This is a genomic window from Paenibacillus sp. J22P277 (assembly GCF_059383675.1).
Genome location: NZ_JBXENS010000007.1, coordinates 461,371 through 517,942, shown reverse-complemented (window position 1 = coordinate 517,942; position 56,572 = coordinate 461,371). Strand labels below are relative to the sequence as shown.

Annotated in this window: 52 protein-coding genes, 1 pseudogene and 1 riboswitch (2 of these 54 running past the window's edge); of the genes and pseudogenes, 15 read left to right on the top strand and 38 right to left on the bottom strand. The window is 60.2% G+C overall.

Annotation, left to right across the window (positions count from 1 at the left end):
• From AC50YL_RS26180 to AC50YL_RS26155, 6 genes are all read right to left on the bottom strand, one after another.
• On the bottom strand, positions 1–2,894 hold the 5' portion of the coding sequence (locus AC50YL_RS26180) for a M20/M25/M40 family metallo-hydrolase (protein WP_494835849.1). It extends 1,705 nt beyond the left edge of the window; the window shows 2,894 of its 4,599 coding nt (coding positions 1–2,894); it begins with the start codon at positions 2,892–2,894; its stop codon lies off the left edge, out of view.
• 476 nt (positions 2,895–3,370) lie between these two features.
• Positions 3,371–4,327, bottom strand: a complete 957-nt coding sequence (rocF, locus tag AC50YL_RS26175; RefSeq protein WP_494835847.1) for an arginase — start codon at positions 4,325–4,327, stop codon at positions 3,371–3,373.
• A 46-nt stretch (positions 4,328–4,373) separates the two neighbouring features.
• The gene (locus AC50YL_RS26170; protein WP_494835845.1) at positions 4,374–5,582 is read right to left on the bottom strand and encodes an ornithine--oxo-acid transaminase; all 1,209 of its coding nucleotides are present in this window, start codon (positions 5,580–5,582) and stop codon (positions 4,374–4,376) included.
• A gap of 104 nt (positions 5,583–5,686) precedes the next feature.
• Entirely contained in the window at positions 5,687–6,409 is a 723-nt protein-coding gene (locus AC50YL_RS26165) for an amino acid ABC transporter ATP-binding protein (RefSeq protein WP_494835844.1), read from the bottom strand.
• Positions 6,406–7,059, bottom strand: coding sequence for an amino acid ABC transporter permease (locus tag AC50YL_RS26160; protein ID WP_494835842.1), 654 nt, complete (start codon positions 7,057–7,059; stop codon positions 6,406–6,408). The genes AC50YL_RS26165 and AC50YL_RS26160 overlap by 4 nt, the downstream gene beginning before the upstream one ends.
• A 22-nt stretch (positions 7,060–7,081) precedes the next feature.
• Entirely contained in the window at positions 7,082–7,912 is an 831-nt protein-coding gene (locus AC50YL_RS26155; RefSeq protein ID WP_494836029.1) for a transporter substrate-binding domain-containing protein, read from the bottom strand.
• 317 nt (positions 7,913–8,229) lie between these two features.
• Between AC50YL_RS26155 and AC50YL_RS26150 the strand changes: the two genes are divergently transcribed.
• The 3 genes from AC50YL_RS26150 (at position 8,230) to AC50YL_RS26140 (ending at position 9,719) form a co-directional block, all read left to right on the top strand.
• The gene (locus tag AC50YL_RS26150) at positions 8,230–8,874 is read left to right on the top strand and encodes a GntR family transcriptional regulator (RefSeq protein ID WP_494835841.1); all 645 of its coding nucleotides are present in this window, start codon (positions 8,230–8,232) and stop codon (positions 8,872–8,874) included.
• A 199-nt stretch (positions 8,875–9,073) separates the two neighbouring features.
• A complete protein-coding gene (locus AC50YL_RS26145) occupies positions 9,074–9,481 on the top strand; it encodes a hypothetical protein (protein ID WP_494835839.1) in 408 nt (135 codons plus the stop codon).
• Between the two features lie 4 nt (positions 9,482–9,485).
• Positions 9,486–9,719: a hypothetical protein gene (locus AC50YL_RS26140; protein WP_494835837.1), complete on the top strand. Its 234-nt coding sequence runs from the start codon at positions 9,486–9,488 to the stop codon at positions 9,717–9,719.
• Between the two features lie 41 nt (positions 9,720–9,760).
• On the opposite strand, the gene AC50YL_RS26135 is transcribed toward AC50YL_RS26140, so the two are convergent.
• The gene (locus AC50YL_RS26135; protein WP_494835836.1) at positions 9,761–10,441 is read right to left on the bottom strand and encodes a response regulator; all 681 of its coding nucleotides are present in this window, start codon (positions 10,439–10,441) and stop codon (positions 9,761–9,763) included.
• 96 nt (positions 10,442–10,537) lie between these two features.
• On the opposite strand from AC50YL_RS26135, the gene AC50YL_RS26130 reads away from it, so the two are divergent.
• Positions 10,538–10,939: a group I truncated hemoglobin gene (locus tag AC50YL_RS26130; protein WP_494835835.1), complete on the top strand. Its 402-nt coding sequence runs from the start codon at positions 10,538–10,540 to the stop codon at positions 10,937–10,939.
• Here AC50YL_RS26130 and AC50YL_RS26125 read toward each other — a convergent pair.
• On the bottom strand, positions 10,932–12,332 hold the full coding sequence (locus AC50YL_RS26125; RefSeq protein WP_494836027.1) for a sensor histidine kinase: 1,401 nt from the start codon (positions 12,330–12,332) through the stop codon (positions 10,932–10,934). The two genes, AC50YL_RS26130 and AC50YL_RS26125, sit on opposite strands and share 8 nt — an antisense overlap.
• A 337-nt stretch (positions 12,333–12,669) precedes the next feature.
• Here AC50YL_RS26125 and AC50YL_RS26120 point away from each other — a divergent pair, with 337 nt between their 5' ends.
• The gene (locus AC50YL_RS26120; protein ID WP_494835833.1) at positions 12,670–13,590 is read left to right on the top strand and encodes a GH25 family lysozyme; all 921 of its coding nucleotides are present in this window, start codon (positions 12,670–12,672) and stop codon (positions 13,588–13,590) included.
• A 114-nt stretch (positions 13,591–13,704) separates the two neighbouring features.
• Here the strand turns inward: AC50YL_RS26120 and AC50YL_RS26115 are convergent, their stop codons facing one another.
• Both AC50YL_RS26115 and AC50YL_RS26110 read right to left on the bottom strand, forming a co-directional pair.
• The gene (locus tag AC50YL_RS26115) at positions 13,705–14,265 is read right to left on the bottom strand and encodes a hypothetical protein (protein ID WP_494835832.1); all 561 of its coding nucleotides are present in this window, start codon (positions 14,263–14,265) and stop codon (positions 13,705–13,707) included.
• Positions 14,262–14,927, bottom strand: coding sequence for a cobalamin B12-binding domain-containing protein (locus AC50YL_RS26110; RefSeq protein WP_494835830.1), 666 nt, complete (start codon positions 14,925–14,927; stop codon positions 14,262–14,264). Before AC50YL_RS26110 ends, AC50YL_RS26115 begins: the two co-directional genes overlap by 4 nt.
• 301 nt (positions 14,928–15,228) lie before the next feature.
• On the opposite strand from AC50YL_RS26110, the gene AC50YL_RS26105 reads away from it, so the two are divergent.
• The gene (locus AC50YL_RS26105) at positions 15,229–18,858 is read left to right on the top strand and encodes a chemotaxis protein CheB (RefSeq protein WP_494835829.1); all 3,630 of its coding nucleotides are present in this window, start codon (positions 15,229–15,231) and stop codon (positions 18,856–18,858) included.
• A 175-nt stretch (positions 18,859–19,033) separates the two neighbouring features.
• Here the strand turns inward: AC50YL_RS26105 and AC50YL_RS26100 are convergent, their stop codons facing one another.
• The 4 genes from AC50YL_RS26100 to AC50YL_RS26085 all read right to left on the bottom strand — a co-directional run bounded on the left by AC50YL_RS26100 (position 19,034) and on the right by AC50YL_RS26085 (position 23,818).
• The gene (locus tag AC50YL_RS26100; protein ID WP_494835827.1) at positions 19,034–19,612 is read right to left on the bottom strand and encodes a cysteine hydrolase family protein; all 579 of its coding nucleotides are present in this window, start codon (positions 19,610–19,612) and stop codon (positions 19,034–19,036) included.
• A 172-nt stretch (positions 19,613–19,784) separates the two neighbouring features.
• The gene (locus AC50YL_RS26095; protein ID WP_494836026.1) at positions 19,785–21,467 is read right to left on the bottom strand and encodes a glycerol-3-phosphate dehydrogenase/oxidase; all 1,683 of its coding nucleotides are present in this window, start codon (positions 21,465–21,467) and stop codon (positions 19,785–19,787) included.
• Positions 21,468–21,707: 240 nt separating this feature from the next.
• Positions 21,708–23,195: a glycerol kinase GlpK gene (gene glpK / locus AC50YL_RS26090; protein ID WP_494835825.1), complete on the bottom strand. Its 1,488-nt coding sequence runs from the start codon at positions 23,193–23,195 to the stop codon at positions 21,708–21,710.
• A gap of 68 nt (positions 23,196–23,263) precedes the next feature.
• Complete coding sequence (locus AC50YL_RS26085) at positions 23,264–23,818, bottom strand: glycerol-3-phosphate responsive antiterminator (protein WP_494835824.1); 555 nt, start codon at positions 23,816–23,818, stop codon at positions 23,264–23,266.
• Between the two features lie 273 nt (positions 23,819–24,091).
• On the opposite strand from AC50YL_RS26085, the pseudogene AC50YL_RS26080 reads away from it, so the two are divergent.
• Positions 24,092–24,265: pseudogene (locus AC50YL_RS26080) on the top strand (H-type small acid-soluble spore protein); the annotation flags it as partial.
• A gap of 415 nt (positions 24,266–24,680) precedes the next feature.
• Here AC50YL_RS26080 and AC50YL_RS26075 read toward each other — a convergent pair.
• A complete protein-coding gene (locus AC50YL_RS26075) occupies positions 24,681–26,015 on the bottom strand; it encodes an arsenic transporter (protein WP_494835822.1) in 1,335 nt (444 codons plus the stop codon).
• A 425-nt stretch (positions 26,016–26,440) separates the two neighbouring features.
• On the opposite strand from AC50YL_RS26075, the gene AC50YL_RS26070 reads away from it, so the two are divergent.
• The gene (locus tag AC50YL_RS26070) at positions 26,441–27,328 is read left to right on the top strand and encodes an alpha/beta fold hydrolase (RefSeq protein WP_494835820.1); all 888 of its coding nucleotides are present in this window, start codon (positions 26,441–26,443) and stop codon (positions 27,326–27,328) included.
• Positions 27,329–27,438: 110 nt separating this feature from the next.
• On the opposite strand, the gene AC50YL_RS26065 is transcribed toward AC50YL_RS26070, so the two are convergent.
• Positions 27,439–27,786 (bottom strand): DUF805 domain-containing protein, encoded by a 348-nt coding sequence (locus AC50YL_RS26065; RefSeq protein WP_494835819.1) that lies wholly within the window; start codon positions 27,784–27,786, stop codon positions 27,439–27,441.
• Positions 27,787–27,987: 201 nt separating this feature from the next.
• Here AC50YL_RS26065 and AC50YL_RS26060 point away from each other — a divergent pair, with 201 nt between their 5' ends.
• Entirely contained in the window at positions 27,988–28,548 is a 561-nt protein-coding gene (locus tag AC50YL_RS26060) for a GNAT family N-acetyltransferase (RefSeq protein ID WP_494835817.1), read from the top strand.
• Positions 28,549–28,742: 194 nt separating this feature from the next.
• Here the strand turns inward: AC50YL_RS26060 and AC50YL_RS26055 are convergent, their stop codons facing one another.
• From AC50YL_RS26055 to AC50YL_RS26035, 5 genes are all read right to left on the bottom strand, one after another.
• Positions 28,743–29,534: a phytanoyl-CoA dioxygenase family protein gene (locus AC50YL_RS26055; protein WP_494835815.1), complete on the bottom strand. Its 792-nt coding sequence runs from the start codon at positions 29,532–29,534 to the stop codon at positions 28,743–28,745.
• A gap of 111 nt (positions 29,535–29,645) precedes the next feature.
• Positions 29,646–30,533, bottom strand: coding sequence for a UTP--glucose-1-phosphate uridylyltransferase GalU (galU, locus tag AC50YL_RS26050; protein WP_494835813.1), 888 nt, complete (start codon positions 30,531–30,533; stop codon positions 29,646–29,648).
• A complete protein-coding gene (locus AC50YL_RS26045) occupies positions 30,520–30,939 on the bottom strand; it encodes a GtrA family protein (RefSeq protein ID WP_494835812.1) in 420 nt (139 codons plus the stop codon). Before AC50YL_RS26045 ends, galU begins: the two co-directional genes overlap by 14 nt.
• Positions 30,936–31,928 carry a glycosyltransferase family 2 protein gene (locus AC50YL_RS26040; RefSeq protein WP_494835811.1) on the bottom strand — a complete coding sequence of 331 codons (993 nt, stop codon included), beginning with the start codon at positions 31,926–31,928 and terminating at the stop codon, positions 30,936–30,938. The genes AC50YL_RS26045 and AC50YL_RS26040 overlap by 4 nt, the downstream gene beginning before the upstream one ends.
• A 12-nt stretch (positions 31,929–31,940) precedes the next feature.
• On the bottom strand, positions 31,941–34,382 hold the full coding sequence (locus AC50YL_RS26035; RefSeq protein WP_494835810.1) for an ArnT family glycosyltransferase: 2,442 nt from the start codon (positions 34,380–34,382) through the stop codon (positions 31,941–31,943).
• A gap of 412 nt (positions 34,383–34,794) precedes the next feature.
• On the opposite strand from AC50YL_RS26035, the gene AC50YL_RS26030 reads away from it, so the two are divergent.
• From AC50YL_RS26030 to AC50YL_RS26020, 3 genes are all read left to right on the top strand, one after another.
• Positions 34,795–35,481, top strand: coding sequence for a response regulator transcription factor (locus AC50YL_RS26030; protein ID WP_494836025.1), 687 nt, complete (start codon positions 34,795–34,797; stop codon positions 35,479–35,481).
• A complete protein-coding gene (locus AC50YL_RS26025) occupies positions 35,478–37,112 on the top strand; it encodes a sensor histidine kinase (protein WP_494835808.1) in 1,635 nt (544 codons plus the stop codon). The genes AC50YL_RS26030 and AC50YL_RS26025 overlap by 4 nt, the downstream gene beginning before the upstream one ends.
• 483 nt (positions 37,113–37,595) lie before the next feature.
• Positions 37,596–38,429 carry a hypothetical protein gene (locus AC50YL_RS26020; RefSeq protein ID WP_494836024.1) on the top strand — a complete coding sequence of 278 codons (834 nt, stop codon included), beginning with the start codon at positions 37,596–37,598 and terminating at the stop codon, positions 38,427–38,429.
• A gap of 84 nt (positions 38,430–38,513) precedes the next feature.
• Here AC50YL_RS26020 and AC50YL_RS26015 read toward each other — a convergent pair whose 3' ends face one another.
• From AC50YL_RS26015 to AC50YL_RS26000, 4 genes are all read right to left on the bottom strand, one after another.
• Complete coding sequence (locus AC50YL_RS26015; protein ID WP_494835806.1) at positions 38,514–39,308, bottom strand: ABC transporter ATP-binding protein; 795 nt, start codon at positions 39,306–39,308, stop codon at positions 38,514–38,516.
• Entirely contained in the window at positions 39,308–40,237 is a 930-nt protein-coding gene (locus tag AC50YL_RS26010) for an ABC transporter permease (RefSeq protein ID WP_494835804.1), read from the bottom strand. The genes AC50YL_RS26015 and AC50YL_RS26010 overlap by 1 nt, the downstream gene beginning before the upstream one ends.
• A gap of 116 nt (positions 40,238–40,353) precedes the next feature.
• Positions 40,354–41,358: an ABC transporter substrate-binding protein gene (locus AC50YL_RS26005; RefSeq protein WP_494836023.1), complete on the bottom strand. Its 1,005-nt coding sequence runs from the start codon at positions 41,356–41,358 to the stop codon at positions 40,354–40,356.
• A 460-nt stretch (positions 41,359–41,818) separates the two neighbouring features.
• Positions 41,819–43,030, bottom strand: a complete 1,212-nt coding sequence (locus AC50YL_RS26000; protein ID WP_494835802.1) for a GTP-binding protein — start codon at positions 43,028–43,030, stop codon at positions 41,819–41,821.
• A 383-nt stretch (positions 43,031–43,413) separates the two neighbouring features.
• On the opposite strand from AC50YL_RS26000, the gene AC50YL_RS25995 reads away from it, so the two are divergent.
• The gene (locus AC50YL_RS25995) at positions 43,414–44,139 is read left to right on the top strand and encodes an SDR family NAD(P)-dependent oxidoreductase (protein ID WP_494835801.1); all 726 of its coding nucleotides are present in this window, start codon (positions 43,414–43,416) and stop codon (positions 44,137–44,139) included.
• A gap of 17 nt (positions 44,140–44,156) precedes the next feature.
• A complete protein-coding gene (locus tag AC50YL_RS25990) occupies positions 44,157–44,789 on the top strand; it encodes a ThuA domain-containing protein (RefSeq protein WP_494835800.1) in 633 nt (210 codons plus the stop codon).
• A gap of 258 nt (positions 44,790–45,047) precedes the next feature.
• Here AC50YL_RS25990 and AC50YL_RS25985 read toward each other — a convergent pair whose 3' ends face one another.
• The 8 genes from AC50YL_RS25985 to AC50YL_RS25950 all read right to left on the bottom strand — a co-directional run bounded on the left by AC50YL_RS25985 (position 45,048) and on the right by AC50YL_RS25950 (position 50,848).
• Positions 45,048–45,896: a bifunctional 5,10-methylenetetrahydrofolate dehydrogenase/5,10-methenyltetrahydrofolate cyclohydrolase gene (locus AC50YL_RS25985; protein ID WP_494835798.1), complete on the bottom strand. Its 849-nt coding sequence runs from the start codon at positions 45,894–45,896 to the stop codon at positions 45,048–45,050.
• A 65-nt stretch (positions 45,897–45,961) separates the two neighbouring features.
• A riboswitch (ZMP/ZTP riboswitch) is annotated at positions 45,962–46,041 on the bottom strand.
• Positions 46,042–46,206: 165 nt separating this feature from the next.
• Positions 46,207–46,683, bottom strand: coding sequence for a pantetheine-phosphate adenylyltransferase (coaD, locus tag AC50YL_RS25980; RefSeq protein ID WP_494835797.1), 477 nt, complete (start codon positions 46,681–46,683; stop codon positions 46,207–46,209).
• A complete protein-coding gene (locus AC50YL_RS25975; protein ID WP_494835796.1) occupies positions 46,680–47,192 on the bottom strand; it encodes a phosphoesterase in 513 nt (170 codons plus the stop codon). The genes coaD and AC50YL_RS25975 overlap by 4 nt, the downstream gene beginning before the upstream one ends.
• Positions 47,193–47,277: 85 nt before the next feature.
• On the bottom strand, positions 47,278–47,604 hold the full coding sequence (locus tag AC50YL_RS25970; protein WP_494835795.1) for a cupin domain-containing protein: 327 nt from the start codon (positions 47,602–47,604) through the stop codon (positions 47,278–47,280).
• Positions 47,604–48,644 (bottom strand): zinc-dependent alcohol dehydrogenase, encoded by a 1,041-nt coding sequence (locus tag AC50YL_RS25965; protein ID WP_494835793.1) that lies wholly within the window; start codon positions 48,642–48,644, stop codon positions 47,604–47,606. The genes AC50YL_RS25970 and AC50YL_RS25965 overlap by 1 nt, the downstream gene beginning before the upstream one ends.
• A 267-nt stretch (positions 48,645–48,911) precedes the next feature.
• Positions 48,912–49,931, bottom strand: a complete 1,020-nt coding sequence (locus AC50YL_RS25960) for an alpha/beta fold hydrolase (protein WP_494835792.1) — start codon at positions 49,929–49,931, stop codon at positions 48,912–48,914.
• A gap of 83 nt (positions 49,932–50,014) precedes the next feature.
• Positions 50,015–50,248, bottom strand: a complete 234-nt coding sequence (locus AC50YL_RS25955; protein WP_494835790.1) for a hypothetical protein — start codon at positions 50,246–50,248, stop codon at positions 50,015–50,017.
• Positions 50,249–50,266: 18 nt separating this feature from the next.
• Positions 50,267–50,848 carry a GNAT family N-acetyltransferase gene (locus AC50YL_RS25950; protein ID WP_494835789.1) on the bottom strand — a complete coding sequence of 194 codons (582 nt, stop codon included), beginning with the start codon at positions 50,846–50,848 and terminating at the stop codon, positions 50,267–50,269.
• Positions 50,849–51,054: 206 nt separating this feature from the next.
• Here AC50YL_RS25950 and AC50YL_RS25945 point away from each other — a divergent pair, with 206 nt between their 5' ends.
• Positions 51,055–51,900 carry an alpha/beta hydrolase gene (locus AC50YL_RS25945; protein WP_494835788.1) on the top strand — a complete coding sequence of 282 codons (846 nt, stop codon included), beginning with the start codon at positions 51,055–51,057 and terminating at the stop codon, positions 51,898–51,900.
• 217 nt (positions 51,901–52,117) lie between these two features.
• On the opposite strand, the gene AC50YL_RS25940 is transcribed toward AC50YL_RS25945, so the two are convergent.
• The 5 genes from AC50YL_RS25940 to AC50YL_RS25920 form a co-directional block, all read right to left on the bottom strand.
• Positions 52,118–52,309, bottom strand: a complete 192-nt coding sequence (locus AC50YL_RS25940; RefSeq protein ID WP_494835787.1) for a hypothetical protein — start codon at positions 52,307–52,309, stop codon at positions 52,118–52,120.
• The gene (locus AC50YL_RS25935; protein ID WP_494835786.1) at positions 52,306–53,280 is read right to left on the bottom strand and encodes a TIR domain-containing protein; all 975 of its coding nucleotides are present in this window, start codon (positions 53,278–53,280) and stop codon (positions 52,306–52,308) included. The genes AC50YL_RS25940 and AC50YL_RS25935 overlap by 4 nt, the downstream gene beginning before the upstream one ends.
• Positions 53,281–53,517: 237 nt before the next feature.
• Positions 53,518–54,411, bottom strand: coding sequence for a phytanoyl-CoA dioxygenase family protein (locus tag AC50YL_RS25930; protein WP_494835785.1), 894 nt, complete (start codon positions 54,409–54,411; stop codon positions 53,518–53,520).
• A gap of 94 nt (positions 54,412–54,505) precedes the next feature.
• Complete coding sequence (locus AC50YL_RS25925; RefSeq protein WP_494835784.1) at positions 54,506–56,116, bottom strand: ABC transporter substrate-binding protein; 1,611 nt, start codon at positions 56,114–56,116, stop codon at positions 54,506–54,508.
• A 62-nt stretch (positions 56,117–56,178) separates the two neighbouring features.
• A protein-coding gene (locus AC50YL_RS25920) for a carbohydrate ABC transporter permease (RefSeq protein ID WP_494835783.1) crosses the window boundary here: on the bottom strand, positions 56,179–56,572 show its final stretch. 569 nt of this gene lie beyond the right edge of the window; only the last 394 of its 963 coding nucleotides appear in the window; its start codon lies beyond the right edge, outside the window — the gene reads right to left on this strand; its stop codon occupies positions 56,179–56,181.

Below are 56,572 nucleotides of genomic sequence, written 5' to 3'. Positions count from 1 at the left end.
TTGGCGTACCCTCGTTTAGCCTGATGCATGTTGACGATATAGCTTCCGGCCGGATACACCGTCGTCCCGACGGTCACCGGAACCGTGGATTTCTCCACCTTGACGCTGTTTCGCAGCAGGTACTGCACCATGTTGTAGACTTCGAGCGAATTCTTTTGCAAGCCTGCGTCTACCGGCAGCACATAGTATTCAGGGAAGAAGTTGTCTTCTCCGTCGCGGGGTCTGCCGATAACTTCATTGCTGGCATTGATCAGGTATTTATCGACCGAATAGCTGTCGACGTTCTCGATGCCGCGTTTATACACTTCCAGTTGGTTCAGGAACAGCTCTTTCTTGTTGTCCATGACGTATTTGGTCGAAGCCAGCGCCGTATAGAAAAGCGCATTTACCGAATCTTCGTTCAGCTCGGGAATTTCGACCGTGTGGCCGAGCGACCCTTGATGCATCGCGAATACGGCGGTGTAAGCCGGCGAAGCGTCATCCCAGCCCGTCGCGTTGGCGATCGGCTTATAGTCCGGGTCCGCCGCTTTTTTGCGGGCTTCTTCGTAAGGAATGTGATACACGTCGTATTTGGTATTGGCTACGCCCGCGCGGCCCATCGCGTTGGCCTGATCCACCATGTTATCGATGAGCAGGTCGTACTCGAAGTTCGGGTCGTGCGGCGGCGTGCACGGCTCGATCAGGAACTGCTTCACGAAGCCGTGGAAATCCAGGAACGACGTCGGCGACCATTTCGCGATTTCGCTGGCCACGATTTGCGTTTCCGGCTGCGTTTGGTACGAATTGTCGCGGTTCAAGTCGAAGCCGTTGGCATTCGCCCGCGTATTCAGGTAGCGGCCGTCCGGATTTTCCGTGTAGTCCAGGAGGAAAATCACGTTATCCAGCGCTTGATTGACGTCGATCGTGACCGTCGTCGGCTTGCCTGCCTCGTCCGTCGTGTCGTACGTGACGGTGTCTTTGCTCGACATCGCATCGAAGATATTGAGAATCGCGTCGATGCCCGGCGCTTCGTCCGGATGAATGTTGTTGATCCAGATCGGCACCTTGTAGTTGCTCAGCTTGCCGCTCTTGATCTGGGTTTGGAGTCCCGCCGGGTCGTTCATCATCGCCGGAAGCGTCTCGTTCACGTATTGGTCGACGGAAGCCTTGTCCTTCGCCAGGATGGTGAAGTAGATATCGCGTCCTTGCGACGACTGGCCGAGCACGCGCGTTTCGATGTAACGGCCTTCTTTGGCCTTGGCCGTGATGGCGTCGATCGCCGGTTTGATCTCGTCGTACAAATGGAAGGAATCGTACGGGTTCAGCTTGATCGGCGCCGCCGCGAAGACGTTGCCGGTCTTGCCGGTAACCTCCAGGTCATGCGTGCCGATCATTTCCCGGTATCTGGTACGATACGTGCCGGAGAGGTCGGCCGTGCCGTAAATCATATCGAACGTGATTTTGGCTTTGACCTTCGTGCCTTCCACGACAGGCGTGCCTTCCAGGTAAATGAACGGATCGCCGGTATAGCCGGCGGGCGAGGACGCCGTGCTCCATTTCTTCCAATCCGACAGCGGCTTGCCGCCGTAGGTGAACTGCAGGTCGGTTACGGCCGACGTGGTCGGAAGCTCGAACTCCACGTCGATCGTGCGCTTCTCCGTCATGGCGGCTTTGTCGTCGCTCAGCGTGATCGGCTGGATCTCGGGTTCCTTCAGCTCGAGCAGCAGCGCCGTCAGCAATTTGGTGAAGGAGGTCAGATGCTCCTCGATTCGGCCCGGATAAACCTCGATGATATGCGCGAGATTATCTTTGCCGGTATGCCACACTTCGCCTTCGAGGACCGTCTGGGTATACCCGTCCAAGTCTCCGAGGGTCCAGTTCGTCGCTTCCAGGTAACCGTAAGGGATGCCGGCTTTCCGGAATGCGGCGTGGTCGCTCCAGTCGCCGGTCGTGCCGGCCGGATATGCGGGATTCAAGCCCGGATTCGTCTTGATGTTCAAGTCCAGACGGTCGGCGATTGCGAGCCCTTGATCGCGCACGAAGCCTTCGAATCCGGCATTGCCGTAAATGTTCATGTCGTCGCCGACGGCCACGCTGTCCAGGTTGATCATGGCCACCGTGTTCTTCTTGGCAGCGGCATCCATTTGGGAGACGTAATACTGCGAGCCTCTCGTTCCGGCTTCTTCCGCTCCGAAAGCAATGAATTTAATCGTGTACGGCGTCGACTTGCTCGCGACGGCCAGAGCGGATTCCATCATGACGGCCACGCCGGAAGCATTATCGTCGGCTCCCATGCTGCCGCCCGAGCTGACGGAATCGTAATGCGCGCCGATAATGAGCGTTTTGTCCGAGAGTCCCGGCTTGGTGGCGATAATGTTGTTCGTCGTGACCGTGTTGCCCGATCTCGTGTAGGAGAATTCCTGCTTCGTAGCGGACAAGCCCATCTTCTCGAACTCGCCCTTGATGTAGTCGCCGGCCGCTTTATCCGGGTCGCTGCCCGCGGTACGCGTACCGATCGTCGTCGACAGATACGTCAGGTATTGCGAAGCCGCGTAGCCTACGTCGCCTTCCTTTAAGTTAAGGACCGGCGCATCCAGCGCGGCAACCAAGGATTCGTTTGCCGAATCGACCGGCGGCGCTTCCGTCGTCGGCGTTTCCGTGGACGGTGTATCCGTAGACGGCGTTTCCGTCGTTGGGGTCTCGGTTGGCGGCGTCTCTGCCGGCGGCGTCTCTGCTGGCGTCTCTGCTGGCGGCGCTTCCGTCGGCGGCGTTTCGGCTGACGGATCTGTATCTACCGTTCCCGGCCCCCCGGTATTGGCGTCTTCCGCATAAGCTGCCGGTACGAAGGTCGCGACCGCCATCGTGAACACGAGCAGGAGAGAGAGCAATCGTTGCGTGATCATTTTCTTGAACATGGTATTCCTCCTAATCTTGTCGAACGGATGAAAGATTCATATAAGGAAAACAAGCATAAGAAATGAAAGCCTACATAGCGAACAATCCGTGAAACTCCCAGCGCTTTAAGCATCACTCCATTTCCTGATCTCATCGCCGGCTTGGCTGCATGAATTCGCCCTGTAGTCTCTCGCCCGATTATGATCGACAATATGTATACAAAATACATAACACAATATACGATATATGTTATGTATAATGACATCTAAACAAGATACTTACTAGTTAATAACCAATACCTACTTAGACACTCGCTTTATCCCTCTAATGCGTTAGATAATATAACATTTTCAGAGGGAAGTCTATCAAATTCTAAAATATAGTTAAAAAATCTAACATATATCTACCGTATATCCCAAATCTCGCGATGCCCGCCTTCGAGTCGCTCCCGACATAGCGAGCCCGCCGAGCATGCTCGCTCCGCCCCTACGGTCGGTCAAAGAATCCGCTTGCCGAGCAGCGACGTCGCGAGCTCCACCGCCAGGGCGGCCGTGCGCCTGTCATAATCGAGCAGTGGATTGACCTCCACGATATCCATCGACGAGACCCGTTTCGACTCCGAAAGCAGTTCCAGCGCGAAATGCGCCTCCCGGTAATTCAGCCCGCCCGGCACAGGGGTGCCGACGCCCGACGCCTCCCTGGGATCGAGACAATCCAGATCGAAGCTCACATGAATGCCGTCCGTGCCGTTTCCGGCGATTTCCAGCGCCTTTTCCATAACGGCGGCGATCCCCATCCGGTCGATCTCGTGCATGGAGAAGCAGGCGATGCCTTCCGAGCGGATAAGCTCGCGCTCGCCCGGGTCAAGCTCCCTGGCCCCGATAATCACGATGTTTTCCTTCTTGATCAGCGAGCCCGCGCCCGGAATGTCCGTCAGCTTGAACTTGGACTTGCCGATCGCGATCGCGAGCGCCATTCCGTGCATATTGCCGGAGGGAGTCGTCTCCTCCGTGTTCAGATCGCCATGCGCGTCAAACCAGATGACGCCAAGATTCTTGTAATGGGCGGTCAGCCCCGCCAGGGAGCCGATCGCCACGCTGTGATCGCCGCCCAGAATAAGCGGAAAGCTGTTGCGGGCCGCCGCCCGGTATACCTGTTCGCCGACAAGCCCGCTCATTTCCAGCACTTCGGGAAGGTATTTGATTCTGGCCGGCGCTTCGGTCAGCAGCGGCTGCACGGGGCAGTCTACCTCCACCTCGTCCTCCACCTCGATGTCCATTGCGCGCAGCTTGCGCGAAAGCCCGGCTTTGACGATGTACTCCGGGCCTAGATCCGTTCCCGCCTTGCCGCCTCCGAGCCAGAAGGGAACGCGAATCAGCCTGACTTTCTTCCGCGCGCCGGCCAAGCCTTGCATTTGCGTACCCGCAGCGGATACATTCCTATTCGTTTCCATCGCGTCTGCCTCTCTCCTCTCGTTGATAAGCCGGCGGTTTGCCCGGCTAAGTGGCCGCATCCAGGAGCACGCGCCCGATCCGCTCCAGCGCCCAGTCGATCTCCGTCCGTTCGATCGTAAGCGGCGGCGCAAAGCGGATAGTCGTCTCGTGCGTTTCCTTGCACAGCAATCCCAGCCGCATCAATTCCTCGCAATACGGCCTTGCGGCCGTATGCAGCTCTACCCCGATGAACAAGCCCTTGCCGCGGATTTCGCGTACCAGCGGAGAGGACAACCCGGCCAACCGGTCGGCAAAATAGCTCCCGAGCAGCTCCGAGCGCTCCGCCAGCTCCTCCTCCTCCACGACTTCGATCGCCGCGATCGCGACCGCGCAGGCAAGCGGATTGCCGCCGAACGTCGAGCCGTGCGAGCCCGGCTCGAAGACGCCAAGGATCTCGTCGCTCGCCGCGACGGCGGAGATCGGCATCACGCCTCCGCCAAGCGCCTTGCCCATCACGTACATATCCGGCACGACCGATTCCCGGTCGCAAGCGAAGCGGCGCCCCGTACGGCCGAATCCCGTCTGGATCTCGTCCGCCACGAGCAGGACACGATGCGTGTCGCACAGCGCTCTTGCCTGCCGCAGATAACCATCCGGCGGGATGACGATCCCCGCTTCCCCTTGTATGGGCTCGACCAGGAACGCGGCCGTATTCGGCGTGATGGCGCGCTCCAGCGCCTCGATGTCGCCGTACGGGATGACTTTGAAGCCTGGCGTGAACGGCCCGAAGTCGCGCTTGTAGCCCTCTTCGGAAGAGAAGGACGTGACCGTGATCGTCCGCCCGTGGAAATTGCCCGCGCACACGATGATCTCCGCTTTATCCCGCGGCACGCCCTTATGCCGGTACGCCCAGCGCCTGACCGCTTTGATCGCCGTCTCCACCGCTTCCGCTCCCGTGTTCATGGCCAGAATCCGCGGCATCCCCGTATACCGGGACAGCTTCTCGTAGAACAAGCCGGACGTTTCGTTGTGGAACGCTCTGGAGGTTAACGTCACCTTGCCGGCCTGTTCCGTAAGCGCCCCGATGATCTTCGGATGGCGATGCCCTTGATTCAGCGCCGAATACGCGCTCAGCATGTCCATGTAACGGTGCCCTTCGGGATCCTCCGCCCAGACGCCGGACGCGCTCGCGATCACGATGGGCAAGGGATGATAATTATGGGCGCCGTACCGGTCCGCAAGCGCGATGGCGATCCCCGATTCGCCGACTTTCATCTGAATGCACCCCTTCATTTGTATACAATATACATACAGTGGTATAAAAACTCGACATCGCCAACCATGATCCGGAATACGTTTCTAATGAACGCGTTAATTCACTAAAGCACTTTGGACAAAAACTCCTGCGTCCTCGCATGCCGCGGCTGAAGGAACACTTCCTTCGGAACGCCTTCTTCCACGATGACGCCTCCGTCCATGAACAGAAGCCGGTCGCCGACTTCCCTCGCGAAGCCCATTTCATGCGTCACGATCGCCATCGTCATGCCGTTCATCGCCAGCTGCTTCATGACGTCCAGCACTTCCCCGACCATTTCCGGGTCCAACGCGGAGGTCGGCTCGTCGAACAGCATGACGTCGGGCTGCATGGCCAGCGCCCTGGCGATGGCGATCCGCTGCTTCTGACCGCCCGAGAGACTGCCGGGAAACGCGTCGCGCTTATCCTCCAGCCCCACCTTGCGGAGCAGGTCGACCGCGATCGTCTCCGCCTCGTCCTTGGACAGCTTCTTGATTTTGCGCGGTCCGATCGTCAGATTGTCCAGCACGCACATATGGGGAAACAGGTTGAAATGCTGGAACACCATCCCCATCTGCTGGCGCGTGGCGTTCAAGTCGGCCTGCTTGCCCGTGATCATCCGCCCTTCGAAATAAATGCCACCGGAGGTCGGCTCCTCGAGACGGTTGAGGCAGCGCAGGAACGTGCTCTTGCCGGATCCGCTCGGACCGATAATGACCACGACCTCGCCTTTCCGAATCTCGGCGTCGATCCCCTTCAGTACTTCATGCTTGCCGTACGACTTCCGCAGTTCGCTTACCCTGATCATCGACTGCTCAGCCTCCTTTCCAGCGCGCCCAACAATTTAGAGACCATAAACGTGAGAATAAAATAACCCGCCGCGGCCGCGATGAGCGGCTCCATCGGCTGATAGGTGATCCCTTGCACTGTGCGCGCGGAGTACATCAATTCCGCGATGCCGATAACGGAAACGAGCGAGGAATCCTTAATGATGACGATAAATTCGTTGCCGATCGCCGGCAGCATGCTGCGAAAGGCTTGAGGCAGCACGATCAGGCGCATCGTCATGCCGCGCGTCATGCCGAGCGAGCGAGCGGCCTCCGTCTGGCCTTTGTCGATCGCTTCGATCCCCGCCCGAAAGACTTCGGCCATATAAGCGGCGCTGTTGATGGTCAGCGCGACGACCGCCGACATGAACGGAGGCAGGTCGATGCCGAATTCCGTCAAGCCGAAGTGGATAATGAGAATCTGCACCATGAACGGCGTGCCGCGGATGACTTCTATATAAGCGACAGCCAGTAACTGCAGCAGCCGGACGCGCGAGATGCGCAGCAAGGCGAACCCGACGCCGAGCAGCGTCCCGAGAATCACGCCGAAGAACGACAGCTGCAGCGTATACCAGGCGCCATGCAGATAAGTCGGCCAATACTCGCCCAAAAATGAATAATCGAAATGCATGTCCACCTACTCCGTCCGTTCGTTATTCCCCGACAAGCTCATTGGCTTCGACGACAAAACGGTCGATGTCGCCGCCGTCCTTCAAGCGTTTAATCGTGGCGTTGGCGCTGTCCACCAGCGCTTGGTTGCCTTTCTTGATCGCGATCGCGGCGCCCGCTTCATCCTCGGACTGCACGATCTTCGCCTCCGACACCACGAGGTCGGTCTGCGTCTTGACATACTGGTCGGCGACCGGCTTCTCCAAGATAATCGCGTCCGAGCGCCCGCTCGTCAATTCCAGGATCAGCTCCGGGATTTTAGCCAGCGACGTCAGCTTTGCGCCTTCGATCTCTTGCGCGATGCCTTCTTGTATCGAACCCTTCTGCACGCCGACTTTCTTGCCCTTCAAGTCGTCGAGCGTCTTGTATTGCGCGGTTTGATCCTTCTTCACCAGCACGGCCTGCTCCGCCAAATAATAAAGGTCGGAGAAGTCCACGTTCTTCTTGCGTTCTTCCGTCGGCGTCATGCCGGAGATGACCATGTCCACTTTGCCCGTATCCAACGCAAGCAGCAAGCCGTCGAAATCCATGTCCGTTATCTTGAGTTCGGCGTTCATGTCTTTGGCGATTTCCTTGGCAATCTCGATATCGAAGCCGACGATCGCGTCTTTGCCGTCGATGTTTTTATGAAATTCATAAGGCGCGTAGTCGGCGCTCGTCCCCAGCACGAGCGTCTTCTGTCCGGCCGGTTCGGAAGCGCCCGCATCGGCTGTTGCGTTGGCGTTCGCGGCCCCGGCATTCCCGGAATCGCCTTCGTTCTTCTTCTCCCCGCAGGCGGTCAGAACCACCATTAGCCCAATCATCACCAGCAGCATCTTCTTCACGTTCTCATCTCTCCTCTTCTTTTTGGCCTTCGCTTGCCCGATTCCCCCGTCAGGTTTTCAATGAAATCTGTATACAAAATACAATATTCACCTGTCGATGTAATGGATTATAACATCAGTCCTCGAACTCTACAATATATTTCCTCTTGTAATAGGGCCGATAATGATAGATTTGCTAATTCGCGTGATAAAACCTAACACAAACTGGAATAACATTGCTTGAACACGAAGTATAGCAATGATAAAATAGACTATTATATATACATAGCCGAAGTAATAGGTTATCCCGGTTGAAAGGAGAAGCTTTCATGCAGATGCCAAAGTATCAATCGCTCAAAGACCACGTTTACAATTACATCGCGGAGAAGATTCAAGACGGCACCCTCCTTCCCAACCATAAAATCAACGAAGCCGAAATTTGCAAGAAACTGGACATCAGCCGCACGCCTACCCGAGAAGCGTTATTTCAGCTTACCTCCGACAACCTGCTGGAATATTTGCCGCGGCGGGGGTTTACCGTGAAAGCTTTCGACGCGAAGAAGAAGATCGATTTCTCGCGGATCATCGGCACGTTGGATGCGCTTGCCGCCACGCTGGCCGTGGATCGTCTGGAGGAAAGCGATCTTGCGGAGATGGAAAGACTCGTGAATAAAATGGATCGCGACATAGAACGCCTGAATTTCACCGAGTATCACGCCGATCAGTACGAATTCCATGAACTTTATATCCGCAAATCGGACAATCCGCTGCTGATCGACATGATGCACTCGCTCAAAATCAGTTTCGTCCGGCAGTCCTACTCCAGCGAAGATAAACGGAAGCTCGCCGCCGTATTGAACGAGGTCAACTCCGAGCACCGCAAAATCGTCGAGCTGATCCGTCTCAAGGATAAGCCCCAGCTGGAATGCACGCTGAAATACCATTGGCGGATCATTGACACGGATATGCTGTAGCCCATGATTCGGCCGTTACGATAAACGCTTACGAAAAAACGACCCGCTGCGGGTCGTTTTTTCGTTCCGGCGCAACCGTCCTTCGGCGCATTGTCAATACTCGGATTTGCCAGTATATTTTCTCCGGCGCTTACGGCTTAAGATAAAGGCGTAGCAAGGAGAACCCCACAGGGGAAACAAATTCGAGGAGGAAATAACAATGAACAACAAATTCAAAGCAACGATCCTGGGTGCCGCAGCCGCGGCCATGCTGATGGTGCCGGCAGCCGTCAACGCGCAAACGAAAGACGACGGCGGCATTACGAAAAACCAACCCGGCATCGTCGTCCCGCAGGCGCCGCGCGTCAACCACTTCCTAGGCAACGTATATTTGGCACCGGGCGCTTACGGCCCCGTAGAATTGGTGCTGCCGATCGCTTACCGGTTCGATGCGCAGACCATCGAAGTCACCGGCCCGCTGAGCCAACATGTGCATGTTCAGCTCACGGAGCTCGGCTACAAAATCCTGTTCTCCGCCGACTCCGTCAAGACGACGGTCACGGTCAAGATCACGAACAGCAGCGGCGACTGGGGTTACTACACCGTCAACGTGCAAACGGTCGGTTAAGGCGATGACGAGAAGCTCACGCACGCTGCAGCTCGCAGCCCTGACGGCTACATTATGCATGGCGGCCATCGCGGCCCCGTCGTTCAACCCGCAACCCGATCCGCCGGGTGCCGTCGCCAGATCCGCCGACAGCCGTTCCGTCGCTTTCAATCCGCAGCCCGATCCGCCGGGCGTCGTCGCCCGATCCGCCGACAGCCGCTCCTTCAACCCGCAGCCCGACCCGCCGGGTCTCGTCTAATGCCTTAAGCCGGAGCGCTCAGCTCCGGCTTGTTGGCGCCGTTATTCCAGCAGCCGCAGCTGCACCGTCATTTCCAGCAAATGCTGCCAGTTATGCTTTTTGATTCGCAGCCATTCCAGGTAGGGAAACCGTCCCTTGATCAACTTCGTGATCTTGCACAGCTCGTTATTGACGGACTGTTCGTTGTAGAAGAGATGATCGGCGATCTCGCGCCGGCTCTTCCCCTCTTGAAGAAGGCGGAGGATTTCCTTCTGCAGCGGCGTCAGCTTGCGCCGCAATTCCTCCGCATAAGACGAGGCAACGCGGTTCATCAGCTTCGATGCCGAGGAATGATGCAAGCCGCTTTGTCCGGCCGCGGCGTCCCTGACCGCATTCGGAATATCCCGATAATGCGCCTTCGTGATATAATTGCGCACCCGCCCGTACGCGATGGCATGCGTCATGACCTCTTCCTCGTCCAGCGAAGAAAGCACGATGATTTGCAGCTCCGGATGCGACGATTGCAGCGCCATGGCAGCCTCCAAGCCATCGAAATTGCTGCCCGTCAGGTTGATGTCGAGCAGCAGCACGTCGATCTCGGCTTCCTCGACCGCCCGCAACAGCTGATGCTTGTAAGCGGCCGAGCCCGCGATGACGAAATCGTCCTCCCGCGACAGCATGTCGACCAGCAGCTCGCGAAACAGCGGGTCGTCGTCGCAGACGAACAGGCGAATGGCTTCCATAGCGGCCGCTTCGACTCCTTTCCGGGCAAAATCATGCTTGCCATATCGGTTGGTTATTTTTTACAATAAGAGCATTAAGGTACAAGGGGGCAAAACATGGGGAACGAAACCGCAACAGACGCCGGCAACGCGAATCAACGGACCTTGTACGAACGGCTCGGCGGGGAAGCCGGTATCGGGCTGGTCGTGGAACGCTTTTACCGCCGCGTGCAAACCGACGCGGAGCTTGAACCGTATTTTCGCGGCATCGATATCGTCAAGCTGATCGAGCATCAGCGGATATTCATTTCTTTCGCGACCGGAGGTCCCGACTATTATGCGGCCCGAAGCCTGACCCAGTCCCACGAACATCTCTTCATCACCGCCAAACACTTCGACGACGTACTAGGACATATGACCGACGCGCTGATTGAATCCGGCGTGAGCGGGCGCGACATAACGGGCGTGCTGAATGTGCTGGTACCGTTAAAAAGCCGTCTGGTCCGCGAGCCTAAATAGGCAGGGAACGCGACCTGCCGGACATCCATGCGTGTTTCTCTCCGAGCGGGAATCGGATGACGAAGGTCGTGCCTTTCCCTTTCTCGCTGCTGGCCGCGATATGCCCCTTATGCTTTTTGACAACCATGTAGCAGTAGGAGAGTCCCAGGCCGAAGTTATCCGACCGCCGCTTCGTCGAGAAGAACGGATCGAAGACGAGCGGCAGGTTTTCCTTGCTGATCCCGCTGCCGTTATCGCTGATTCTGACTCTGATCCACCTGCCCTCCGCCTCGCAGCCCACTTCCAATATCCCCGCTCCCGCTTCCATCGCTTCCATTGCGTTGGTCAGCAGATTGCGGAACATCTCCTGAACGTGAATTCGATCCGCGTGAATGTCCGGCGCCGCTTCCAAGCGCAGACGGAGCTCGACACCCTGCGTCTCCATCCTAGGCTTCAGGGCTTCGACCGCTTCGCTCAGCAGCTCGGCAATGTTCTCGGACGCCTTCTTCATCTCGAAATCCTGGCTTTGCTTATGAATCCGGTCGATCATGGCCATAAGCCCCTGCGTTTCCTCGCGAATGCGGGCCAGATCGCCGCCTTTCCCGTCATCGCTTGCCGCCGCGTGGGCCAGCTCCGCGCGTCCTGCCAACAGCTCGATGTTGACGAGGCTGTTTTTCATGGCGTGATTCAAGAGCGCGGTTCCCGAATTCATGGAACGCAGCGTGTGGTCAAGCCGCGATTTCTGAATCAGAATCCGCACCCCGAACACGCCGTAACGCGCCGCAAATCCGACGAACAACAGAAACGACAGCAGGATCATCGCCTCCAGCAGCCGGTACTCCCGCGTGCCGAAATGATAGGCCTGCGCCAACTGATTGAATAAATAATCGCCCAGCATCGGGGGAATGCATACGCAAGCGGTCAATATCCGATTGCGCCTCACCCGGGCATCCGCGGGTCGCGCGGCGGTGAAGACGAGCAGCGCGAAGATGGCCGCATAATAGACGCCGACCCATGGCACCATTCGCGTATAATCGAGCTCCAGTTCGGGCCGGAACGGCGTAACGGATGCCATGTAGACGCATGGGGCAAGCAGCACGACGTAAAACGCCCGTTTGAGTCTCCTCCCGGCCAGCTCGGAATAGGTGATCGCGAACATCAGACCCGCGTACGGATTGAAGACCTCGCCGACGAATTCGAGCGGGATGCTGCTCCGGAGCAGCAAATGATGCAGTCCCTCCGAACCCGTTTCGTTTGCATGGAGGAACGGCACGAGGGTATCGCGGATAATGAACGAAGCATCCCACATGCAGCAAAGCAGCAAATCGGCGACGATCCAGCGGTAAGCTTCCCTCATGGGCCGGATCCGCAGGACGATCAGCGCCGTCAACAACTGCATGGCGAACAATAACATCACTGGCAGACACCCCCGTCGGATAGCCGGATGGCGGTATCCGGTTCGAACCTCTTCACGCTTGGTCTGTTATGTTTATTCTGGAGGCGTCGATAATTTCCTTTATTTGTTTATTTATGCAATCGTTTTCAGATTTAAAAGACAACTTTAAGCCTAGACGCGGCTCGGGATGAACGCTTCCGAATCGACATGGGCCTCCTTCGCATAGGCAGGGAGCAGCTATTCGGCCAATACCGCTCTCCCCCGTTTTAAAGAGGCACTCTCCCTAGAACGCAGGCTCTCGCAAGCTCATAAACTATCAAGAGGCGACATTTCATAGCGAAGGAGCCGTGATTGCATGCAAGCAAGAAGCGAAAGCAACGTGAAAGTCATCGATGTCTCGCATCATCAAGGCATCGTCAACTGGGACAAGGTGCGGACGGACGGCGTGGTCGGGGCATTCATGAAAGCCACGGAAGGCAGCGGTTTCAAAGACTCGACGCTGCCGTCCAATGCGGTCAACGCGGCCGCGGCGGGACTGAAGGTCGGTTTCTATCATTACGCGCATCCGGAATCGAACGATGCCGCGGCGGAAGCCGCGCATTTCGTCTCCGCGATCGCCGGCTATAAAGCGGACTTTCCCCATGTTCTCGACGTCGAAGGCGATGCTTCGGAAGTACCTGCGGACGAACTGACGGACTGGTGCGCGCAGTGGCTGCGGGAGGTCGAACGATTGACGGGCCATGACGCCATGGTTTACTCCGGCGCCAGCTTCGCCAAGAGTTACCTGGGCAAGGAGCTCGGCCAATGGCCGCTCTGGATCGCCCACTACGGCACGAACAAACCGATGGGCAACGATACGTGGGACGAGTGGGCGGTCTTCCAATACACGTCGACGGGTTCCGTGGACGGCATTGCCGGCAACGTCGATCTGAATGCCATGGAAGAATCGTTCTTCGACCGTTATGCCGGCGTCGGCGCCGTGCAGCCGATCAGCGAACAAGATACGGTCAAGGTCGTCGTCAACGACAAGCTCGCCGCCTACGGACGCAACCGCAACGGCACGGTCTACGCGCCGCTCAGGCAGCTCGGCGAATCGCTCGGCGCCACCGTCACGTGGAACGCGGCAACCCGCATGCCGTACGTCAACGGCTTCCCCGTCACCCAATTCACGCTGCTTGACGGTTCGGCTTACGTCAGCGTTCGCGCCGTCGGCAGCTTCCTCGGCGGCAAGGTAACTTGGAATAGCAAGACGCAAAAGGTTTTTATCTACTATTAATCTAGTAAAAAGGCAATTTTTGTTTGCTTAATATGTTTGGAGGGAACAGCAAAAAGCCTTGCCCGATTCGCGGCAAGGCTTTTTGCTATGCAAGGGATGGCTGTCGCGCGCACGTCAAGCTTCCGGAGCCGCAGCCTCGAGCGCAAGGCGGATTTGCGCTTGAATGGTGTCCGCGTACTCCGATTTATGAAGCTCCGCCAAGCTCGGCCGCAGCAGCTCGACAAGCTCGCCGATCGTCTCCAGCGCGGCGCGCGCTTCGCGTTCCTCGGGCCGGGCAATCTGCTCCGGCGGGCGGGCAGGCTCCGTCCGGCCGCTTCCCGCCTCGCCGCCCCGTTCCAGCGTCTCGCGGAGCAGCTGCAATTGCTCGGACGAGGCATCGAATCCATGCTGCCGGCCGATGCAGACCAGATGACCGATACCGGCTTCGCTCCAGCTCTGATACACGTCGAACAGCGCAGCGGGCCGCCCCGAGGTTCGGAGGTTCAACTCCACTTTCATGCCCGAATGCCCCGGCGTGACGAGCGAGGCCGCCTTGTCCCGCGAACCGGCAGCGAGCAGCTCCCGCCAGTCCGCCACAGGCGGAAATATCGCCGACGCGGCTGCGGATACGGCCCGGATGCGATAATCGGCGGCGATCTCGTAATACGGCACCGGCATATCGTTCGCCTCCATCATGACTTACCCGCGCTCTTCCGTCGCGGCATGGCGGCTTTACGGGCGTGCAGCCATTCGCTGACATCCAGCAAGCTCGTTGCGAGCACCAAGCGCTCCGATGTTTGCCGGTCGACTCCGTACGCATCCGCCTGCCGTCCGCCGATCATGATCGTCGGACCGTGGAACAGCTCAGCGAGCGACTCTTCGTACGTTCGCGCGGCAGGCAGATTATCGGCCATCGAGACGGATAAGCCGATCACGTCCGGGCGCCAATTCATCCCGCTCGCAACCGCGTATTCGAGCGGCAGGCTCGCGCCGTAGCTGCGGGTTTCCCATCCGTTCTCCCGGAACAGCGCGGCGACGATCTTCACGCCCAGGTCGTGCGTCTCCCCTTCCACGCACAGAAACATCGCTTTCAAACCGTTGGCCGGCGCCTGATTCATCGCCATCCCGTAGCGGGTAATCAAAATATCGCATAGACCTGAAGCCAGGTGCTCGTCCGCTACCGAAATCAGATTCTGCTCCCACAAAGAACCGATGTAGCGCATGGCGGACGTCAACAGCTGCTCGTAGATGAACAAGCTGTTCGCGCCGGCGTCCATGAACCGCAGCATTTTTTCCCAACACGCCTCTACCGAACCGCTAATCAATCGTTCCGCAAACCACTCGATTTCCATTTGCATGCCGAACACCTCTTAGCTTTGTCGAATTCGTAAATGCTTGTAGACCATTGTATTATACATTCCCGCGTCGGCCTAGAGGCCGGAATTGTCTCCTGCTGTCGAATTTGACGAGACTCCCGAACTACTTATATGATGGAAATGATTCTCTTTTTATAAGGAAAAATTTTCCTAGATCGCTAGAGTCGATTCACGCAGGTCATATTTTCGTTCCCCGGGTTCCGGCAACCGGAGGATGCCGGCTGCCGAGGACGCGCGCGATAACGGGACAAGCCCCGTTCCTGTCGGATCGGGAAATCCGGAGGTGAACGAACGAATGCAAGGAGACGAGAATCTTCAGCAGGAAATGTCCGAACACGAAATCGGGAAGGCGATGCCGCCGAACGGGACGGAATCCCCGCATTGCATCGTCGGAATCGGCGCTTCGGCCGGCGGGCTCGAAGCCTTGGAGCTCTTCTTCGACCCCATGCCGCCGGATTCCGGGATGGCGTTCATCGTGGTCCAGCACCTCTCGCCGGACTATAAGAGCTTAATGCCGCATATTTTGAGCAAAAATACGCGCATGCTCCTTGTCGAGGTCGAGCATGACATGTACGTGGAGCCGAACCGCGTCTATCTGATTCCGCCCCGCAAAAACATGACGATCGCCGGCGGACGTCTGCAGTTGACCGATTCCATTCCGAGAACGGGTCTTCGGCTGCCCATCGATATGTTTTTCCGCTCGCTCGCGGCCGATTTCGGTTCGCGGGCCGTTGCCGTTGTTTTATCCGGTGCCGGAAGCGACGGTTCGCGCGGGATTCTGGCGATCAAGGAAGCCGGCGGGCTCGTTATCGCGCAGGACGGCTTCTCGGCCAAATTCGACGGCATGCCGAGCAGCGCCTGCCGAACCGGCGTCGTCGACGCCGTGCTCGCGCCCCAGCTGATGGCGGAAAAGCTGACGGCGCACGCGCTAACATTTCAAACCCAGGAAAAGAGGGAATTCAAGACGGCGACGATCACGATCGAACAATACATCCAGCTTATCCTAGACAAAATCAAACAAGCGTCGGGCATTGATTTCACCTACTACAAACGCAACAGCGTCCTGCGCCGGATCGAGCGCCGAATGGCCATGAACAACGTGAAGGACATCTCCGATTATTTGGCGTTTCTGGGCCAGCAGCCGGAGGAGCTGCATGCGCTGCGCAAGGATTTGCTTATCGGGGTAACGAATTTCTTCCGCGACGCCGAAGCGTTCAAGGTCCTTGACGAGAAAGTGCTTCCCGCCGTCTTCGCGAACAACGGCAAAAACCGCGAAATCCGCGTCTGGGTCGCCGGCTGCTCCACGGGCGAGGAGGCGTACTCCATCGCCATCCTGATGCGCAGGCACGCCGATCGGATGGAAGTGCCGTACACGATCAAGATCTTCGCGACGGACCTGGACAAGGAATCCATCGAATACGCCAGCCAAGGCGTCTACTCCGAGAGCATCAATTCCCATCTGTCGGAGGACGACATCGCGCGCTACTTCATCAAGGACGACGGCATGTTCCAGGTGACCAAGGAGATCCGGAAAATGATCGTCTTCGCTCCGCACAACATCATCAAGGATCCGCCGTTCAGCAACCTGGACTTGATCACGTGCAGGAACATGCTCATCTACCTGCAGCCGGAAATGCAATTCAAGGTGCTGTCGCTGTTCCATTTCGCGCTGACGCCGGAGGGCTTCCTCTTCCTCGGGCCGAGCGAGACGATCGGCAAATTCACGAACCAGTTCGAGCCGCTCGACCGCCATTGGAATATTTTCAGCCACAAGGGCGCGAGGCAGCCCGGCGAATCCCGTACCTTCGGCATGGCCGGGCAGTACGCCCAAACATCCCCGCGGGCCAAGCTGCACCTGCCCCCTGCGGTCATGCCGGAAAACAAAATCCGCCGGCAGACCGATGATCTGCAGGCGATCCTGACGGACGAGCACTTTGCGCCGAGCATGGTGATCGACACGAATAACGAGGTCGTGCATCTGAACGGCGCGATCAACGATTACTTGCTGCTGGCAAGCGGCACGCCGAGCCTGAACGTGTACAAGATGGTCGACTCGAGCCTCGGGGTCGCCATCTCCACGGCCATGCAGAAGATCCGGAAGGAACGGATAGAAGTCGTCTACCGGTCGCTTGCCATCCGCACGAACCGGGGCGACCGGACCGTCGACCTGAAGCTTCGTCCGTTCTCCGCCAAGAATGCCGCGTTCGGCAAGCATATTCTCGTGCTGTTCGAAGAGCCCGCGCAGCCCGTGCAGAAGCCGGCGCAGACGCTCGCGTCGACCGATCTCGACCGCGACGCCAAGACCCGCATCTTCGAATTGGAGCAGGAGCTCCAGCGGACCGAAGAGGCGCTGCAAGCGACGGTGGAAGAGCTGGAAACCTCCAACGAGGAGCTGCAATCCACCAACGAAGAGCTGGTCGCGGCGAACGAGGAGCTGCAGAGCGCGAACGAAGAGCTCCAGTCCGTCAACGAAGAGCTGGTCACCGTCAATACGGAGTACCAGTTCAAGATTCAAGAGCTCACGGATCTGAACAACGACATGAACAATTTTCTCGTCAGCACGCGGATCGGCACGATCTTCCTCGACAAGCGGATGTGCATCCGCCGGTTTACGCCGGCCATCACGAAGGAGATCAATCTGATGGACGTGGACTGCGGGCGGCCCATCGACCACATCTCCCATCATTTCAAGGACGATTCGCTGGTGAGCGACGCCCGGAACGTCCTGCAGACGCTCGTTCCGCTCGAGCGGGAGATTCAGAGCCGCAAGGGCACCTGGTACAGCATGCGGATATTGCCGTATCGGACGGAGGATAATTTCGTCAGCGGCGTCGTGCTCACCTTCGTCGACATCACCGACCTGAAGACCGTGAACGAAGAGCTGCTGAAGCTGTCGTACGCGATCGAGCAAAGTCCGAGCATCACGATGATGACCGATACGGCCGGCACGATCGAATACGTCAATCCGCAGTTCACGATGGTGACCGGGTACCTGCTGGAGGAAGCCCACGGCCTGAATATGCAGGCATTCAGCCGATGGGAGGAGGGCGAGCGGTCGTTCGAGGCGATCCTTCAAAGCGTGGGAAGCGGAAAAGTATGGACGGGCGAGCTCGAAAGCCGCGCCAAAAACGGAGATACGTACTGGGAATCCGTGAAAATCATCCCGATCAAGGACGATCACGGCCAACTGATCCATTTCGTCAAGCTGTCCGAGAACATCAGCGAGCGAAAGAACGCGGAGGAGATGCTCCGCAAGACGGAAATGCTGTCGGCCGTGGGGCAGATGGCGGCGGGCATCGCGCATGAGATCCGCAATCCGCTGACCGCGCTCAAGGGCTTCACCAAGCTGATCAGCAACACGGGCGACAGCAAGAGCTCCTACATCGGCATCATGCTGGACGAGCTCGACCGCATCGAGCAAATCGTCGGCGAGCTGCTCGTGCTGGCCAAGCCGCAGGCCGTGGACTTCGCCAACAAGGAGCTCGGGCCGATCGTGCAGGACGTGCTGATGCTGCTCGAATCCCAAGCGAATCTGGGCGGCGTGGAGATGCACTCCGAGCTGCAGGAGGGTTTGCGCGTGCTGTGCGTCGAGAATCAGCTCAAGCAGGTGTTCATCAACCTGCTGAAGAATGCCATCGAGGCCATGCCCAAAGGCGGGCGCATCCACGTGCAGGCGGCGATCGGCGCGGACAACCGCATCGTCGTGCGTTTCATCGACAACGGCGCCGGCATTCCCGAGGGCAAGCTGGCCAAGCTCGGCGAGCCGTTCTATTCGACCAAGGAGAAAGGCACCGGCCTCGGTCTTATGGTCAGCCACAAAATCATCGAGAACCATCAAGGCAGCATCGCCTTCCAAAGCAAAGAAGGCGTCGGCACGACCGTGACCATCGAGCTGCCAGCCTTGTTGAATTGATGTTAAACGGCACGCTGGAAGACGCCGCCTGCTCGACTGATTGTCATTGCGAACCGCAAACCTGCCGTTATGCAATGAAGGCGCGCCGCCCCTGTCCGGCGGCACAAGCCGAAAAGCCTCCATCCCCCGCTTTGGCGGAAGGTTGGAGGCTTTTGGCGTACGGCGCAATCGTGCGTCAATCCGACAAAGAGGCGACCCATGCGTCAACGTGCAGCACCTCGGCCTGATGGGGGAACACCTTCTCGGTCAGTACGCGATGAACCTCGGGATCCGCATCGATACAAGCGTCGGAAAGCACCGTAAGCGCAAAGTCTTTATCTGCCGCTTCCCGCAAAGTCGATAGAACAACCCCGCTTGTGGCGATACCGCTGAGAATGAGCGTATCGATCTGACGGGAACGCAGAATGATCTCGAGATCGCTGCCGGCAAACGCACTCACGCGAAGCTTGGTCACGATAGGCTCGTCCGGCAGAGGCTGGACGGATTCGTGAATTTGCATCATCGCTTCCGGAGCTGCCGCGAGCCCGGCGGCACGACTTGCAATACCTCCGAACATTTTGTTTCTAGCACTGATCTCGGGATAGCCAGCGCGAAATGCGACACGAACGTAAATAACGGGAATACCGTGGCTGCGTGCGGCTTCGATAGCCTTTCGGAAAGGGACCAGCCCATCCTCGCTGCCGACGAACCGCGACACGACGCTGTTTTGCATATCCATGACCAGCAGCGCGCTTTTGCTCGATAAACTTTGCATGTGCGATCAAACTCCTTATCCACGAGTTGAGTGACGGCGTACCAATTGTTCAGGGCCGTCATAGTCAGCCATAAAGCGCGACTTATCGAAGAGGCGAATCAACTGCTTTACCACGACGATCCGGCGTAATTTTAGAAATAACCTTTTCCAAGTCAGCCGCAAGATCAGCAGCTCAGCTCTGCTGATCTTGCCGCGGTTCTACCGCTTCCGTCAGCTTCCGCTCGATGTCCGCGGCATAAGCCGCCCGCTGCTCCTCCGTCCAGCGCAGCCGCTCCGCCATCGCGGCGATGACGGCGTCTTTCCACTTGCGCACCTCCGCGATGCGGAAGAACAGGTCGCCGGTCCGGCGAACGAGGAAGTCCGCGGGCTTCGCCGCCATCTCCGACTCCATCGCGTACCGCAGCCGGACGGCCAGCACGAGCGGCAGCCCGTGCTTCGCCGCCCACGGCTTCGTCGTCTCCGCCAGCTCGAACAGCAGCGGCGCGTTGGAGCCGTAGCGCCGCGCCAGGAACGCGGCTTCGTCCGCGGAGAAGCCGCGGAGCATGCCCTCGCCCGTCTTCGTGCGCACGTACGCTTCATAGTTGCGGGAGCCGCCGAGATCGCCGCCGGACATCGGGATCGACTTCGTCCCGCTCGCGGGCAGCTTGCGCTTGCCTTCCTGCGCCAGAAGCTCGGAGACCTTGTCGACGACCGTCTCCGCCATCTTGCGGTAGCCCGTCAGCTTGCCCCCGGCAATGGAGATCAGCCCGGACGACGAGACGAATATCTCGTCCCGGCGCGAGACCTCCGAGGGCGACTTGCCTTCCTGCTGGATGAGCGGGCGCAGGCCGGCCCAGCTCGATTCCACGTCGGCCGCGGTCAGCGTCAGACCCGGGAACATGAAATTGACCGCTTCCAGCAGATAAGTCCTGTCATCCGCCGTCATGACGGGCCGCTCGGCATCGCCGGCGTAATTCGTGTCCGTCGTGCCGAAGTACGTCTTGCCTTCGCGCGGAATCGCGAACACCATCCGGCCGTCCGGCGTATCGAAGTACACCGCCTGCCGCAGCGGGAAGCGCGATTGGTCGAACACGAGATGCACGCCTTTCGTCAGGCGCAGCGTCTTGCCCTCCTTGGAGCCGTCCATCTCGCGCAGCCGGTCGACCCACGGCCCGGTCGCGTTGACGATCTTGTCGGCCGCGACCGCATACGCCCCGCCGCCGATCAGATCGCGGACGACCGCGCCGGCCAGCTTCCCGTCCTCCGCGTAGCGAAGCTCCTCCACCCGGGCATAATTGACGGCATCGGCGCCGTGCTGGACCGCTTTCTTCATCACTTCGATCGTGAGCCGCGCGTCGTCGGTCCGATATTCGACGTAGTAGCCGCCGCCCTTCATGCCTTCCCGTTTCAGCAAAGGCTCCTTTTCCAGCGTCTGCCGCGCATTCAGCATGACGCGCCGTTCCCCGCGCTTCACGCCGGCAAGAAAATCGTACACGCGCAAGCCGAGGCTCGTCGAGAACTTGCCGAAGCTGCCGCCGGCATAGAGCGGCAACAGCATCCATTCGGGCGTCGTCACATGCGGGCCGTTCTCGTACACGATCGCCCGCTCCTTCCCGACCTCCGCCACGACGCCGACCTCGAGCTGCTTCAAATACCGCAGGCCGCCGTGCACGAGCTTCGTCGAACGGCTCGACGTGCCCGCCGCGAAATCCTGCATCTCCACGACCGCCGTCCGAAGGCCGCGCGAAGCCGCGTCCAGCGCGATCCCCGCTCCCGTAATGCCGCCGCCGATCACGAGCAGATCAAGCGGCTTATGCTGAATGTCTTGCAAGACGGAACCCCGGTCCTCCGCTCCGAATCGGCCGTTCCTCTTCATGGTTGTCATGAACGCCACGCCTGCCTTTCCCTACCTCAATGTACGCCGGAGGCCTGCGGCCCGCGCATGGACGACGGTCGGCGCCGTTACATTGCCATTATCCGGCACCGCCCCGGCCGATGCAAAAAAACCACGAATAGTCGCTGCCTCCGGCCGCCAGCAAGGGCGTGCCGAAAACAACAATCTTCGTGGTTTCTCCGTGTCTCCAACCGTTATTAACTTACCGCTACTATACCATGCTCATTCGCAAAACGCCATGGCCGCTTTCACCGCGCGCCGCCAGCCGCCGTACAGCTGCGTCCGCCGCGCCTCCTCCATCGCCGGCGCGAACAGGCGGTCGACCTGCCGCAGGCCGCGGATTTCCTCGCGTCCGGACCAGTAGCCGACGGCAAGGCCCGCCAGGAATGCCGCGCCGAGCGCCGTCGATTCATTGACGACCGGCCGCTCGATCGGCACGCCGAGCATGTCGCTCTGGAACTGCATCAGCGGATCGTTGGCGACCGCGCCGCCGTCGACGGACAGCGCGCAAAGCGCGATCCCCGACTCCTCCTCCATGACCGTCAGCACGTCCTTCGTCTGATACGCCAGCGACTCCAGCACCGCCCTGACGAGATGCGCCTTCGTCGTGCCGCGCGTCAGGCCGAACATCGCGCCGCGCACGTCGCTGTTCCAATAGGGCGTGCCGAGGCCGACGAAAGCGGGGACCACGTACACGCCCTCCGCGGAGGGCGCCGCGATCTCCGCGGATTCCGCGGCCGAGGCGATCATGCCGAGGCCGTCGCGCAGCCACTGAATCGCGGCTCCCGCCACGAACACGCTGCCTTCCAGGGCATATTCCACCCGTCCGTCCGCCTGCCAGGCGATCGTCGTCAGCAGCCCGTTCTTGGACGGCACGGGCTGCCCGCCGGTGTTCATCAGCATGAAGCAGCCGGTTCCGTACGTGTTCTTCACGCTGCCCTTGTCGAAGCAGGCCTGCCCGAACAACGCCGCCTGCTGGTCGCCGGCAGCGCCGGCGATCGGAACGGCATGACCGCCGAGGAGAGCCGGATCCGTATGGCCGTAAACCTCCGAGGAGGAGCGCACCTCCGGCAGCATCGCCTTCGGCACGCCGAGCATCGCAAGCAGCCCGTCGTCCCAGGCCAGCTCGTAAATATTGTACATCAGCGTCCGCGAAGCGTTCGTCGCGTCCGTCACATGCACCTTGCCGCCCGTCAGCTTCCAGATCAGCCACGTATCGACGGTGCCGAAGAGCAGCTCTCCGGCTTCCGCCCGATCGCGGGCGCCAGGCACGTTCTCCAGAATCCAGGCAACCTTCGTGCCGGAGAAATACGGATCGATCCGCAGGCCCGTGCGCTCCCTGACCGCCGTTTCACGGCCTTCCGCCGCAAGCCGCGCGCAGATGCCGGCGGATTGGCGGGATTGCCAGACGACCGCCGGATAGACGGGCTCCCCCGTCTCGCGATCCCAGACGATCGTCGTCTCGCGCTGGTTGGTGATGCCGAGTCCGGCGATCTGCCGCGCCGCGACGCCCGTCTCGGCCAGCAGCCGCCGAATCACGCCGAGCGCCGAATCCCAGATGAACGACGCATCCGCCTCCACCCAGCCGGAATCCGGATACCGCAGCGGCAGCTCCTGCTGCGCCATGCCCGCGATCGCGCCCTTGCGGTCCACGAGCAGCGCGCGCGTGCTGGTCGTGCCTTGATCCAGCGCCAGCATATAGTTGTTCATGCGAATTCCCCTTCCTTGCAGTCGTATAGCCCGTTACCCGGGCGGCGTATCCGCGATCCGCTCGCGCGCTAAAGCTCCCATAGCTCGCGGCGCGAGGTCGTAACCGCCGCCGCGCCGGCTTCGATCGCCCGGCGCACATGCGTCTCCGTCCGGATCAAGCCGCCCGCGATGACGGGCACGCCGGTCCGTTCCTTGACTTCCGCGATGATTTCCGGCATGATGCCGGGCAGCACCTCGACGTAATCCGGCTGCGTCTTGCCGACCAGCGCGTAGCTGCGCTCCAGCGCATCGGAATCCAGCAGGAACAGCCGCTGGATGGCGATCAGCTTGTTTTGCTTCGTCCGCTGGATGACGCCCGCCCGCGTCGAGATCAGCCCGGCGGGCCGGATGCTCTGGCATAGAAAATCCGCCGCGTATTCATCGTTCTTGAGGCCGTCGATCAGATCGGCATGCAGCAGCACGTCTTTCCCGTGGGCCCGCGCCAGATCCACGATCGGCTTGATCTGCCCCACATGGCCGCCCAGCAGCACGAATCCGGGAAACGAAGCCGCTAAAAGCGCTTCCACTTCCTTCAGCTTGCGTACGGCCGGCAGCACCTTCCTGCCCGATTGGAACAATGGCAAGGCATCCGCTCCCCTTTCCGCCGAGGTTGACCGCACTCGCGGCTTATGACCGCGCGCGTCCGCTTTCCGCGGCTGCCGCACGGCTCCGTTATCCTTTCAATATGCCAGATTTCACGCGCGATGACAATCGCCCGGCGGCCGGAATTCAGCCAAAGCGCCCTCCTCATCCTGCCGCCGGCCATGCGGCTTTTTCCTGCTTCATGCATAAAACGCGCCGATAAAGCGGCATATTGATGAAGAAGACGATCACACATCGTAGGAGGAGGCAGCAGCATGAACCCGCAGCGCGCGCAAGAAATCGCGGAATCGCCCGTCATGGCCGACGTCACCTGCGACGGCGTTCCCGTATACATCCAGCATGTAGACGCCGAGAACGATTCGGCCCGCATCTATCCGCTCGATCGGCCGGATCAAGAGCAAACCGTCGCTTTGGGCACCCTGGTCGAGGCATCCTCGTTCCAAGGGGACGGCATCCACATGCTGTGCCCGCCGGATCAAGGGCAATAGCGGCGGCCGGTCCGCGTCGCAAAAAAAGACCCGCAGCAACGGGCTGCGGGTCTGAAGTCAATCTATATAATAGGGGGTTGATTCTTATTATAGGGACCGAAGATTAAGAGAACCTGAAAACGGCATTGCAGTTCCGTTACAATTGCGTATCATTCTTGCGTTGGCGAACCGAGTTCTTCCGGTCCCCCACGCCTTACAAGTGCCGCTATCGCGCCGGATTGTCCCGTTTTGACCAAAAGACCCATACGGATGCGAGCCGCGCGTCATAAACTGTGATGTGCTTCTTCTCTTATTCGGATCTTCGTTGCTGAAGATCCTTTTTTTGTTTGCCGAGCGCGAAAACGGCTCCCTCGCTTTAGGAGAAAAGCCATGTTACCCAATAGGAAAGCAGAATCAAGGTGAACACGACCGTGATCGGAATCGCAATGATCGTGACCCTCAAATATTGCATCCAGCTGATTTTGACGCCGCCTTTATGGACGATATGCATCCACATCAGCGTGGCAAGCGTGCCGATCGGCAGCAGCAGCGAACCGATGTCGCTTCCGATGACGCTGGCGAGATACGAAATCTTGAGCGTCAGCGGATCCAATCCCATATGCGTCAGCGTCAGCGTGCCGACCATGAGCGCGGGATGGTTGTTGAACAGGTTGGACAGCACGCTGATCGTCGCGCCCATCAGCACGCTCGCGTTCAGCAAGCCTCCGGAGACGATCGGCTGCAGCATCCGGATGAGATAGTCCGTCAAGCCGATGTTGTTCAGGCCGTAGATGATGACGTACATGCCGAAGGCGAAGATCAGAATGTACCACGGCGTTTTCTTCAGCATGTCCAGCGGGGTGATCTTCAAATGGATCCATCGCCATGCCAGCAGCACGGCCGACCCGATCACCGCCATGAGCGGGACGGGAAATCCGACGTAGGAAGCCGCGAACAAGCTGATCCGGACGCAGAAGACGAAGATCAGCACGTTGCGCATGAACTTGTTGCGGTTCTCGCTTTGATAGACATCTTTCAGCGGATGGCTTCCGGGCATGAATCCCTGCTGCGCGACTTCCGGAATCTTCTTGGGCAGCGCGCGGTAGAACGTCGCGTACAGGATGAACGCCAGCAGGCAAAGCCCGATCGATGCCGGCACGAACATCATCGCCGTATGCATATACAGGCTCATGTGGACGATCTTGAGCGCGATCAGGTTGACGATGTTGCTGACGCCGATCGGCGCGCTCGAAGCCGTCGCGATGATCGCGCCCGAGATGAGATAAGGGATTTTGTGATGATTTTTGAGACCCATGTTCTTTAGCAGCATAAGCAGGATCGGCGTCGTGATGAGAATGCTTCCGTCGTTGTTGACGAACAGCGTCATCAGGAAGCAGAACAAATTCGTCAGCCAAAACAGCCGGATGCCGGAGCTTTTCGCTTTTTTGGCCAAAATATCCGCCGCCCAGTAGAAGAAGCCGAAGCTCTCCAGCACGATCGCCATGACGATGGTGGCGATGATCGTGATGGCGGCGCCGCCGATCGTTTCGGTAATGCTTCCGAGGTCGGACAAGGAGACGGCGCCGCTTAGAAGCACGAATAACGCGCCGATCGAGGCCGGTATCGCTTCGTTGACGCCGGGGCGCAGGAAGATAAAGCCGAGGGTAAGCAGGAACGCGCATATCGTCGTGATAACCGTTAAATCATGCATGACTCAACCTCTCTTTCTTGTCGGAATGCTGCTCCGTTGCTGCCGGTCGCTTTCCTTCGATACTGCCGAAAATCGAAGCGGCGACGCCGCGGTTTTCATAGATTCGTTCGGGCGGGATGCGCAGAACAGCAAGGATGTACTGTATTTATACGTACATGGCATATAGCTCGTACTGGTCAAACTACCTAACTCTATGAAAACCATCTCCTATCAAGCGTTGACGTTTATCCCGTCGTGACGTATGGAGGCAATGGACGAAAGCCTGTTCGAACGGCCGCGGAACCGGGCCGGCGCCGCGTTCCCGGCGCTTGTCCGAACGCGCGAAAAGCCCGAAACTCGGGCAACAATATCGGCCGGGCGGGGTAACACCCCTTCGCATCTGGGCGTATAGTAAAGCATTCGATCAGGAAAGGAACATCGACACCATGAATTACTATTCGTCCGGTCCGTACGGTCCAGTCCCATACGGCCATTATGGCTCCTACGGCGGCGCCAATCCTCCGACGTTCTATTACGTCTCTCCGGCGCAGCAATGGGCGATGCATAATAGCCTCGAAGCGAACCGCAAGAAAGAACAGCCGCTTACCTTCGTGCTCGTTCACGGCGCTTGGGCCGACGCCAGCTTTTGGGACGGCGTCGCCGCCGAGCTGCGCAAGCAGGGCCATACCGTATACGCGCCCGAATATCCCGGCCATGGCGCGGACTTCGCCAATACGACCGCGACCCATGCCATGATGTCGCAAGCCGTGGCGGACTATATACGCACGCATGACCTGCACGACGTCGTGCTCGTCGGCCACAGCTTCGGAGGGTCCGTCGTGCAGAAGGCCGCCGAGCTCGTGCCGGACCGGTTGAAACGGATCGTCTTCATCGACGGCTTCGTCGCGAAGGACGGCGGCAGCCTGAGCGACGAACTCCCGCCCGAGGCCGCGGCTTTTTTCGCCGATCTGACGAAGCAGTCGGGCAACAACACGATCATGCTGCCCTTTCCGTTCTTCCGCGACGCTTTCGTCAATCTGGCTACCTTGGAGACGGCGCAGCAAATCTATGCCGGTGTCAAGCCGGAACCGGCCGGCCCGCTCTTCGAGAAGCTGGACCTGAAGAAGTTCTACAGCCTGCCGACGCCGAAAAGCTACGTCTACCTGACGGTAGACAACGTGCTGCCCCAAGGAAACGGCTTCGGGTGGCATCCGCACATGTCGAGCCGCCTCGGCCAGTTCAGGCTCATCAAGGGCTACTCTGACCATATGACGTACTTCAAAACGGATCCGAAGAAAATTGCCGAACTGCTGTACATGGCTTCGCGCGATTGATTCGCCTCGCTCGCAGATAAGCAAAAAAGACGGAACGCCACGATCGGCCGCTCCGTCTTTTTTGCGTGATGATTCGAATCCGGTTGCTTCCGCCCCGCGCGGCTGCCGATTCAGTCGTCCTTCGGATCCGGCCCGTACTTATTGTGCCCCGAATCGCCCTCCAAGCACGCGAATACCAACAGGACGATCGCTCCGACGAACGGAATCAAGATAATGAAATACCACCAGCCCGAACGGCCCGTATCGTGGAGACGGCGAACCATGACGGCCAGCGACGGCAGCAGCACGGCCAGCGAATACAAGGCGCCGAGCACGCGGTCGAGCCCGAGGATACCGTCCACGATGGCCAGCACGACCGATAGGATGCAGTTGACGAGCACGTACATCCAATATTCTTTGCGTCTTGCTCTTCCCGTGAAGCCGACGTAATTTTGCAGCACTTTGACGTACCAATCCATTCGCGCATCCCTCCGGCCGGCATAATGTTCCCGCTTATTAGCGTATTGCGCATCGGCATCGACAATGCCCCGCGTTTCGGTTATCGTGGGCATATTACCCAGCGTACGAATGGGCGCGCGCCGCTTTAGCCATAATAGCGGTACGATTTTCAAGTCCGGCAGCTGCTGCTGCGGACTCGCCCGCATGGAGGGACGATCAGGATGAGCACGCGATACGCAACGAACGACGATGCCCCGGCGGTCATTCCGCTGCTGCTGGAGGCGATCGGCCCGATCGCTTATTTGCTCACCGGCGCCTCGGACGACGCCGATGCGGCAAGGCGGCTGACGGATTTCTACAAGCAGCCCGGCAATCGGGTCAGCCGCAGGCATATTCTCGTGGAAGAACGCGACGGCCGGGTCGCGGGCATGCTCGTCGCCTATTCCGGCAACGACGCGCAGCGGCTGGACGAGCCGTTCCTGGAACGGATGCGGCGCGACTTCGGGGAAGCCGAGCGCGAGATCGTCAGGGAAGCGCGGGACGGCGAGTACTACTTGGACGCGCTCGCCGTCGCCGAAGACTATCGCGGACAAGGCATCGCGAAAGCGCTCATGGCGGCCGCGGAGCGGCGGGCGGGAGAGCTGGGCTTCGACCGTACCTCGCTTATCGTGGAAGCGTACAACGAGCGGGCGTACGGGATTTATTCGCGCAGCGGCTACGCAGAAGACGGTATGCTGCGCATCGGCGACAACGTTTACCGCCGGATGGTGAAACGGCTGTAGGCGGGGGAGCCGCGATGCTGCATAGCAGCGACAGCCGTGGATGGCGAGGCTGGTTTTTCGGAGGAGGGCTGCGAGCTGACGGCCGGCAGAGACGCTATTGCTCGATTCATGATACTCACCGATGCCAATCTCAGCCGCCAACGCGACAAAAGCCGGACCGATCATTCGCATGATCGTCCGGCTTTTTCGTCGGGTTACGCCAGCTTCGGCATCAGGCCGCCGCCAAGTTCCTCGCCCCGTTCCAGGCCGAGCCCGTCCGTGATGACGTGATTGTCCCCGCTGTAGGTCGTGCCGTCCTCCATGAAGACGATCGCCAGCGCACGGCGCGGTTTGTCCGTCGCGTTCGCATGCGCGAAGTGGAACGTCATCCCGTCGTGGAACGTGCAGCTGCCCGCTTTCATGCGGCAGATGACGGCGGTATTGCGGTCCAGGTCCTTGGCGCCCTCCTGCGCGAAGATATCCTCCGGCGTCACCAGGCTCACGCCCTTGAGGTTGCGGATCTTTTGGGATTTCGGCACGAACATCATGCAGCCGTTGTGCTCGTCGACGTCGTCCAGCGCGATCCAGATCGAGAAGGCGTTCTGCTCCTTCATCTCCGTCATCGGCCAGTACGGACGATCCTGGTGCCACGGCGTCACTTTGGAATCGCCCGGCATCTTCAGCAGCGCATGGTCGTGGAACAACCGGATGCCCGCGAAGCCCGTCAGCTGCTTGCCCAGATCCGCGAACCGCTCGCCGAGCACGAACCTCGCCATGCCGCCGTGATCCCGCCAGGTGTTCACCCGCTGATTCAATACCTTATAATAGGCGCCGCCGGCCTGATCCGTCTGAACTCCGCGCCCGCCCTGATTGTTCATCGTCTCGTCCATGTATTCGCGCAGCTCCGCGAGCTCCTCCGGCGACAGGACGTTATCGATTTGCACGAACCCGTTTTCCCGGTAAAAAGCCACTTTCTCGTCGCTAAGCTCGATGGTTGCGTTCAGCATGCGTACTCATTCCCCTTCTCGTATCGGATACCTTTACTTTACACCCGGGTACCCTGGGCCATCTTGGACGATAAGGGGAAAAACACGGACGATCTGCCAAACTTGAAACCGCTATCTCCCGATGACCCGCCGCTCGTCCGCCACCTCGCGAAGGTAGGGCAGCAGCACATCCCGCAGCTCCTCGCGGCGAAGACCGACCTCGATGATGGCTTTCATGTAGCCGATCTTGTCGCCGATATCGTAGCGCTTGCCGCCGAGCGTCAAGGCGAGCAGTTCTTCTTCCGCGCACATCGCGTGCAGCGCGTCCGTCAGTTGGTATTCCCCGCCCGCTCCGCGCTCCAGCCGTTCCAGCACGGGGAAGATCTCCGGCTTAAGCACGTACCGCCCCATGATCGCCAGGTTGGACGGCGCCTCGCGAACGGCGGGCTTCTCGACCAGGCCGTCCACCCGGCAAACGCCGTTCGTCATCGCCGCCGCGGGCTTGACGATGCCGTATTTGCCGACCTCGCCGGCGGCGACTTCCCTGACGCCGACGACCTGCCGCCGCGTCCGCGCGTGCACGTCGATCAGCTGCGCCAGCGCCGGCGGCTCCGAGACCATGATGTCGTCGCCGAGCAGCACGGCGAACGGCTCGTCGCCGATGAACTGCTTCGCGCACAGGATGGCATGCCCGAGGCCGAGCGGCTCCTTCTGCCGAATAAAATGGATGCTCGCCATGTCGCTGATCGCCTGCACTTCCCGCAGTTGAGCGTGCTTGCCTTTATCCGCGAGCAGCTGCTCCAGCTCGACCGACTTGTCGAAATGGTCCTCGATGGACTTCTTGCCCCGTCCCGTGACGATGATGATGCTTTCGATGCCGCTCTGAACGGCTTCTTCCACGATATATTGAATGGCCGGCTTATCGACGATCGGCAGCATTTCCTTGGGCTGCGCCTTCGTCGCGGGCAGGAACCGGGTTCCGAGGCCCGCGGCGGGAATAACGGCTTTACGAATGGTCATGGCGGGTCTTCCTCCTTGCTTTGGATGAGAAATCGCCGGCGCCGAATACCCAGAATCGGCTCCCCGCGTAATTGACGATCATGCCGGCACCCGTGGCCAGCAGCTTGCTCGGGATAAGCGGCAGCCCCGCTCCTCCGTTATGCAGCTGCTCCAGGAGCCACGTCACGCAAGCGAGCACGACCAGATTCAGCAGCAGAAAACGCGGCATTTCGCGGGTACGGCTCGCATTGGAGCGAAACGTCCAGCTGCGGTTCAGCAGGTAGCTGTTCAGCATCCCGCAGCCGTAAGCGATGATTTGCGCCGTCAGCACGGAGCAGCCCGCCGCCGTTAACATCGTGAACGCGAGCAGATCGGCGCCCGTATTCAGCAGGCCGACGGCAGCGAACTTCAGCAGCCGGCCGTTCACGGCTGTCCGCCGCTGCCCGTCTTGGGCAGCGTTGCCTTCTCTCCCGTTCCTGCCGCGAGACCGCGGACGTCGCGGACGATGTACAGCGGACGCCCTTTCGTCTCGTCGTAGATCCGTCCGACGTATTCGCCGAGAATGCCGAGCATAATCAAGATAAACCCGTTAAAAATAAGCATGATGCCCATCAGCGACGGCCAGCCCTTCATCGTGGCATGCGTGAAGATCGCCAGGTACACCACGTACAGCAGGAACAGGAAACCGATGCCCGACAGCGCCGCTCCCATGTAACCCGCCAGCTTCAGCGGCTTGTAGGAGAAGGAGGTGATGCCGTCGAGGCAGAGCTTGATCATTTTGCGCAGCGGGTATTTCGTCTCCCCGGCCAGCCGTTCGTCCCGTTCGTAGACGATGGACGACTGGCGGAATCCGACCCAGCTGACGAGCCCGCGGACGAACCGGTTGTTCTCGGGCAGGCGCTTCATCTGGTCGACGACCTTGCGGTCCATGAGGCGAAAATCGCCCGTGTCCACGGGGATATCGATATCGGTCGAGGCCCGCAGGATGCGGTAGAACGCGCTGGCCGACCATTTCTTGAAGCGGCTCTCGCCGTTGCGCTTGCTTCTCGTGGCATAGACGACCTCGTAGCCTTCGCGCCACCGCTCGATCATCCCGAGAATGAGCTCCGGCGGATCCTGCAGATCCGCGTCGATGATGATGACCGCGTCCCCGGAGGCATAATCCATGCCGGCCGTTATCGCGATCTGGTGCCCGAAGTTGCGGGAGAAATCGATCAACTTGACCGTCTCGTCCCAGTAGCCGTATTCCTCGATGATGGCCGCGCTCCGGTCCTTGCTGCCGTCGTTAATGAACAGCAGCTCGTAGGTCTGCCCCGCGGCGCTCATGACCTTCTTCAGCCGCCGGTACGTTTCCTGAATGACGGCTTCTTCGTTGTACATCGGGACGATAATGGAGAACGTGACTTTTCTGCTCATCGCGATCCCTCCTTAATTTTGATCCAGGGACACTTCGTAAAGCGTCGCGCCGCCGTTCATGCCCCTGCCGCCGAATTGGCTGCCGTCGCCGTTCGCCGTCTCCGTCGCTGTATCGGATTGCCATTCGCTTGCCGGAACGACCGTGCCGTGCTCGGCGATCCATGCCGTCAGCTCGGAGCTGCCGCCCCTTCCGCCGCCACCGCCGCCGGAGATCATGAAATACTTCAGCTTGCCGCTCGCGACGAGCTTCTGCAGCTTCTCGACCGAGTAGACGGGGTCCGAGCCGGAGAACCCGCCCAGCGTAACGACTTTCTCGCCCTCGTCGATGATGTACGGCGCGGCCGTATTGTAGTCGAAGGTCGCGAACAGGTACTCCTCGCCCGTGTTGTGCTCCCGCAGATAGGTTAGGGTTTGCTCGTTGATCGTGCCGCCGTTCATGGCGCCGCCGGATGGCATTCCGCCTCCTCCGAAAGCAGGCACGGTGCCGTCGGCTGCTTGGCCGTCTTGGCCGCCTGCCCCAGCTGCGCCGGGACCGTTTTGCCCTTGGCCATCCGTTGATTGACCATCCTGGTCTTGCGCGTTTTGTCCGTCAGGCCGTTGACCGCCGGCCGTCTGGCCGAGCTGCCCCTGCATGCCGCCGAAGTTAAAGCCGCCGGCAGGCGCTCCGCCTCTGCCTCCTCCGAAGCCGCTCGACGCGCCGTCCGGTCCGACGATCGGCGTCATGCTGCTCTGACCGTACGTAATCGGCGTCAGCGACCAGTAGGCAGGGCCGATCAGCATGACGAACAGGCTGACCGTACCGATGATGCGAACCGGCTTGCGCTCGCCGCCGTTCTTGACCGCAAGCAGCACCATTGCCGTCAGGACGCCCGCCGCGGCGACGCCGATGGACCAGCCTTTGCCGATCGTATCGTCGAAGCGCTGCATGATATACCAGTGAAGCGCCGCCGTCGCCGCAATGGATACCGGCAGCAGATAAGAGGTCCAACCTTTGCCGCCGCGGCAGGCGTTCCACGATTCCACCCAGCCCGCTCCCGCGATCGCCGCGATCGGCGCCGCAAGCATAATCAGGTAATACTGATGGAAGAAGCCCGCTACGCTGAAAAACATCATGCCCGGGATGAGCCATGCGAGCCAGAACAGCGTTTCTTTGTGCTTCTGCGTAAACGACTTCTTGAACCGGAAGCCCGCGAGCAGCGCGATGCTGGCGAACAAGACGAACGGAATCAGCCAGCTCGCCTGCCCGGACAAGCCGGCTTGGAACAGCCGCAGCGGGCCCGGGTTGCCTGTGCCGAACATGTTCCCGCCTCCGCCGCCGGGACCGCCTCCGCCTTGAAAGCCGCCGCGGCCGCCGTCTTGACCCGGGAAGCCTCCGGCGAAACCGCCGGTACCGGGAGCGGTCAGGCTGCCGTTTGCGCCGTCGCCGGATGCGTTTCCGCTCGGCGCGGCACCGTTCGCGGCACCGTCGGTTGCCTGACCGCCGCCGTCGTTTGGCGCGGTTCCGTTCCCGTTGCCGCTTGAAACCTGGCCGCCGCCAGCGTCTGGCGCTGCATCGGTGCCGGCGGCAGTCCCGTCCGCGCCAGCCGCCGCGCCGCCGTTTTGCTGCATGAAGGCTCCGCCGTCGTCGCGGCGGCCGCCCTGTCCGCCTCCGCCGCCCGGCGCTTGATCGCCCGTCAAACGGGAAACCCCGTTATAGCCGAAGGCCAGGTTCATGACGGAATTGGTTTCGCTGCTTCCGATATAGGGCCGCTTATCGGCCGGAATCGAATCGACGACGACCGCCCAAGAAACCGAGATGACGAACATCAGCGCCGTTGCCCCGGCGAGCACCGCCGTCTTGCGTTTCCAGTTCGCTTTTGCCGCCAGGATATAGAACAAGTAGAAAGCCGGAAGAACCATGTACGCTTGAAGCATTTTCATATTGAACGCGACGCCGATCATGGCGAACGCGCCGATGACCGTAGCCGTGCGTTGATTTCGGATGCCCTTGAAGAGCAGCCATGTACCGACCAGCAGGGCGAAAACCAGCATGCTGTCGATGTTGTTCGTCCGGCTGACCGACGGCAGCACCGGCGTCAACGCCAGGACGAGCGGGCCGATCCGCGCCGCCTTCGCGCCGAAGGTTGGCTTGAGGATAAAGTAAATCAGCAGCACGCTGCCGACGCCGGCCAAGGCCTGCGGCAAAATGACGCTCCAGCCGTGCACGCCGAATACATACGCGAAGGCCGTCTGAATCCAGAACGTCAGCGGCGGCTTATCCACCGTGACGGAGCCCGCCGAATCGAGCGACCCGTAGAAAAAATTCGAGAAGCTCTGCAGCATGCTCGCGACCGCCGTCGTGTAATAGGTGTTCGCGTACTTGTCTTCCCAAATGTTATAGCCGTTCAAAAAAACGGACACGACCGCGACGGCCGCCAAATAAAAATCGATCTTGACCTGCTTGAACCCCTTCATGGGACGAATCACTCCTCTTGTTCGACCTTCTCCCCGCCGCTCCGCGAAAGCGGCATTTTACATTGTCGGGAAAAGAAGTTACCATATTCCTGCTTGTGTTGCTTTTTCGTGTTGCTTCATGCTTCGGTGAAAAGGCCCGTAGGGCGGTAGGAGTCGGAAAAGCGCAGCGTTCGCCTTTGTAGACGGATTCCAACCTTGAGGATTTATTCAATCAAGGAATCCGTCTACAACAGCGATTGGAGACCCGTACCGCCCGCAGGGCTTCTGCCGCCGGAAGCTATGTCCTTATGATGGGTTTTCTATCTGAACTGAAAATGAACCTCGGCTGAATGTTTGCTGAATGCCCGCTGAAGGCTTGCTGAACGCGGGCGGGGCGGCACGGATGCCGATCGATCGGAGGCGACGGGAACGGATGAAGCCGTCCAAGGAAATACGCATACTGCTGGCGGACGACGAGCCGCATATCCTGCAGTTTCTGGAGATGGGGCTCGCGAACGAAGGATTTACGGTGCGGACCGCGCCGGACGGGATGAGCGCGTACGGCCTTGCGATGGATTTTCGCCCGCATGTCGCCGTGCTGGACGTCATGATGCCGGGCATGGACGGCTACCACGTGTGCCGCATGCTGAAGGAAGCCGGCAACGCGGTCGCCGTCATCATGCTGACGGCCAAGGACGACATCGACGACCGGGTCAAGGGACTGACGCTCGGCGCGGACGATTACATGGCGAAGCCGTTCAGCTTCGACGAGCTGCTGGCGCGAATCGGCGCGCGGCTGCGCAACCAGTTTCCCGATCTGCTGGGCGAAGTGGTGCTGGGGCCGTTCAGCATCGATGACCGCAGAGGCGAGATCCGCCATGAGGACCGGCTGCTCGAGCTGTCGCCCACGGAATACGAGCTGCTGAAGTACCTCGTGCTGCATCACGGCATGGTGCAAAGCAAAGCGGTCATTCTGGACAAGGTGTGGGGGTACGATTTCGGAGGCGAGGAGAACATCGTCGAGGTGTACATTCGCTCCCTGCGGGACAAGCTGGGGGACAAGGAGCACCGGCTTATCCGTACGCTGCGCGGCGCCGGCTACCGGGTGGATTTGCCATGACGGCGGCGCCGTCGTCGCCCGGCCGCGAGAACAGGCGCAGGCGGGTCCGCTGGCTGTTTCCCGGCTCGCTCAGCGGACAGTTGCTGGCGCGCACCCTGCTGCTGATGGCCGCGCTGCTCATCCTGATCGGCTTCATGCAAAATTGGCTCATGAAGGATTCGCTCTACCGGAGCAAGGCCGACGCGCTGCGCTCGCAGCTGATGACGATTCCGATGGGATGGTTCGTCGATGCCGGCAACGAAGGCAGTCTGCCGGGAACCCAGGACGAGCAGCCGGCCGAAGGCGCCGGGAACGGGCAGAATCCCGGGGGCGGCCATAGCGGCGCAGCGGGCAATGGCGGAGGCAAAGGGCCCGGAGGGGACGGCGGACCCGGGAGCAGGAACGCGCCGTTTCTGTTCGCGCCGGGAACGTCCTTGGCTTACGTCGGCACGGACGGCGCCTTTACGGATTTGTCCGGCGCGTACAGCGTGCCTTCGCCGCGGCTGACCCCGGCGGAATACCGCGACATGATCACGCGGCTGTCGTCCGATCGAGGCCGGCAGCCGGACAACGAGTTTTCGTTGCTCGCGGATGCCCGGGGCGGCCGTCAGATCGTCGTCTTCCGGCTGGCGGGGCCGCCCGACCGGCCCGCCGGTCTCCTCCAGATGGGCGCGGAGACGTCGCAGCTGACGGACGTGATGACGCGGCAGCTCCTCATCTTCGCCAGCTTGTCCGTGCTCGCGCTCGCCGCCGGCTTGGCGCTCTACATGCCGGTGCTGCGCCGGACGCTCGTGCCGCTGTCCCGCATGGCGGAAGCCGTCAAAGGCACCGATGCCGGCAATTTGGAACAGCGCCTGCCGGAGCATCAGGGCCAGATCGAGATCGACCGGCTGTCCGCGAGCTTCAACGGCATGCTGGAACGGCTCGAAGCGTCGTTCCGCGCCGAGCAGGAAGCGACGGAGGCGATGCGGCGCTTCATCGCGGACGCCTCGCACGAGCTGCGTACGCCGCTCACCTCGATCCACGGGTTTCTCGAGGTGCTGCTGCGCGGAGCGGCGGCATCCAATCCGGAGCAGCTGCAGGCCGCGCTTCGCAGCATGCACGGCGAATCCCGACGGATCAACAAACTGGTCGAGGACCTGCTCACGCTCGCGAAGCTCGACCGCGCGCCGCAGCTCAAGCTGGCGGCGCTCTCCCTGGACGGGCTCGTCCGCGGCATGGAGCCGCAGCTCCGCCTGCTTGCCGTCGATCGGGCCGTCTCGCTGGAATTGACCGCCGGCATCCGCGTGAATGGCGACGGCGACAAGATCAAGCAGGTGCTGCTGAACCTGTTCCAGAACGCCGTGCAGCATACGGAGCCCGGCACCGGCGCCATCGCGGTGCTGTTGATGACGGATCGCGGCATCGGCGAAGGCTCGCGCGCCTTCGCCGAGCTGACCGTGCGCGATAACGGCCCCGGCATCGACGAAGCGCAGCTGCCCCATCTCTTCGAGCGGTTCTATCGCAGCGATGCCTCGCGCGCGCGCAAGTACGGCGGCTCCGGGCTTGGCCTCGCGATTACGCAGGCGATCGTGGAATCCCATGGCGGTTCCGTCTCCGTGACGAGCAAGCTTGGCGAAGGCAGCGCCTTTACGGTGCGGCTGCCGATGTGATGCGCATGCCGCCTGCTCGCCTTGTCCTGCAATGTAAAGACAAGCGCCGCCCGGCTGAGCCTTTCTTTTAGATAACGCGAACTCGAAACAGCGGTAGTCCAGGACGAATATCGTCCAGGACTACCGCTGTTTTTGTTATGAATAATCGACCTCGCTTCCAAATCGCCGTCGACCGTCTCCGAACCTCTCCGCCTCTTCCGCATGAGCATGGATCCGCGTCAGCATCGCGAATTCTCAAGTCTTCCAGGCGCATTGCCCCGATAAGACCCGATCATGGACCTGGTCTTTCCCCGACCTATGTCCGAATTCGCGTTCAGCCTCCCGCATGTGTTTTTCCAGAATTTTCCGAGCTACGATAGAAGGCAAGGAACGCGATAAACAAAGGAGTGAACCAAAGTGAACGTTGTAAACGTATCGAGGTTTGAATCGGCTCGTAACGAGGATGCTTCGGAGAAGATCGGTTTTTTTTCGGGAGAGAAATGGATGGTGCTGACCGGCTTGCTCGGTTTCCTGCTGGCAGGGGTATGCGGGGTTTGGTGGATGCTGTACGGGGGACCGGTCGGACCGGACGGCGACGTCTCGCATGCCTTCTCTTTCGATGCCGCGCTGGGATTGTTCCTGCTGTCGACGGCGGCCATCGTCCCGTTCTCCAGAATGGGGGCAAAGGCAAGAGCCGTCTTTCGCTGGTCGTATATCGCGCTCGCCCTCTATTCGTACTTCGCGGAAACCGTGCAAAACTTCCGGGGCGTCAATCCGCGATTCGTCGACGGCGGCACATCGTTTGACGAGGCGGTCGGCAATATTTTCACGTTTGTTGCCCTGTTCCTGGTCTTGTACTATTTATTCCTGGCAGGTCAGTATTTTCGTCCGAAAGCATCCCGTCTCCATCCCGAGCTCTCCGTCGGAATCCGTTATGCCATGGTCGCCGTCGTAGTCTCGTTTTCGGCCGGGATCTGGATCTCGATGAATCAGGGACGCATCGTCGGCACCGACGGGAACATTATTTGGCTGCACGGTCTCGGCTTCCATGCGCTCCAGGTCATGCCGATCGTCGCCTGGCTGACGGCCCGCGCGTCGCGGAACGGCAAGACATCCCGCACCTTCATCCATATCACGGGCATCTCGTTCCTGCTCGGCTTGCTCGCGATCGGTTGGCAGACGTACCTGGGACATTCCGTTCTTGCGTGGTCCGCGCTCCCGCTTGCCGCCGCCGGATGCTTCCTGATTTCATTCGCTTCAGGCGTCGGGGCCCTGCGGGCCGCCTTGAAGGTTCCGACCGCGGGAAGCGCCCGCCGTTCCGACTCGCAAGGGATGTAAGACGAAATCGCTCCGATCGTTCCCGATGCCGTCGGCCGTCCCGTGCTGATTAAAAAAGGAGAAGGCGGATGGCCTTCTCCTGTTTCAACTCAGGACGATCCGATCGTCGGACAGCCGCTGGCCGCTGATCCGCTCGAATTCGCCTAGCAGCTGCGCGACGGTCAGCGAGCGCTTGCGCGATTCCGGGATGTCCAGTATGATGCGGCCCTTGTCCATCATGATCAAGCGGTTGCCTAGACGGATCGCCTGCTCCATGTTATGCGTGACCATCAGCGTCGTCAGCTTCATCTCGCGGACGATCTCCTCCGTTAAGGTCGTAATGAGCTCCGCGCGAGCCGGGTCAAGCGCAGCCGTATGCTCGTCCAGCAGCAGGATCTGCGGCTGCGTGAACGTCGCCATCAGCAGACTGAGCGCCTGCCGCTCGCCGCCGGACAACAGGCCGACTTTCGCCTTCAGCCGCGCTTCCAGCCCGATGCCCAGGCGCTGCAGCCGTGCGCGGAACAGCTCGCGCCGAGACGCGTTCACGCCCCGGCCGAGTCCGCGCTTCTTGCCGCGCGCGTACGCCATAGCCAGGTTTTCCTCGATCGACATCGCCGGTGCCGTGCCCGCCATCGGATCCTGGAATACCCGTCCGATCCACCGGCTGCGCGCATGCTCCGGCAACGGATGAATCGCTTGGCCGCCGATGCGCACCTCGCCGATATCCGGCTTCATCACGCCGGAGATGACGTTCATCAGCGTCGATTTCCCCGCCCCGTTGCTGCCGATGACCGTGACGAAATCGCCGGGTTCGAGCTTCAGCCGAATGTTCATGAGCGCGATCTTCTCATCCGGCGTTCCCGGATTGAACAGCTTCGATACCTGAACAAGGTCCAGCATTACGATCGGCCTCCCCGGCTGCTTGATGCTCCTAACAGCTCCTGCGTGCGCTTGCGCGCCAACGCCTTCTGCTTCATCGACCGCCGCAAGGTCGGGACAACGAGCGCGGCAACGACGATAAGGGCGGTAATCATTTTCAAATCGGACGCGTCCAGCAGCTCGACGCGAAGCGCCAGCGAATAAATAATCCGGTATACGATCGCGCCCAGGAGCGCCGCCAGCGTGGCTCGGAACACGGTCCGGGAACCGAAGACCGCTTCGCCGATAATGACGGACGCCAACCCCAGGACGATGGTGCCGACACCCGCGGAAATATCGGCGAAGCCCGAGTCCTGCGCGATCAGCGCGCCGGACAAGGCGACGAGGCCGTTGGAGAGACTCACGCCGATGATCTTGGCCGTGTCGGTGTTGGCGCCGAAGCTGCGGATCATGCGCGCGTTGTCGCCGGTTGCCCGAAGCGCCATGCCCGCGTCGGTGCGCAGGAACCAATCGAGCGCCAGCTTGACGGCCAGCGCCAGCGCGAGCAGCACCGGAACGTACGCCCATTCGTTATCGGCAATGGACGATAACAGCGTATCCGTGTTCAAGAGCGAAATATTCGGCTTGCCCATGATGCGCAGGTTAATGGAATAGAGCGTGATCATCATGAGAATGCCGGCCAGAAGGCCGTTGATTTTGCCTTTCGTATGAAGGAGACCCGTGCATGCCCCCGCGGCCAGACCGCAGAGGAAGGCGCAAATCGTTGCCAGCAGCGGGCTCGAACCGTGCGTAATCATGATCGCCGCGACGGCGCCGCCTGTCGTGAAACTGCCGTCAACGGTCAGATCGGGAAAATCGAGTATGCGGAACGTGATGTACACGCCGATCGCCATCAAGGCGTATAGCAGGCCGAGCTCGACCGCTCCTATCATGGATCCCAGCACCGTCATCAGCCTCCTAAGCGTAAGCTTCCGCGATCGCCGTCGCGAGCCCTATCGCTCGCTTCGAACGCGTTCGCCCGAAATGAAAACGGAGCGAGCGACTGGAATCGCCCGCTCCGCGCGCCTTACTTGATAATATCGTTGTCCGGGTCCTTCACTTCGCCCTTCATCCCGTCCGTTACGGCAATGCCCTGCGCTTCGGCGGCTTTCAGATTGAGAATCAGATCCAGCTTGTCCGGGACCGTCACTTTCATGTCGCCCGGCTTCTTGCCGTTTTTCAATATATCGACCGCCATTTGGCCGACTTGGTAACCATGGTCGTAGTACTTGAACCCGACGGTCGCGAAAGCGCCCGCTTCCACCGTATCGCGATCGCTCGAGAAGAACGGGATTTTGTTGTCGTTCGCCGTTTTGATGATGGAATCCACGCTGCTTACGACCGTATTATCGAGCGCGATGTAGAGCGCGTCCGCGCGTCCGATCAACGATTCGGCCGCTTGCTTGACTTCGGAAGTCGCCGTTACGGGCGCTTTGACGAGCTTGACGTCATGCGCCGCAAGCGCCTTCTCCGCTTGGTCGGCCATGATGACCGCGTTCGACTCTCCCTCGTTGATGACCATGCCGACTGTTTTTACGTTCGGGAAATTGGCGGCGATGAAGTCCATCAGTTGCGTGATCGCCGCGGGATTGGTATCGGATGCGCCGGAGACGTTGCCGCCCGGCTTGTCCAAGCTGCCGACGATCTTGGCCGCCAACGGATCGGTAACGGCCGCGAACAGTACCGGGTTGTCTTTCTCTTCCTGCACGACGGCCTGCGCGGACGGGGTTGCGATCCCCAGCACGAGATCGTAGTCGTTGGACGCGATCTTTTGCGCGATGGACAAGTTGTTGCCGGCGTCGGCCTGCGCGTTGTTCATATCGACCTTGAGGTTGTCGCCTTCGGCGATGCCCGCGTCCTTCAGTGCCGCGAGGAAGCCTTCGCGCGTTGCATCCAGCGAGGGATGCTCCACGTACTGCGAGATCGCGATCGAGAAGGTCTTCGAGCCCGAACCGGAGGAAGCGTTGTTTTTCTCTCCGCAACCGCTTGCAATTACAAGCGCCGCCGCGGAAACAAGCAGGGAAGCCAGCATCTTTTTCTTCACTTTATTACCCCATTTCGTGGTTTGTCCAGTGATGCGGAAGCTGCGGATATCGGCATGCCTTGCCCCGATCCCAACCGTAATCCAGCCGCTTCTTCTTGGATGCCGTGTTAACGCATTTCTACTTCGACTCGACAAAGAACCTCAACGTTAATCCTTATTCTAATCGCGAAGACACAATTTCGTCAATTTTTTAAACGCATTTATTTTCCAATGATGGGGCGCTGTTCCAAGATCCGATTCGATGCCGGCTTTCTCGACAACGGTGCCCGGCCGGTCGGCATGGCGGCTCGTTCCGCGCCTCCGCGTGCCGTCCGAGCCCGCGCTATCCGCAAATGCAGGACCGTTATCGCTGCGCAAAAAAGACCGCCGGTCGTCCGGCCGATGGCCGTACGAGGCGATCTTGATATCCGTCCGAAGACGATGCGTGCCACGGGGGCATGTCCTAGATCTACCCGAGCTGCTCGGCGGACGCATTCGGCAGCCGGTCCGGGAATCCGTTCCAGTCCTGCTGCATCTCCGGCTCGGTGAGCAGGCAGCTGTCCAGCGCCGCGATCATCTCCGCCTGATTCATGTCGATGCCGATGAACACGATTTTGTTGATCCGGTCGCCGTAGACGGGGTCCCACTGCGCCGCGATATCCGGCTCCTGCCGGAGGATCCCCCGCTGCTCGGCCTGGGGAAGCGCCGCGACCCAGTAACCGGAAGGACCGAACTGGATGGACGGTCCCGCCTGGCTCAGACTCTGGCCCATCGCGTTGCGCGAAGCCAACCACACCATTCCCTTCGCCCGCACGACCTCCTCCGGCCAGCGGCTCATCCAGCGGTACAGCCGCTCGGGATGGAACGGCCGAACGCGCTCGTACACGAACGAAGCGATGCCGTACTCCTCCGTCTCCGGCGTATGATGCGGTTTCTCCATTTCCCGGATCCAGCCCGCGGAGACGCTCGCTTCCTCAAAATCGAACAGCCCCGTATGGAGGATTTCCGCCGGATCCACGGCACCGTGGCTGGCACGGAGAAGCTTGGCTCGCGGCTGCAGCTTCCGCAGCACGCCTTCCAGCTCCGCCAGGTCCGTGTCGTCCATCAGATCGCATTTGTTCAGCACGAGCACGTCGCAAAATTCGATCTGATCGATCAGCAGATCCACGACGTCCCGGGTATCGTCCTCGCCGACCGCCTGGCTGCGGGCCAGCAGCGAATCGCCGGAGGAGAAGTCGTGCCAGAACCGGTACGCGTCCACGACCGTGACCATGCAGTCCAGCCGGCAGAACCGGGATAAATCGATGCCCTGCTCCTCGTCCACGTAGGAGAAGGTCTGCGCGACGGGAACCGGTTCGCCGACGCCCGTCGATTCGATGAGGATGTAATCGAAGCGTCCCTCCAGCGCGAGCTGCTCCACCTCCCGAAGCAGGTCCTCGCGGAGCGTGCAGCAGATGCAGCCGTTCGACATTTCCACCAGCTTCTCGTCGGTGCGGGACAAGCCGCCGCCTTCCTTGACGAGCGACGCGTCGATATTCACTTCGCTCAGATCGTTGACGATCACGGCCACCCGCAGGCCGTCGCGGTTTTGCAGCACATGGTTGAGCAGCGTCGTCTTGCCGGAGCCGAGGTAGCCGCTAAGGACGGTTACCGGAATTTTGTCGGTGTTCGGAAGGTTCATGGATATACCTGCTTTCATGCGTAATTTTTACGAATTGAATCCAAAACGATACTTCGGCGACAGGTTACGGACCATTACGAATCGCGAGGGAGAATTCCATCGTCGTTAATCGTAATATTTACTATTAAAAGATATCAGCCTCGTCCTCATCCGTCAACCTGTAAATCCGACATGCCCGTAGGCAGCCCTGGCATTACGCCCCGATGAAAGGCATCCCTCCTGACCATCCCCTCCGTGCAGCACGCCAGCCGAACGGCAACGTCAGCCATAATGCCGCATCGATTATCGTAGGCAGCTATCCTGATTTTCCCTATAATGGAACTAAGCAACGCCTACCGCTGCTCCCTTGCCGAAACTAATTTCACAAAATGGAGGAAGCTCTTATGCTACAGCTCAACCAGGTTTGCATCACCGGCACCGACCGCGGGATCGGGCTCGAATTGGCGAAAGGCCTGCTTCGGGCCGGCTGCACCGTGCATGCGGGCGGCATCGTCGACCCGAATCCCGAGCTTGCGCAGCTGTCCGCGCAATTCCCGGGACGGTTGCATCCGTTCCGGCTGGACGTCGGAGACGACGCAAGCGTGAAGGAAGCCGCGGACCGGATACGGAGCATGGCGCCGGCGCTCGACATGCTGATCAACAACGCCGCCCTGCTCGGGGACACGGGGAAAACGATCGCGGACGATCTGGATTTCGGCGACATGCAGCGGGTCTATAACGTCTCCGCGCTCGGCGCGATCCGCATGGCGAACGCGCTGCTTGAACCGGTCATGAACGGCGGCAGGCTGATCGTAAACATCAGCTCCGAAGCCGGAAGCATCGGGAACAGCCATCGCGAGGCGTGGTTCGGCTATTGCATGGCCAAAGCCGCGCTGAACATGGGCTCGACCATCATCCATAACCGGATCCGCAAGGACGGCGGACGCGTGCTGCTCCTTCATCCCGGCTGGGTGAAAACGTTCATGGGCGGCAGCTGGAACGACGCGGGCACGCATACCCCCGAGGAAGCGGCCGCTCATATCCTGCGGCTAATCGAAGCGCGAGGCGGCGAGCTGCACGATTCGCCCCTATACTTGGAAGCGGATACAGGCAACGAGCTGCCTTGGTGAAGAGAGGAGACACGACGATGAACGAATCCGTTCAAGCGCTGCTGCTTGGGGATTTCACGGCCGCGCCTTGGCATCCGCTGGAGCCGGCGCGCGCGGAGCTGCAGTCCATTCTTGGCGGCGATTTCCATCTGGACGCCACGGAAGATTACGATGTCCTGACCCGGCTGGATCAAGCGGCATCCCCCTTGTGCATCTCGTATACGGACTGCTGGCAACGCACCTTGAAGCCCGAACAAACGGCAGGACTCCTGCGGTACGTCGCGGGCGGCGGCGGCCTGCTCGTGGTCCATAACGGCATATCGCTGCAATGCAGTCCGGAGCTTGCGCAGCTGATCGGCGCCCGCTTTACCGGACATCCGCCTTGCCAGCCGCTCCGCTACCATCCCGTTGCCGGACATCCCCTGCTCGAGGGCGTCGACGCGTTCAGCCTGGACGAAGAGCCGTACTTCTTCGAATTCGATCCGTTATCGGAACGCGAGGTGTTCCTCGAATACGAATTCGAAGGGAACCGTTATCCCGCCGGTTGGACGCATCCTTACGGGCTTGGCAAGGTCGTCTACCTGCAGCCGGGGCATCATGCCCCTTCGTTCAAGCCCGCGTCTTATCGGCGGCTTGTGCTGAACGGCGCGCGGCGGGCTTGCGGCCGTTAAGCCAGGCCGCTCCCCGAATCGCAAATAAGGCGATCCTCCGGTTCTCGACCGAGGATCGCCTTATTCGTCTTATGAACTGCTCGACCGGGCTCCGCCGGACGCCTGCTTGTTCACGTTAAACGCGGCACGCTTCGATGCATCGGCGAGATGCGCCCTTTCCGACAACGCCATAGGCCTGCTGCTGCCGTTAAACTTCGCGCGGCGCGCATCGAAACGCGCTGACCGGCTTGCCGGGGCCTCTGCATCGCGCCATCTCGTCTACGCCCCGAGCTTCTCCGCCGCATCCACCGTATGCTTGAGCAGCGTCGCGATCGTGACGGGCCCGACGCCCGCGGGAACCGGCGTGATCGCGGACGCATGCCGCGCGCACGCCTCATAATCGACGTCGCCGACGTTGCCGGGGTTATAGCCGGCGTCGAGCACCACGGCGCCCGGCTTGATCCAGTCGCCCTGCACGAAATTCGGCTTGCCGACGGCGGCGACGACGATGTCCGCGAGACGCACGATCGCGGGCAGGTTCTCCGTCCGCGAATGGCAGGTCGTCACGGTCGCGTCCGCGTTCAGGAGCATGGCGGAGACGGGCTTGCCGAGAATCGGGCTTCTGCCGATGACGACGGCATGGCGGCCGCGCGCCGGCAGCCCGTAGTAGTCCAGTATCGCCATGATCGCCGCCGGCGTGCAGGACGGAAAGTCCGCGAAGCCGAACGCGTTCTGCGCGAAGCCGAGCGTCGTGACGCCGTCAACGTCCTTCCGGATGTCGATGGCTTCGAAAGCCGCGCGTTCGTCGATCCCGTGCGGCACGGGATGCTGCAGCAGAATGCCGTGCACGGAGGCATCCTCGTTCAGCTTCCGAATCGCGCCGATCAGCTCCTCCGTCGTCGTGCCGGCAGGCAGCTCCACGCGGATCGACGCGATGCCGAGGCGCTTGCAGGCGTTGCCTTTCATCCGCACGTACGTCGCGGAAGCCGGATCGTCGCCGACCAGCACCGTCGCCAGACACGGTTTAATTCCCCGTTCCGCCAACCTGGCGATGCGCGCCTCCAATCGTGCCTTGATGCTGTCGGCGACCGCGTTGCCGTCCAAAACAAGCTGGTTTGCATGAGTCATGTTCCGTCACCCTTTCCGTGTTAGATGCGCAGAAAAACAGAAAGAGGCAAGGGGGAATTCCCCCTTACCTCTGCCCAGGCGTACGGCCGTATAAACGATGTGCTCCCCCGCGGTTCGCCGCGTTACGCCAGTCACACACGCTTTTGAATCGATGCTTGTATTATACGCCTGCAACGGATGCGGAGCAATCCCTTGCACGGAGCCGCACGGAACTTGGCGGCGGACGGCCATCAAACCTGCCTGGCCGAGAATTCGCGATGTACCGTACATGCCGCGAATCCGCCCGATATCGCAGAACGACGACCCGCCCTCATACGGTGAACGTCACCATCCGCGCATATGCGTCCCGGTGCATGTACGCCTGCGCCAGCTCCGTCTTGTTCGACTGGAGGAACATGCGCACGAGCGAGCTGCTCGTCTGGATGTCCTTCAAATAAGGCGAGAGGTACACGGTGTCCGCCTTCGTCGTGCTCCGCATGTACTGTTCCAGCTGCAGCTCGTACTCGAGGTCCGTGGAGTTGCGGATGCCCCGGATGACGGCCTTCACGTTATTGGCGTTGACGTAATCCGCCACGATGCCCTCGAAAGGCACCACGACCGCGTTCGCCATTTGCGCCAAGGACAACTGCACGAGCTCGGTACGCTGCGAGATGTCGAAATAATGCTGCTTGCTCCGGTTGTTCGCGATGATCACATGCACCTCGTCGAACAGGCTCCCCGCCCGCTCGATGACCGAAATATGCCCCAGCGTGATGGGGTCGAAGCTTCCCGCGTAGACGACCTTCATGCCTGCTCCTCGCTCGGCACCACGGCGTCGCGGATCTGCTCGAACGTGAGCGGCGCGTAATCCCAATGCTCCACGCTGACGTTGAAGTAACTGACGCTCTCGTACTTCTGCCCGTGGATATGGCCGTGCACGTTCACGTAAGGCATGTGCTTGTTCATGTACATCGGCTCGTGGGACAGGAAGAAGAAGTCCTTGTAAATGATCGGATGCTCGCTCACCTCGTCGAAACCGACGTCCAGCCACCATTGGCGGGAGCGGCCCCGATCGTGATTGCCGAGGATCAGATGCTTGTACCCGTTCAGCCGCGAGACGATCGCTTTGGTCTTGTCCCGGTTCAGGAACGAGAAATCCCCGAGATGGAACACCTTGTCCCCTTCGCCGACGACCGCGTTCCATTTCTCGATCATCGCCTCGTTCATCTCGTCGGCGTTCGCGAACGGCCGCGATTCGAAATCGATGATATGCTTGTGACCAAAGTGATGGTCGGAGATGAAAAACACCTTTTGCATGGATGACCACGCTCCTTGTTATGCGTTTAACCGTTCTCGGCACTTCGCGCGGCTGCCCGGGACTCGACGCCGTAAGATGCTGCCCTTATTCCGTGATGGTCGCCAGCAGATCGGCGCGCAGCGGCGTGAACGTTTCGACGACGACCGTGTCCGCCAGCGCCGTTACCTCGTGTACCGCATCGCCGGGGATGAAGAGCTGCTCGCCGGCTTCGGCGACGATGATCGTTCCGTTCATCTCGAGCTGCAGCCGGCCGCTGACGACGAACGTCAGCTGCTCGTGCGGATGGGCGTGCGCGGTCCCGACCGATCCGGTCTTCAGCGTCACCATCATGCTCATGATCGACTCGCCCGGCGGGAATATTTTGCGTTCGATCCCCGGTCCGGATGCATGCCATTCGTTAAAGCGCGGCATCAGGCTTCGCCTCCCGGCACCAGCAGTACTTTGGACACGCTGCCCGGCTGCTTCAGCAGCGTTTCGAACCAGCGGCCGCCTTCGCCGAGCGGCGCTTCGACCACGCCGTCGGCCAGTCCGATGCGGCCTTCCTCGATCCATCGCAGCGCCGTGCGAAAATTCGCCGTCGAATAAGCGAAAGCGCCCGTCATCGTCACTTCGTTCCGGATCGCGATATTGACCGGCAGCGCCGACTCTTCCTCGTGCAAGCCCGTGAATACGGCGCGGCCGCCGCCCTTGCAGGCAAGCACGCACTGCCTGCGCGTCAGTCCCGCGCCGACCGCGTCGAACGCGACGTTCACGCCGGCGCCGCCGGTCAACCGCTTCACTTCTTCCAGCGTGTCCCCGCCGTCCGCCGGGCAGATCGTATGCTTCGCCCCCAGCTTCGCGGCGATCGCCAACCTGTCCGCGTTCATGTCGACCGCGATCGCGTCGCGCACGCCATACTGCAGCACCGCCTGCAGCGCGAGCAGTCCGATCGGCCCCATCCCGATGATAAGCACCGTGTCCGTCGGACGCGGCGCGGCCAACTCCGCCGCGCGAATGGCGCACGCTGCCGGCTCCGTCATCGCCGCCTGCTGCAGCGTCACCGCGTCCGGGACGGCGTAAACGAACGCCGCCGGGATCTTGACGTATTCCGCATTGCTGCCGGGCAGCGCGGCGGAAAGCAATTTACGCGAGACGCACAGCTGCTGGTTACCGCCCGCGCATGGCTCGCATTGGCCGCAGGTCACGAGCGGATTCGCCGTGACGCGCTGGCCGATTCGCCACCGGCCGGCCGCTTCGGCGCGGCTGCCGACGGCGGCGATCGTGCCGGAGAACTCGTGGCCGAATATCATCGGCGGCTTGCGGAGCGAGTTTTTGCCCAGGTACCCGCTCAGCTCCGATCCGCAGATGCCGGAGTATGCCACGCGAATGAGGATATCGTCCTCGCCCGCGACCGGCATGTCCGTTTCCCGGATCGTCATTTCCTGCGGTCCTTCATAGATAAGTGCCTGCATGCGCAACTTCCCCTCTCACGCGATTGGCTTTCGTCTCGCAAAGGCTTGGAAAATTTCGGCTTGTCTCTCCCTCATGGTAGCATTCCGCCCGTAAAGTAGAAAGCCCCTTTCTTGGCTCCTGTTCGACGCCGGAGCATTCGTTCGGCGCCTCCGCTCGAGACCGCTGCCGCGTCCGATGGGCGAAGCGCCGGCACGCGACAAGCGGGCAACCTCAAAAAAGCCGCCGTTCTCCCGGCAGCCTCATGCATTCATTCTCGGATCCCCCGATCAGCCCATGAAGATGCGAAGCAGGCCGGCTAATTGTTCAGGGCGCTCCAATGCCAAGCAATGCCCGCAAGGCAGGGTTTCCGGCGTCACGTGTTCCGCGACAAGTCCGGCGACGCGGTGAACGTCCCCGTCCATGAAATAAGCGCCGGCTATCGCGATGACGGGCATCGTCAGCTTCCGCTGCATATGCTTCCGAACGAATGCGATGTTAACAAAATCATTCCGGTACACGTCGAAGATCGGACGCAGCCCTCCCGCGCCGGAACTGCCGCGAACGACCGCTTCCAACAGCGGCTCGGTGATCGCGCCGGGATCCTGGCATTCGTCCCGCATCAATTTCCCCCAGAACTCCCTCTCCTTGCCCGTGATCAGAAATTCGGGGACGTCCGGGACGGCAAAGAAGACGATATGCCAGAACCAGTGATTGGAATTCACGTTCTCTGGCGTTAAGGCAGACCAGTCTTCCAACCCGAGACCCGGCAGCAGCATCTCCGAAAAGGAGAGCTTCTTCACCCTGTCCGGATACTTTGCCGCCAGCGCATACGAAAAAGCCGCGCCCCAGTCTTCGCCGTGCACGCAATACGAGCCGTAGCCCAGCTTCCGCATAAGCTCCGCGAGATCCTCCGCGATCGTATCCATGTCATAGCCGCTTCTGGGCTTGCCCGAGTCTCCGAAACCGCGAACGTCGGGCGCTATGACCGTGAACCGGTCGGTGAGCAGCGGGATCAGCTTATACCAGTAAAACGACGTTTTCGGCGCGCCGTGCACGAGCAATAACGGTTCGCCGCAGCCCGCGGTCACGAAATGAAGACGAACGCCGTTGACCGTTTCCCGCCAATGGGTGACCGGATTCCCGGCGTGATCGTAGATTTGGTTCGGATCGAAAGGCTGCGGATCATGTCCGGCAGCGCCGTGAAAAGGCTGCATGCGAACAAACCGGTCGAACGCGCCATTCCTATCATGGCTCTGCCGGAGCAGCAGATCAGGACCTTGACCGACAGGTCGATTAGGATTGTACAATGCCACACCTCCGCCGATATCCCGTCATTACCTTATGCGGGCGATCGCCCGGTAATGAAGGCTTCGCGGAGGATTGGCAGCATTCATCCCCACGCCTGCACGATGAGCGTGACGACCAGCACCGCCGCAAACAGCGCGCACGCCCCCAGGAAAAAGTACCCGAATATCCGCAAAGGCTTCGGCATGCTGCTCAGATCGACCGGTTTATCCGGCACGCCCATGACGGTGCGGTTATGCTCGGTGACGTCGTTGAACGTATTGCCGGCCGGCTCCCGATGCTCCTCGTTGCGCCGCTCAATTTCTTGATCGTCCGCCATTGCCGCCTTCCTCCCTCTTCAAGCTTCCCGTTCGTCTCGGAACAGCTTGTAATGATGGTACGCTTCGCCGTCGATGGTTATGCTCCCTGCCGAGCGAAAGCCGCATTTCGCGATGACCCGGTTGGAGGCCGCATTGTGTACGAGGGCGACGGCGTTCAGCTCCTCTGCCAACCCGCGCCCGAACAGGTAGCGGATCATGCCGGCCGCCGCCTGCGTCGCATAGCCCCGCCCGCTGTGCGCGTGCGAGATGCCGTACATGATCTCCCGGTTCGGCGGCGGCAGCTCGTCCTTGATTCCGGTGCATACCCAGCCGATGAACTGCCCCGTTTCCTTCAGCGCCACGACCAACCTCAGCTGGAGATCCCCGATGTCCCTGCCTTCCCGAACGGCTTGAAGAAACCGCCCGTTTCCGGGAATTTCGTAATGCAGCAGCCAATCCGCGCGGATGTCCTTCGTCTCGGCATTCCAGCCGGGCAGGTAGCGCACGATCTCCGGCTCGTGGGTAACGGCATGAAAATCGTCCAGATCTTCCGGCTTGAACAGCCGCAGTACGACGGCGCCGCAATCGATCTCGAATTCCTCGTTCATCTTGGATTTCATGTTATGTTCATCCTCATCCTCATTGTCTCCGATCAAACCTTCCCCGGCTCTTGGCCGGACGGCTCTCTTCCCCTTTCTCGACGGACCCGCCGTATCCTGCCGTTTCGATTATTTTTTTGTAAGCGAATCCACCGCATTTCATAATCCGGCATCCAGTGTGGTAAAGTTGAATAAGGAAGGTTGCGAACGAGGGAGGCTGCAGGAAAATGAAGGAGCGAATATTCGAGCTGCGCTGCCGCGACGGCTCGCGCCGTTATGCGGCGGAATGGGAGCCGGGGGAGGAGCGGCGTCCCCGCGGCGTCATCGCGCTCGTGCACGGCATGGGCGAGCATGTCGGACGGTACCGGCATGTCGCCGAGATGTTCACGGAAGCCGGCTACGCCGTCATCGGCTTCGATCAGGTGGGCCACGGCCGCACCGAAGGCAAACGCGGACATACCAAATCGTACCCCGCCCTGCTTGACGGCATCGACGCGATGCTCGCCGAGGCGAAGAAGCGCTTCCCCGGCGCGCCCATTTTCCTATATGGGCACAGCATGGGCGGCAACGTTACGCTCAATTACGTGCTGCGGCGCAAGCCCGGCATCGTCGGCGCCATCGTGACGGGACCTTGGCTGAGGCTGGCGTTCAACCCGCCCCCGCTGCAGCTGATCGTCGCGCGCGTCGTGAACCGGCTGTTTCCCGCCTATACGAACGAAAGGCCGATGGTCGGCGACCATCTCACGTCCGATCCGGCGATGATCAAGCGCTATCAGGAGGATCCGCTCGGCCACGGCGCCATCACGGCGCGGTTCTTCCTCAGCGTGCAGGGCGCGGGTCTGTGGGCGCTGAAGCACGCGCCGGAGTGGCGCACGCCGCTCCTGCTCATGCACGGCGGCTCGGACAAAGTCACCTCGATCCTGGCGACCCGGCAGTTCGCCGACGCGGCCGGATCCGACTGCACGTTCATGGAATGGGCCGGCTACAAGCACGAGCTGCACAACGAGCTGGACCGCGAGGAAGTGTTCGACGTCATGCGGGACTGGCTGGAAAAGCAGCTGGCCGCGCTGTAAGCCGACAATACTTATCGTCGTCCCGGCGAAATGCGCTGTCCTTCGCGTTTCGGCCGGACGCCTGGATGATAGATGCCTGATAGAAGCATCATAACCTGCAACGAAAAACCGCCCGGCTCGCGATGAGCCGGGCGGTTTTTCGTTGCAGGCTGACTTTATGCTAACGGCTGACGATCGATGGCCTCCGTTGTTCGGAATCCATGCGCAGCCTCTAGGTTCACTGAGCGAATAACGGTTTCTTGTACTCGGCTTTTCGCTTGATCAGCACGAAGCCGTTCTCTTCCCGACCGGTCCCGATGACCGGGGCCAGCACCGTTTCGTTCATGTCGACCACGACGACCTTGCCTGCTTTGGCGCGAGTGACCGGTAGTTTCCTTCGCGCGTTCTTCTTCGCGTCCTTGTCCTTCATGCCGGATCGCCTCCAAACAGGTAGTGTACCGTGCTCATCAATTCTTCGTTCGCGTCCATCAATTGCTCCAACTGCTCTCTCGTCGAGACATGCCCGGTTAGATGAACCGTCACGACAAGCTCTCTACCCACAGGATAGCACAGCAAATAAATTTTGCCAACGCCATGCCCCTTGTACAGGATCGCCTGTTCCGTGCTTGTCCGGTACACGTCGACGACTAGCGGCGCCGGTTCTCCCGCGTCCTCGTAAGCCGAGAAGGAGTAAAATTTGCCCCGCCCGACATTGCCGGCGACCTGCCGTATGCCGTCGCTGCCCTCGGCCTTCCACACGGCGGCGCCCGATACTTTGCCGACGGCCTGCCCGTCGTACGCCGTTCGGATCGCTTCGTACAAATGCTCGTATTTGCGCCCGCCGTCCACGACGATATCCGCGCTGAATTGAATCAAGAACTGCAATAAAGAGGCGTGAGCCGGACTCCGGTACGCGCCGAGCTCCTCGATCCTGGCGGCGATCGCGCCGCATGCCGTGCTTACGGCGGCATCGAGGTTCGGCCGGTCCGGGTCGTAGGTCAGGTACGTAAGCCCGTTCAGGTCCGACGGGATGTGGAATTCGTCGATGACGCGGCCGTCCGGGCGTTCCTGCGCCACGGCCCGCGGCACGACGAAGAAAACCCGCCCCCGCTTGAGCTTTCCCCAGAAAAGCCCCAACTCGAAGACGACGTTGTCGCGGGGGATCATCATGACCTTGTCGCGCAGCTCCACCACGTCGTGGGCCGTGAACAGGAAGACCGCGAAATCGCTGATATCCGCTTGATGCTCCAAGTCGGTCATCGTATCGTTGTTGACCTGGAAGGCGCCCGCGAACCAAGGCGTGACCTCGGCGACCCGCTCCAGCTCTTTCATTACGGCGAGAGCGAGCTTCTTGGCTTCGCTCGTCGAACCGAGGAATAACTTCGGCCTGCTTTGCGGCATGAAGACGTTCTCCTTTTCCTGAATCCGGCGTACGCGCGTTCCTATCCTTCTAGTTGCCATTCTACCATAGCAAGCAATCGGGGACTTCATTAAATTTCCATCAAAAAAACGCGCCTCGCTTCATTTCACCCCCGAGCGAGCGGCAGCGACGCCGACCTCGGCGCAGCAAAAAGACAGCCTCCGCCGGAGACTGCCTTGCCTGCGTTATTGCCCGCGCCATGCGGCGGACAGGCTCGTCTATTCCCGTCCAAGCGCCCTGCGGATGCTGATCTCCACCGGCGAGTAATCCGCGGAATCCGCGCGCGCGAAGTCCATCCGCGCCTTCAGCGGCGTCTTCTGGTTGCACATGAAACGCGGGACGCCGGAATGGTTCTGCGAAGGCGTATGGTAGAGGAACGGATGGCAGAGGATGATGTCGCCGGGGGAAGCCGTCGTCTCGGCTACGCGCAGCCGGATGCCGTCGGCATCGGTATGCCAGTCGTCCATGAATTTGCCGACGCGATCCGGATCGTCGGTTCCCGCGCCGGTCAAGCCGGTCAGCTCCGACAGATAGGGATGCTCCAGGTTCAGCTTATCGATGCCTTCTTGAGGCTCCAAACCTCCCGGATGCCGCTCCAGAAACCGCGCCACGACGCGATGGGACCCTTCCACGATCAAGGTGCCTCCGCCTTGGGGACCGATCTCCGAGAAGATGCACAAGCAGAGCAGTCCTTGATCCGGGCTGTCCACGTAATGGCGGAAATGCCCGCCGTCCCAATGCCAGCCCGCCGTCGGCACGGTCCAAGGAAGCTCGGCGCCGAGCGAGAAATTCACCGGCCACCAGCCCCAGGTCGCGACGACTTCTTCCTTCCCGTACACGCCCCGGTCGATCCATCGGCCGCGTCCCACCAGGTCCTCGATGGCATCCGCCATCCGCCCCGTGTTGCACCGGTCGAATGCCGGCGTCTTGTACGCTTCCCGCAAATAATGAATCGGCTTGTCCCAGGTGACGCGGTCCTCGGGGTCGATGCCGAACGGGCGCAGCTGCTCCCAGACGAACCGCTGGCATTCCAGCGCCAGCTCCCGCGGGTACGCTTCGCTGACCTTGACCCAGCCGCGTTCGATGAAATGCTCGATTTGTTCGTTTGTCAAAACCTTGCTGTCCATACGATCAACTCGCTTTCGGATAATAAAAAGGGAAGCCATGCCGAAATGCGCACGGGCTTCCCAGCTTTATACAGACGGATTACTTCGATGCGCGCCATGCGTCGAGCTGTTTTTGCTCCTCGGCGATGACTTTGTCGATGCCGATCGCTTTGAGCTTGTCGATGAACTTCGGCAGGTAGACGTTCGGATCCACGGTTCCCGTTCTCAGACCGGGGCCGAACTCCTTGGTGGCATTGGTAATCGCCGCGACTTCGGTCTTCACGTTCGACGGATCGAAGGTAAATCCGAGCAGCGGAGAATTTTCGGCCGCGGCGTTGAACGTCTTGAATTTCTCCCATTTCTGCGGATCTTCGTTCTTCCACAGGTAATCGTTGAATTGGTTACCGAACAGCCACGCCTGGTTCAGGTTGTAACCCGACGTCTGCGCCGTTACGCCCGGCGGGAAGTCGATCGTATTTTCGTCTACTTTGACATAGTGCTTGCCTTCGATGCCGAACGCGATCAGGTTGACCAGATATTTATCCGTATAGAGCATGTTCAGGAACATCATCGCCCGGTCCGGATCTTTGGACGTTCTGGAGATCGAATCCATCGAGCCTTGCGCATCGCCCGTGCTGACGACCGGCGGCGTCAGTTCGACTTGTACCCATTGTTGACCGGTAGCCGTGGTGACTTCGGCGTCTTTGCCCGGTTTCAGCTGCTCCGGATACGCGAACGCTTTGCCGGCTTTCAGACCGCCGCTCAAATCCTGCAGGGTCGCCGCGTCTTTGTTGACGTAGCCTTTCAGGAACCAGGAGTGAATGAGATCGTAGCCGGCTTTGAGTTCAGGCGTCTCGTAAGCGTCGATCAGCTTGAAGTCCGTTTGGCCTTTCGCCAAGCTGCCGGCAAACTCGTCGAAATAATCGAAGTTGTTCTTCGTGTAGACGTTCAACAGCGAGATATCTTTGTTCAGGTAGAACGGCGTAACGCCCGGCTCTTTCTCCTTGATCATATCGAAGTAAGGCACGAGGTCCTCCAGCGTCTTGATCGTGGTAATGTCGATGCTGTATTTGTCGACGAGATCTTTGCGGAGCATGACGCCGTATTGACTCGCCATTTCTTTGTTGATCGGCAAGCCGTAGCTCTTGCCGTTTACTTTGGAGCCTTCCAGCAGGGCCGGCTCGATGATCGATTTTGCATCCGGCGCATTTTTGTCGATCAGATCCGTGATATCGATGATGTTGCCTTGGGCAATCTTCGTCGTGAATCCGTTCCAGTTGGCCGTGTACATGATGTCGAACGGTTCGCTGGAGGCGAATTTCAGGTTCATCTTATCGTCCCAGCTGCCCCAGTCGATGACTTCCAGATCGAGCGATGCATTGATTTTGTCCTTCAGGTACTTGCTGACTTCCTCGTTGACCAGCGCTTGGTCTTTCGGTGCAGCCGCCCCCGGGACGAACCATTTGATCGTGTACGGCTCCAATTTCGAAACGTCGACGGCGCCGGCAGTACCCGTATCGCCGGTATTGGCTGCATTGCCCGCATTGGCATTGCCGCCGTTAGTCGTCGTTGCCGGGGCATTATTTCCGCTTGCCGTATTGTTGCCGTTTGCATTTCCGCCGTCGTTGTTGCTGCCGCAGCCGGACAGGATCAATGTCACTGCGAAAGTCGCCGTCAACGCGGTGAGTCCTTTTCTTTTGATGCTTTTCATATGAACCCTCCCATTTTTGAAAATGAAAATGTCGTTCTATATGCTAACCGGCGAAGCCGGGTCTAGCCTTTGACCGCGCCGACCGTCAGACCGGCGACGAAGTAGCGCTGGAAGAACGGATAGGCGAGCACGATGGGGCCCATGCCGACGATGCACATCGCCATGCGGACCGTCTCGTTCGGTATCTTCGCGATCTCCTCCGCGCCGATGCTCGAACCGCTTTGGGCATTGGTCTGCAGAAATTGGAGGTTGCGCATGACCCGGTACATCATGTACTGGAGGTTGATCAATTTATCGTTATTGATATAGACCAGACTGTTGAACCAATCGTTCCAGTACGCCAGGGTGTAGAACAACCCGATCGTGGCCATGACGGGAAGCGACAGCGGCAGCACGATGCCGAAGAAGATGCGGAACTCGCCGGCGCCGTCGATCTGCGCGGACTCCAGGATGGAC

What these genes read in the sequence shown, in the direction of transcription:
- rocF (WP_494835847.1), bottom strand. Translation starts at nt 4,327, where the DNA reads ATGGAAACGAATAGGAATGTATCCGCTGCGGGTACGCAAATGCAAGGC.
- AC50YL_RS26170 (WP_494835845.1), bottom strand. Translation starts at nt 5,582, where the DNA reads ATGAAAGTCGGCGAATCGGGGATCGCCATCGCGCTTGCGGACCGGTAC.
- AC50YL_RS26165 (WP_494835844.1), bottom strand. Translation starts at nt 6,409, where the DNA reads ATGATCAGGGTAAGCGAACTGCGGAAGTCGTACGGCAAGCATGAAGTA.
- AC50YL_RS26160 (WP_494835842.1), bottom strand. Translation starts at nt 7,059, where the DNA reads ATGCATTTCGATTATTCATTTTTGGGCGAGTATTGGCCGACTTATCTG.
- AC50YL_RS26155 (WP_494836029.1), bottom strand. Translation starts at nt 7,912, where the DNA reads ATGCTGCTGGTGATGATTGGGCTAATGGTGGTTCTGACCGCCTGCGGG.
- AC50YL_RS26150 (WP_494835841.1), top strand. Translation starts at nt 8,230, where the DNA reads ATGCAGATGCCAAAGTATCAATCGCTCAAAGACCACGTTTACAATTAC.
- AC50YL_RS26145 (WP_494835839.1), top strand. Translation starts at nt 9,074, where the DNA reads ATGAACAACAAATTCAAAGCAACGATCCTGGGTGCCGCAGCCGCGGCC.
- AC50YL_RS26140 (WP_494835837.1), top strand. Translation starts at nt 9,486, where the DNA reads ATGACGAGAAGCTCACGCACGCTGCAGCTCGCAGCCCTGACGGCTACA.
- AC50YL_RS26135 (WP_494835836.1), bottom strand. Translation starts at nt 10,441, where the DNA reads ATGGAAGCCATTCGCCTGTTCGTCTGCGACGACGACCCGCTGTTTCGC.
- AC50YL_RS26130 (WP_494835835.1), top strand. Translation starts at nt 10,538, where the DNA reads ATGGGGAACGAAACCGCAACAGACGCCGGCAACGCGAATCAACGGACC.
- AC50YL_RS26125 (WP_494836027.1), bottom strand. Translation starts at nt 12,332, where the DNA reads ATGTTATTGTTCGCCATGCAGTTGTTGACGGCGCTGATCGTCCTGCGG.
- AC50YL_RS26120 (WP_494835833.1), top strand. Translation starts at nt 12,670, where the DNA reads ATGCAAGCAAGAAGCGAAAGCAACGTGAAAGTCATCGATGTCTCGCAT.
- AC50YL_RS26115 (WP_494835832.1), bottom strand. Translation starts at nt 14,265, where the DNA reads ATGATGGAGGCGAACGATATGCCGGTGCCGTATTACGAGATCGCCGCC.
- AC50YL_RS26110 (WP_494835830.1), bottom strand. Translation starts at nt 14,927, where the DNA reads ATGCAAATGGAAATCGAGTGGTTTGCGGAACGATTGATTAGCGGTTCG.
- AC50YL_RS26100 (WP_494835827.1), bottom strand. Translation starts at nt 19,612, where the DNA reads ATGCAAAGTTTATCGAGCAAAAGCGCGCTGCTGGTCATGGATATGCAA.
- AC50YL_RS26095 (WP_494836026.1), bottom strand. Translation starts at nt 21,467, where the DNA reads ATGAAGAGGAACGGCCGATTCGGAGCGGAGGACCGGGGTTCCGTCTTG.
- glpK (WP_494835825.1), bottom strand. Translation starts at nt 23,195, where the DNA reads ATGAACAACTATATGCTGGCGCTGGATCAAGGCACGACCAGCACGCGC.
- AC50YL_RS26075 (WP_494835822.1), bottom strand. Translation starts at nt 26,015, where the DNA reads ATGCATGATTTAACGGTTATCACGACGATATGCGCGTTCCTGCTTACC.
- AC50YL_RS26070 (WP_494835820.1), top strand. Translation starts at nt 26,441, where the DNA reads ATGAATTACTATTCGTCCGGTCCGTACGGTCCAGTCCCATACGGCCAT.
- AC50YL_RS26065 (WP_494835819.1), bottom strand. Translation starts at nt 27,786, where the DNA reads ATGGATTGGTACGTCAAAGTGCTGCAAAATTACGTCGGCTTCACGGGA.
- AC50YL_RS26060 (WP_494835817.1), top strand. Translation starts at nt 27,988, where the DNA reads ATGAGCACGCGATACGCAACGAACGACGATGCCCCGGCGGTCATTCCG.
- AC50YL_RS26055 (WP_494835815.1), bottom strand. Translation starts at nt 29,534, where the DNA reads ATGCTGAACGCAACCATCGAGCTTAGCGACGAGAAAGTGGCTTTTTAC.
- galU (WP_494835813.1), bottom strand. Translation starts at nt 30,533, where the DNA reads ATGACCATTCGTAAAGCCGTTATTCCCGCCGCGGGCCTCGGAACCCGG.
- AC50YL_RS26040 (WP_494835811.1), bottom strand. Translation starts at nt 31,928, where the DNA reads ATGAGCAGAAAAGTCACGTTCTCCATTATCGTCCCGATGTACAACGAA.
- AC50YL_RS26035 (WP_494835810.1), bottom strand. Translation starts at nt 34,382, where the DNA reads ATGAAGGGGTTCAAGCAGGTCAAGATCGATTTTTATTTGGCGGCCGTC.
- AC50YL_RS26030 (WP_494836025.1), top strand. Translation starts at nt 34,795, where the DNA reads ATGAAGCCGTCCAAGGAAATACGCATACTGCTGGCGGACGACGAGCCG.
- AC50YL_RS26025 (WP_494835808.1), top strand. Translation starts at nt 35,478, where the DNA reads ATGACGGCGGCGCCGTCGTCGCCCGGCCGCGAGAACAGGCGCAGGCGG.
- AC50YL_RS26020 (WP_494836024.1), top strand. Translation starts at nt 37,596, where the DNA reads ATGGTGCTGACCGGCTTGCTCGGTTTCCTGCTGGCAGGGGTATGCGGG.
- AC50YL_RS26015 (WP_494835806.1), bottom strand. Translation starts at nt 39,308, where the DNA reads ATGCTGGACCTTGTTCAGGTATCGAAGCTGTTCAATCCGGGAACGCCG.
- AC50YL_RS26010 (WP_494835804.1), bottom strand. Translation starts at nt 40,237, where the DNA reads ATGACGGTGCTGGGATCCATGATAGGAGCGGTCGAGCTCGGCCTGCTA.
- AC50YL_RS26005 (WP_494836023.1), bottom strand. Translation starts at nt 41,358, where the DNA reads ATGCTGGCTTCCCTGCTTGTTTCCGCGGCGGCGCTTGTAATTGCAAGC.
- AC50YL_RS26000 (WP_494835802.1), bottom strand. Translation starts at nt 43,030, where the DNA reads ATGAACCTTCCGAACACCGACAAAATTCCGGTAACCGTCCTTAGCGGC.
- AC50YL_RS25995 (WP_494835801.1), top strand. Translation starts at nt 43,414, where the DNA reads ATGCTACAGCTCAACCAGGTTTGCATCACCGGCACCGACCGCGGGATC.
- AC50YL_RS25990 (WP_494835800.1), top strand. Translation starts at nt 44,157, where the DNA reads ATGAACGAATCCGTTCAAGCGCTGCTGCTTGGGGATTTCACGGCCGCG.
- AC50YL_RS25985 (WP_494835798.1), bottom strand. Translation starts at nt 45,896, where the DNA reads ATGACTCATGCAAACCAGCTTGTTTTGGACGGCAACGCGGTCGCCGAC.
- coaD (WP_494835797.1), bottom strand. Translation starts at nt 46,683, where the DNA reads ATGAAGGTCGTCTACGCGGGAAGCTTCGACCCCATCACGCTGGGGCAT.
- AC50YL_RS25975 (WP_494835796.1), bottom strand. Translation starts at nt 47,192, where the DNA reads ATGCAAAAGGTGTTTTTCATCTCCGACCATCACTTTGGTCACAAGCAT.
- AC50YL_RS25970 (WP_494835795.1), bottom strand. Translation starts at nt 47,604, where the DNA reads ATGCCGCGCTTTAACGAATGGCATGCATCCGGACCGGGGATCGAACGC.
- AC50YL_RS25965 (WP_494835793.1), bottom strand. Translation starts at nt 48,644, where the DNA reads ATGCAGGCACTTATCTATGAAGGACCGCAGGAAATGACGATCCGGGAA.
- AC50YL_RS25955 (WP_494835790.1), bottom strand. Translation starts at nt 50,248, where the DNA reads ATGGCGGACGATCAAGAAATTGAGCGGCGCAACGAGGAGCATCGGGAG.
- AC50YL_RS25950 (WP_494835789.1), bottom strand. Translation starts at nt 50,848, where the DNA reads ATGAAATCCAAGATGAACGAGGAATTCGAGATCGATTGCGGCGCCGTC.
- AC50YL_RS25945 (WP_494835788.1), top strand. Translation starts at nt 51,055, where the DNA reads ATGAAGGAGCGAATATTCGAGCTGCGCTGCCGCGACGGCTCGCGCCGT.
- AC50YL_RS25940 (WP_494835787.1), bottom strand. Translation starts at nt 52,309, where the DNA reads ATGAAGGACAAGGACGCGAAGAAGAACGCGCGAAGGAAACTACCGGTC.
- AC50YL_RS25935 (WP_494835786.1), bottom strand. Translation starts at nt 53,280, where the DNA reads ATGCCGCAAAGCAGGCCGAAGTTATTCCTCGGTTCGACGAGCGAAGCC.
- AC50YL_RS25925 (WP_494835784.1), bottom strand. Translation starts at nt 56,116, where the DNA reads ATGAAAAGCATCAAAAGAAAAGGACTCACCGCGTTGACGGCGACTTTC.